Annotated in this window: 55 protein-coding genes (1 of these 55 only partly in view); 15 read left to right on the top strand and 40 right to left on the bottom strand. The window is 57.4% G+C overall.

The genetic code is table 11. The annotated features are described in order from the left end of the window. Together ABJZ52_RS05760 and ABJZ52_RS05755 are read right to left on the bottom strand one after the other, a co-directional pair. On the bottom strand, positions 1-1,428 hold the 5' portion of the coding sequence (locus tag ABJZ52_RS05760; RefSeq protein WP_348189696.1) for an extracellular solute-binding protein. The gene continues 453 nt to the left of window position 1, outside the view; the window shows 1,428 of its 1,881 coding nt (coding positions 1-1,428); it begins with the start codon at positions 1,426-1,428; its stop codon lies off the left edge, out of view. A gap of 300 nt (positions 1,429-1,728) precedes the next feature. Further along, entirely contained in the window at positions 1,729-2,286 is a 558-nt protein-coding gene (locus ABJZ52_RS05755) for a cytochrome c family protein (RefSeq protein ID WP_348189698.1), read from the bottom strand. A 197-nt stretch (positions 2,287-2,483) separates the two neighbouring features. On the opposite strand from ABJZ52_RS05755, the gene ABJZ52_RS05750 reads away from it, so the two are divergent. The 3 genes from ABJZ52_RS05750 to ABJZ52_RS05740 are packed head-to-tail and all read left to right on the top strand — an operon-like array spanning position 2,484 to position 5,189. After that, a complete protein-coding gene (locus ABJZ52_RS05750) occupies positions 2,484-3,218 on the top strand; it encodes a 3-deoxy-manno-octulosonate cytidylyltransferase (protein WP_348189700.1) in 735 nt (244 codons plus the stop codon). Between the two features lie 53 nt (positions 3,219-3,271). Next, positions 3,272-4,162 (top strand): prephenate dehydratase, encoded by an 891-nt coding sequence (locus ABJZ52_RS05745; RefSeq protein WP_348189702.1) that lies wholly within the window; start codon positions 3,272-3,274, stop codon positions 4,160-4,162. 25 nt (positions 4,163-4,187) lie between these two features. Continuing rightward, entirely contained in the window at positions 4,188-5,189 is a 1,002-nt protein-coding gene (locus tag ABJZ52_RS05740; RefSeq protein WP_348189704.1) for an adenosine kinase, read from the top strand. Positions 5,190-5,263: 74 nt separating this feature from the next. On the opposite strand, the gene ABJZ52_RS05735 is transcribed toward ABJZ52_RS05740, so the two are convergent. From ABJZ52_RS05735 to rimP, 10 genes are all read right to left on the bottom strand, one after another. After that, positions 5,264-5,884: a 2,3-bisphosphoglycerate-dependent phosphoglycerate mutase gene (locus ABJZ52_RS05735; protein WP_348189706.1), complete on the bottom strand. Its 621-nt coding sequence runs from the start codon at positions 5,882-5,884 to the stop codon at positions 5,264-5,266. A gap of 29 nt (positions 5,885-5,913) precedes the next feature. Continuing rightward, positions 5,914-6,726 (bottom strand): 4-hydroxy-tetrahydrodipicolinate reductase, encoded by an 813-nt coding sequence (gene dapB, locus ABJZ52_RS05730; protein ID WP_348189708.1) that lies wholly within the window; start codon positions 6,724-6,726, stop codon positions 5,914-5,916. A 145-nt stretch (positions 6,727-6,871) separates the two neighbouring features. Beyond that, entirely contained in the window at positions 6,872-8,998 is a 2,127-nt protein-coding gene (pnp, locus tag ABJZ52_RS05725) for a polyribonucleotide nucleotidyltransferase (RefSeq protein ID WP_348189710.1), read from the bottom strand. A 238-nt stretch (positions 8,999-9,236) separates the two neighbouring features. Then, positions 9,237-9,506, bottom strand: a complete 270-nt coding sequence (gene rpsO / locus ABJZ52_RS05720; protein ID WP_153770344.1) for a 30S ribosomal protein S15 — start codon at positions 9,504-9,506, stop codon at positions 9,237-9,239. Between the two features lie 207 nt (positions 9,507-9,713). Further along, positions 9,714-10,661, bottom strand: a complete 948-nt coding sequence (truB, locus tag ABJZ52_RS05715; RefSeq protein ID WP_348189712.1) for a tRNA pseudouridine(55) synthase TruB — start codon at positions 10,659-10,661, stop codon at positions 9,714-9,716. A gap of 84 nt (positions 10,662-10,745) precedes the next feature. Continuing rightward, positions 10,746-11,168, bottom strand: coding sequence for a 30S ribosome-binding factor RbfA (gene rbfA, locus ABJZ52_RS05710; protein ID WP_348189714.1), 423 nt, complete (start codon positions 11,166-11,168; stop codon positions 10,746-10,748). A 104-nt stretch (positions 11,169-11,272) separates the two neighbouring features. Continuing rightward, a complete protein-coding gene (infB, locus tag ABJZ52_RS05705; protein WP_348189716.1) occupies positions 11,273-13,942 on the bottom strand; it encodes a translation initiation factor IF-2 in 2,670 nt (889 codons plus the stop codon). 7 nt (positions 13,943-13,949) lie between these two features. Next, a complete protein-coding gene (locus ABJZ52_RS05700; RefSeq protein WP_348189718.1) occupies positions 13,950-14,603 on the bottom strand; it encodes an RNA-binding protein in 654 nt (217 codons plus the stop codon). Positions 14,604-14,639: 36 nt separating this feature from the next. Next, positions 14,640-16,289, bottom strand: coding sequence for a transcription termination factor NusA (gene nusA / locus ABJZ52_RS05695; RefSeq protein ID WP_348189720.1), 1,650 nt, complete (start codon positions 16,287-16,289; stop codon positions 14,640-14,642). Between the two features lie 73 nt (positions 16,290-16,362). Then, on the bottom strand, positions 16,363-16,953 hold the full coding sequence (gene rimP / locus ABJZ52_RS05690; protein ID WP_348189722.1) for a ribosome maturation factor RimP: 591 nt from the start codon (positions 16,951-16,953) through the stop codon (positions 16,363-16,365). Between the two features lie 287 nt (positions 16,954-17,240). On the opposite strand from rimP, the gene ABJZ52_RS05685 reads away from it, so the two are divergent. Next, a complete protein-coding gene (locus ABJZ52_RS05685; RefSeq protein ID WP_348189724.1) occupies positions 17,241-17,612 on the top strand; it encodes a hypothetical protein in 372 nt (123 codons plus the stop codon). Positions 17,613-17,660: 48 nt separating this feature from the next. Here the strand turns inward: ABJZ52_RS05685 and ABJZ52_RS05680 are convergent, their stop codons facing one another. The 22 genes from ABJZ52_RS05680 to dnaK form a co-directional block, all read right to left on the bottom strand. Continuing rightward, positions 17,661-18,347 carry a tRNA (guanine(46)-N(7))-methyltransferase TrmB gene (locus ABJZ52_RS05680; RefSeq protein WP_348189726.1) on the bottom strand — a complete coding sequence of 229 codons (687 nt, stop codon included), beginning with the start codon at positions 18,345-18,347 and terminating at the stop codon, positions 17,661-17,663. Positions 18,348-18,416: 69 nt separating this feature from the next. Then, complete coding sequence (gene metK / locus ABJZ52_RS05675) at positions 18,417-19,589, bottom strand: methionine adenosyltransferase (RefSeq protein ID WP_348189728.1); 1,173 nt, start codon at positions 19,587-19,589, stop codon at positions 18,417-18,419. Positions 19,590-19,699: 110 nt separating this feature from the next. After that, entirely contained in the window at positions 19,700-20,107 is a 408-nt protein-coding gene (locus ABJZ52_RS05670) for a helix-turn-helix transcriptional regulator (RefSeq protein ID WP_153770334.1), read from the bottom strand. A 189-nt stretch (positions 20,108-20,296) separates the two neighbouring features. Continuing rightward, entirely contained in the window at positions 20,297-21,907 is a 1,611-nt protein-coding gene (gene lnt / locus ABJZ52_RS05665) for an apolipoprotein N-acyltransferase (RefSeq protein ID WP_348208815.1), read from the bottom strand. Positions 21,908-21,976: 69 nt separating this feature from the next. Next, the gene (locus tag ABJZ52_RS05660) at positions 21,977-23,128 is read right to left on the bottom strand and encodes a hemolysin family protein (RefSeq protein WP_348189732.1); all 1,152 of its coding nucleotides are present in this window, start codon (positions 23,126-23,128) and stop codon (positions 21,977-21,979) included. A 39-nt stretch (positions 23,129-23,167) separates the two neighbouring features. Then, positions 23,168-23,704 (bottom strand): rRNA maturation RNase YbeY, encoded by a 537-nt coding sequence (ybeY, locus tag ABJZ52_RS05655; RefSeq protein ID WP_348189734.1) that lies wholly within the window; start codon positions 23,702-23,704, stop codon positions 23,168-23,170. A gap of 2 nt (positions 23,705-23,706) precedes the next feature. Continuing rightward, entirely contained in the window at positions 23,707-24,747 is a 1,041-nt protein-coding gene (locus ABJZ52_RS05650; protein ID WP_348189771.1) for a PhoH family protein, read from the bottom strand. A gap of 55 nt (positions 24,748-24,802) precedes the next feature. Beyond that, positions 24,803-26,272 carry a tRNA (N6-isopentenyl adenosine(37)-C2)-methylthiotransferase MiaB gene (gene miaB / locus ABJZ52_RS05645; RefSeq protein ID WP_348189736.1) on the bottom strand — a complete coding sequence of 490 codons (1,470 nt, stop codon included), beginning with the start codon at positions 26,270-26,272 and terminating at the stop codon, positions 24,803-24,805. Between the two features lie 137 nt (positions 26,273-26,409). Next, on the bottom strand, positions 26,410-27,270 hold the full coding sequence (locus tag ABJZ52_RS05640) for a lysophospholipid acyltransferase family protein (protein WP_348189738.1): 861 nt from the start codon (positions 27,268-27,270) through the stop codon (positions 26,410-26,412). Further along, on the bottom strand, positions 27,257-27,712 hold the full coding sequence (locus tag ABJZ52_RS05635) for a Fur family transcriptional regulator (protein ID WP_348189773.1): 456 nt from the start codon (positions 27,710-27,712) through the stop codon (positions 27,257-27,259). The genes ABJZ52_RS05640 and ABJZ52_RS05635 overlap by 14 nt, the downstream gene beginning before the upstream one ends. Before the next feature lie 43 nt (positions 27,713-27,755). Then, the gene (gene rimI / locus ABJZ52_RS05630; RefSeq protein WP_348189740.1) at positions 27,756-28,244 is read right to left on the bottom strand and encodes a ribosomal protein S18-alanine N-acetyltransferase; all 489 of its coding nucleotides are present in this window, start codon (positions 28,242-28,244) and stop codon (positions 27,756-27,758) included. After that, a complete protein-coding gene (tsaB, locus tag ABJZ52_RS05625; protein ID WP_348189742.1) occupies positions 28,241-28,924 on the bottom strand; it encodes a tRNA (adenosine(37)-N6)-threonylcarbamoyltransferase complex dimerization subunit type 1 TsaB in 684 nt (227 codons plus the stop codon). The genes rimI and tsaB overlap by 4 nt, the downstream gene beginning before the upstream one ends. 154 nt (positions 28,925-29,078) lie before the next feature. Next, positions 29,079-29,636 (bottom strand): NifU family protein, encoded by a 558-nt coding sequence (locus ABJZ52_RS05620; RefSeq protein WP_153770328.1) that lies wholly within the window; start codon positions 29,634-29,636, stop codon positions 29,079-29,081. 171 nt (positions 29,637-29,807) lie between these two features. Next, positions 29,808-30,302 carry a universal stress protein gene (locus ABJZ52_RS05615; RefSeq protein WP_348189745.1) on the bottom strand — a complete coding sequence of 165 codons (495 nt, stop codon included), beginning with the start codon at positions 30,300-30,302 and terminating at the stop codon, positions 29,808-29,810. 108 nt (positions 30,303-30,410) lie between these two features. Next, the gene (gene hslU, locus ABJZ52_RS05610; RefSeq protein WP_348189747.1) at positions 30,411-31,715 is read right to left on the bottom strand and encodes an ATP-dependent protease ATPase subunit HslU; all 1,305 of its coding nucleotides are present in this window, start codon (positions 31,713-31,715) and stop codon (positions 30,411-30,413) included. A 22-nt stretch (positions 31,716-31,737) separates the two neighbouring features. Beyond that, the gene (locus ABJZ52_RS05605; RefSeq protein WP_348200142.1) at positions 31,738-32,856 is read right to left on the bottom strand and encodes a hypothetical protein; all 1,119 of its coding nucleotides are present in this window, start codon (positions 32,854-32,856) and stop codon (positions 31,738-31,740) included. Then, complete coding sequence (gene hslV / locus ABJZ52_RS05600; protein WP_348184328.1) at positions 32,853-33,413, bottom strand: ATP-dependent protease subunit HslV; 561 nt, start codon at positions 33,411-33,413, stop codon at positions 32,853-32,855. Before hslV ends, ABJZ52_RS05605 begins: the two co-directional genes overlap by 4 nt. 118 nt (positions 33,414-33,531) lie before the next feature. Continuing rightward, positions 33,532-34,122 (bottom strand): NAD(P)H-dependent oxidoreductase, encoded by a 591-nt coding sequence (locus ABJZ52_RS05595; protein ID WP_348184329.1) that lies wholly within the window; start codon positions 34,120-34,122, stop codon positions 33,532-33,534. Positions 34,123-34,161: 39 nt separating this feature from the next. Further along, on the bottom strand, positions 34,162-34,341 hold the full coding sequence (locus tag ABJZ52_RS05590; RefSeq protein WP_348184330.1) for a chlorhexidine efflux transporter: 180 nt from the start codon (positions 34,339-34,341) through the stop codon (positions 34,162-34,164). A 131-nt stretch (positions 34,342-34,472) separates the two neighbouring features. Next, a complete protein-coding gene (locus ABJZ52_RS05585; RefSeq protein WP_348184331.1) occupies positions 34,473-35,123 on the bottom strand; it encodes an rRNA adenine N-6-methyltransferase family protein in 651 nt (216 codons plus the stop codon). A gap of 72 nt (positions 35,124-35,195) precedes the next feature. Further along, a complete protein-coding gene (gene dnaJ, locus ABJZ52_RS05580; RefSeq protein ID WP_348184332.1) occupies positions 35,196-36,326 on the bottom strand; it encodes a molecular chaperone DnaJ in 1,131 nt (376 codons plus the stop codon). Positions 36,327-36,556: 230 nt separating this feature from the next. Then, positions 36,557-38,482 (bottom strand): molecular chaperone DnaK, encoded by a 1,926-nt coding sequence (gene dnaK, locus ABJZ52_RS05575; protein ID WP_348184333.1) that lies wholly within the window; start codon positions 38,480-38,482, stop codon positions 36,557-36,559. 247 nt (positions 38,483-38,729) lie between these two features. Here dnaK and ABJZ52_RS05570 point away from each other — a divergent pair, with 247 nt between their 5' ends. Then, positions 38,730-39,353, top strand: a complete 624-nt coding sequence (locus tag ABJZ52_RS05570) for an alpha-ketoglutarate-dependent dioxygenase AlkB (RefSeq protein WP_348184334.1) — start codon at positions 38,730-38,732, stop codon at positions 39,351-39,353. Here ABJZ52_RS05570 and ABJZ52_RS05565 read toward each other — a convergent pair. Genes ABJZ52_RS05565 through ubiE form a run of 3 tightly spaced genes read right to left on the bottom strand, consistent with a single transcriptional unit; the run spans position 39,347 to position 42,239 of the window. Continuing rightward, positions 39,347-39,814, bottom strand: coding sequence for a hypothetical protein (locus ABJZ52_RS05565; protein ID WP_348184335.1), 468 nt, complete (start codon positions 39,812-39,814; stop codon positions 39,347-39,349). The genes ABJZ52_RS05570 and ABJZ52_RS05565 overlap by 7 nt on opposite strands. Positions 39,815-39,848: 34 nt before the next feature. After that, positions 39,849-41,432, bottom strand: coding sequence for a 2-polyprenylphenol 6-hydroxylase (gene ubiB, locus ABJZ52_RS05560; protein WP_348184336.1), 1,584 nt, complete (start codon positions 41,430-41,432; stop codon positions 39,849-39,851). A 3-nt stretch (positions 41,433-41,435) separates the two neighbouring features. After that, positions 41,436-42,239 (bottom strand): bifunctional demethylmenaquinone methyltransferase/2-methoxy-6-polyprenyl-1,4-benzoquinol methylase UbiE, encoded by an 804-nt coding sequence (gene ubiE, locus ABJZ52_RS05555; protein ID WP_348184337.1) that lies wholly within the window; start codon positions 42,237-42,239, stop codon positions 41,436-41,438. Between the two features lie 216 nt (positions 42,240-42,455). Here ubiE and mutM point away from each other — a divergent pair, with 216 nt between their 5' ends. The 8 genes from mutM to gyrB all read left to right on the top strand — a co-directional run bounded on the left by mutM (position 42,456) and on the right by gyrB (position 52,472). Continuing rightward, complete coding sequence (mutM, locus tag ABJZ52_RS05550) at positions 42,456-43,349, top strand: bifunctional DNA-formamidopyrimidine glycosylase/DNA-(apurinic or apyrimidinic site) lyase (RefSeq protein ID WP_348184338.1); 894 nt, start codon at positions 42,456-42,458, stop codon at positions 43,347-43,349. Positions 43,350-43,472: 123 nt separating this feature from the next. Next, on the top strand, positions 43,473-44,246 hold the full coding sequence (locus tag ABJZ52_RS05545) for an enoyl-CoA hydratase (RefSeq protein WP_348184339.1): 774 nt from the start codon (positions 43,473-43,475) through the stop codon (positions 44,244-44,246). Positions 44,247-44,440: 194 nt separating this feature from the next. Beyond that, positions 44,441-44,707, top strand: coding sequence for a 30S ribosomal protein S20 (gene rpsT, locus ABJZ52_RS05540; protein WP_153770312.1), 267 nt, complete (start codon positions 44,441-44,443; stop codon positions 44,705-44,707). Between the two features lie 647 nt (positions 44,708-45,354). After that, entirely contained in the window at positions 45,355-45,795 is a 441-nt protein-coding gene (locus tag ABJZ52_RS05535) for a rhodanese-like domain-containing protein (protein ID WP_348184340.1), read from the top strand. A 143-nt stretch (positions 45,796-45,938) separates the two neighbouring features. Then, positions 45,939-47,420: a chromosomal replication initiator protein DnaA gene (gene dnaA, locus ABJZ52_RS05530; RefSeq protein ID WP_348184341.1), complete on the top strand. Its 1,482-nt coding sequence runs from the start codon at positions 45,939-45,941 to the stop codon at positions 47,418-47,420. A gap of 165 nt (positions 47,421-47,585) precedes the next feature. Further along, a complete protein-coding gene (gene dnaN / locus ABJZ52_RS05525) occupies positions 47,586-48,704 on the top strand; it encodes a DNA polymerase III subunit beta (RefSeq protein WP_348184342.1) in 1,119 nt (372 codons plus the stop codon). A gap of 33 nt (positions 48,705-48,737) precedes the next feature. Beyond that, entirely contained in the window at positions 48,738-49,886 is a 1,149-nt protein-coding gene (gene recF / locus ABJZ52_RS05520; RefSeq protein WP_348184343.1) for a DNA replication/repair protein RecF, read from the top strand. A 132-nt stretch (positions 49,887-50,018) separates the two neighbouring features. Further along, positions 50,019-52,472 (top strand): DNA topoisomerase (ATP-hydrolyzing) subunit B, encoded by a 2,454-nt coding sequence (gene gyrB, locus ABJZ52_RS05515; protein WP_348184344.1) that lies wholly within the window; start codon positions 50,019-50,021, stop codon positions 52,470-52,472. A gap of 564 nt (positions 52,473-53,036) precedes the next feature. Here the strand turns inward: gyrB and ABJZ52_RS05510 are convergent. Both ABJZ52_RS05510 and ABJZ52_RS05505 read right to left on the bottom strand, forming a co-directional pair. Beyond that, positions 53,037-53,576, bottom strand: coding sequence for a ricin-type beta-trefoil lectin domain protein (locus ABJZ52_RS05510; RefSeq protein WP_348184345.1), 540 nt, complete (start codon positions 53,574-53,576; stop codon positions 53,037-53,039). Between the two features lie 38 nt (positions 53,577-53,614). Continuing rightward, a complete protein-coding gene (locus ABJZ52_RS05505; RefSeq protein ID WP_348184346.1) occupies positions 53,615-54,340 on the bottom strand; it encodes a DUF1499 domain-containing protein in 726 nt (241 codons plus the stop codon). Between the two features lie 76 nt (positions 54,341-54,416). On the opposite strand from ABJZ52_RS05505, the gene ABJZ52_RS05500 reads away from it, so the two are divergent. Then, the gene (locus ABJZ52_RS05500; protein WP_348184347.1) at positions 54,417-55,004 is read left to right on the top strand and encodes a TetR/AcrR family transcriptional regulator; all 588 of its coding nucleotides are present in this window, start codon (positions 54,417-54,419) and stop codon (positions 55,002-55,004) included. 205 nt (positions 55,005-55,209) lie between these two features. On the opposite strand, the gene ABJZ52_RS05495 is transcribed toward ABJZ52_RS05500, so the two are convergent. Next, entirely contained in the window at positions 55,210-56,724 is a 1,515-nt protein-coding gene (locus ABJZ52_RS05495) for an EAL domain-containing protein (RefSeq protein ID WP_348184348.1), read from the bottom strand. Positions 56,725-57,326: 602 nt separating this feature from the next. Between ABJZ52_RS05495 and ABJZ52_RS05490 the strand changes: the two genes are divergently transcribed. Beyond that, complete coding sequence (locus ABJZ52_RS05490; RefSeq protein ID WP_348184360.1) at positions 57,327-57,653, top strand: septal ring lytic transglycosylase RlpA family protein; 327 nt, start codon at positions 57,327-57,329, stop codon at positions 57,651-57,653. Positions 57,654-57,671 lie beyond the last annotated feature (18 nt).

The following is a 57,671-nucleotide window of genomic DNA, read 5'->3' as shown; positions in this document are numbered from 1 at the left end:
ATTGTTGGCAAAGGGCAGAACATATCGCTCCGCACTCGGATCCTGGGCAATAAACTCGATCGTGAAGGGTTCACCAGTGTCGGCGTTGACGAGCTTGCGTCCTTCAAGCTTGTAACCTGCGGCCTTCATGAGCGTCAGAGCCTTCCGCAAGTTTTGACGCTGCTGCTGTGGGCCACCGCCAACCGGGTTCTCGTATTCCTCAGTGAAGACCGATGCCGGAACCAGATCGCGGACACTTTCCAGGATTTCAAGTTCCCGGCCTTCAGGAAGACCTGTCTGCGCCAATTCGGTTCCCGCGAAAAAGGACGAGATGCGCTTGTACTGATCGAAGAAAGACGTGCGGTTGATGCTCTCGAAATCGAAGGCGTAGTTCAGTGCTTCGCGTACCCGCCCGTCCTGGAATTTCTCCCGGCGCAGGTTGGGGACGAATGCCTGCATGATGGCGGAGCCATGGTCGGGGAATGTTTCCAGAACCACCTTGCCTTTTTTCACCGCCGGAAAGTCATAGGCCGTCGCCCAGTTCTTGGCGATGCTCTCCCTTCGCCAATCATATTGGTCGCCCTTGAAAGCCTCCAGAAGCACCGCGCTGTCGCGGTAGGAGTCATAGCGAATTTCGTCGAAATTATCGGTCCCGACCTTTACCGGCAGATCCTCGGCCCAATAGTCCTTGACGCGCTCGTAGGTGACCCGGCGATTGAAGGAGAAATCCCGGACCTTGTAGGGACCGGAGCCCAAAGGGGCTTCCTGAAGGCCGCTGGCGATATCGCGAGGCTTGCCGCTGGCGTTGGTGCCTTCCCACCAGTGCTTTGGCAAGATCAGCAGCTGGCCCATGATGTGGGGTAGCTCGCGGTTGTTTTTGGTATCGAATTCAAAGCGAATGACGCCGCCGGGAAGCTCCTCGGCACTGGTGACATTCTTGTAGTAGAATTTTTCCCGCGGGCTTAGTTCCGTGGCCTTCTCGAACGACCAGATGACGTCCGCTGCGGTGATCGGCTCGCCATCATGCCAACGGGCCTTGGGATTCAGACGGTATTCGACCCAGGAAAAGTCCTCCGGGTAGCGAAGTGCTTCCGCAATGAGCCCGTATTGCGCGCTGATATTGAGCTCATCCAAAGAACTTTCCATCAATGTCTCATAGACGAGGCCAACACCGGGTGCCGGATTTCCCTTGGGCAAAATCGGATTGAAGGTGTCAAAGCCTCCAGACGTGGAAAGACGCACGAGGCCGCCTTTGGGTGCGTCCGGGTTCACATAGTCGAAATGGGAGGCGTCAGCGCCATACTTCGGCTCACCGGTCAGGGCCGTTGACTGATGCCACTCCGGTTCCGATGCAAGAGCCGGTACTGCGGTGCCTGCAAATGACAGCCCCAACAGAACGCCTGTCAGAAGGCTTTTCAACGTCCCGGATCGCCGTGTGTGGCCTGTCATCCAATTCCTCCGTCTTCGCCCATGGGCTGCGGCTCGTTATCGAGCCGGCATCGAATACATCTCTTATTGCGATACTAGGGGAGACAATAGGTCGCCGTCACGTGTTCCGGCGACACATGACAGAAATTTAAGGCAAAGCTTGAAACGACTTGCCGGTTTTCACGAGGGTGGCGCGTGTGGTTTTGCCCGGATGCCACTGCCCTTGACCTATCGATCACGACCTCAACCGGACAGCAAAAAAGGCTGCGCCTTGCGACGCAGCCTTTCAATTCGACAGGGCGCACCCTTCAAGCTCCAGCCTTACTCGGCAGCTGGCAGCGGAACAGGATCGCTCGCCTGCTCACGCAGATAGGCAATCATGTTGGCCCGATCTGCAGGTTTGCGCAGACCCGCAAAGCCCATGGATGTGCCCGGGATATGGTCCTTCGGCTTGATCAGGAAGGCTTCGAGTTCTTCGAAGGTCCAGGCCGGATGAGTTTCCGCGTATGCGGTCATGGCTGACGAATAGGCAAAGCCTTCGTGAGACGCAGGCGCGCGGCCAACAATGCCCCAGAGCGCAGGACCGACCTTGTTGGCGCCACCTTCATCGAAGGAGTGGCAAGCGGCGCACTTCTTGGCAACCTTTGCGCCGTCGTCAGCGCTTGCCGAAGCAAGACGAATGGCGATTGGCTCAACCTCTTCGACATCGGGCGCCGCGCCTGCGGCCTGCGAGTCTGCACTCGCAACCACGATTTCATACCCAGGTTTGCCCGGAATCGTCGGTTTAAAGATGATATCCGATACAATTCCGACACCCATGGTCAGAAGAAGCACCATCAAGACCGCACCAGCGACCTTATTCAGCGTGAAGGAATCCATTCTCTCCGGCTCCAAAGCTAATACGCGTCCGGGTCCGCAACTTTCGTCACGGACCCATTAAGCTTTTCGATTTGGGCGGACCCTACAAATTTTTTGACGCCGCTGTCCATAGGTATAAAAGGACTCACGGTACGACATTCGGACGCGGCTAAGCGCGCCGCTTTGTCCCGCACGTTGTTTTTGAACCGGAGTCCCTCGTGACCAGCGCCCTTGTCGTCATTCCCGCCCGCCTCAATGCCACCCGCCTGCCGCGCAAGCCCTTGGCAGATATCTGCGGAAAACCAATGATTGTTCGCGTTCTGGAACAGGCACAAAACGCTGACATCGGACCGGTCGTCGTTGCCTGTGACGATGACAGCATTGCACAGGCGGTGAGTGATCATGGCGGCAAGGCTGTCATGACCCGCGCGGATCATGAATCAGGCTCTGACCGGATTCAGGAAGCAGCCGATGCAATCGACCCTGCAAGAAACCACGATGTGGTTCTCAATCTGCAAGGAGATGTGCCATTGATTGCCCCCGAAGCGATTCGGGCTGCCTTTGCGCCATTGGCTGACCCTGGCGTTGATATCGGTACGATCATGACGGAGATTCGCGAAGAGCAATTCCGCAACGACCCAAGTTTCGTCAAAGCCGTCGTCACACCTCTGGCTTCGACAGCCTATCGCGCGCTCTATTTCACCAGAGCCACGGCCCCCACAGGCGACGGCCCGCTCTTTCAGCACATCGGTGTTTATGCCTATCGCAGGGCCGCGCTCGACCGGTTCGTCGCACTGCCGGCCTCTCCCTTGGAGGTGCGCGAGAAGCTGGAACAGTTGCGCGCCCTCGAAAACGGCATGCGCATTGATGTCTCGCTGATCGACACGGCGCCCATGGATGTGAATACACCTGACGACCTGGAACGGGCCCGAGCCGCTGTTTCCGCGCAATAGTTGCCATTCTCTGGTATGTATCGCCAAACTTGATCGAGGAATGAAGAGTACCGATGTCTGACCGCAAGAAGATCGTCTTTCAGGGCGAAACCGGCGCCAACTCACATATGGCATGCAGCGACGCCTACCCTGACTTTGAAGCCATCCCTTGCGCGACCTTCGAGGATTGTTTTTCAGCACTGGAAAATGGCGATGCAGAACTGGGCATGATCCCGGTCGAGAACTCGGTCGCCGGGCGCGTGGCCGACATTCATCACCTTTTGCCCAAGTCCAGCCTGCATATCATCGGCGAATACTTCATGCCGATCCGCTTTCAGCTGATGGCACCCAAGGGAGCCCCGCTTGAGGGCCTGAAGAGCGTTCAGAGCCATGTCATGGCACTTGGACAATGCCGAAACATCATTCGCGAACTCGGCCTCAACGCCGTCGTCGGAGCGGACACCGCAGGGTCTGCCCGTCAGATCGCCGAGCGCGATGACCCGACGGCCGCAGCGCTCGCACCGCGCATGGCCGCTGACGTCTATGGCCTTGATATCCTGCGGGAAGATGTTGAGGACGCAGCCCACAACACCACACGGTTCCTGATCCTGTCCCGAGACGATCGCAAGGCAGCCAATTCCGGGCAACCGATCATCACGACCTTCATCTTCCGCGTCCGAAACGTGCCTGCTGCGCTTTACAAGGCGCTTGGCGGCTTCGCGACCAATGGCGTCAACATGACAAAGCTGGAATCCTACCAACTTGAAGGGCAGTTCTTTGCTTCGATGTTCTATGCGGACATTGAGGGCCATCCGGACGACCCGTCCGTCAGCCTCGCCCTCGAAGAACTGCGATTCTACTGCGCCGAGTTCAAGATGCTTGGCGTCTACAACGCCAGCCCATTCCGCGAGAAAATCAGGGAACCCGAAGCCAACCGGGCCCTGCGCCCGACGCCGGAAATCTAATGCAGTCGACCATCAGGAAATCTAAATGACCGAAATCAAGTATGATGCCCTGTGCATCGGCAATGCCATCTGTGACGTCTTCGCCCACGTGGAAGAAGACTTCCTGGTTCAGGAAAATCTCGTCAAAGGCTCGATGCGGCTGATCGACACTGAAGAGGCCGTTCGCCTTTACGAGAAGATGGGGCAGACCGTTCGCATTTCCGGCGGCAGCGCCGGCAACACGGCCGCAGGCATCGCCTCCCTTGGCGGAAATCCGGCGTTTTTCGGCAAGGTGGCCGAGGATGAACTCGGTGACAGCTATGCCCACGACATGAAAGGCACCGGAGTTCACTTCGAAACGCCGCGTCTTGTTGACAGTGATCCGACTGCTCGCTCCATGATCCTGATCACTCCGGACGGTGAGCGGACCATGAATACCTATCTGGGCGCCTGCACCCGATTTGGCCCCGCCGACGTGGACCCGGAGATCGTCAAGGCGTCCGCAATTACCTACATGGAAGGCTACCTTTGGGATCCTGAAGAGGCGAAGAAAGCGTTCCTGGAAGCCGCCAGGATCGCCCACGCGAATGATCGCAAGGTCGGTATCACCCTGTCAGATTCCTTCTGCGTTAACCGGTATCGGTCAGAGTTCCTCGGTCTTCTGAAAGACGGCGTGGTCGACGTCATGTTCGCCAATGAACATGAACTGAAGGCTCTCTACGAGACAGCTGATCTGGACACGGCCATTGGCGCGGCCCGCGACTGTGGCGCTCTGACGGCACTGACCCTCGGCGAGGACGGCGCAATGGCGATCACCGCGACCGAGATTGTCAAAGCCGAGGCCAAAGCTGTTGATGAAGTGGTCGACCTCACTGGCGCCGGCGACCTTTTCGCCTCCGGTTTCCTGTTTGGCCTGGCTCGGGATTACGATCTGAAGTCCGCGACGGAACTGGGCTGCCTGTGCGCCTCGAACGTGATTGGGCATGTGGGCGCTCGCCCTGAAAAGCCACTGAAGGCGATCGCCGAGCAGGGCGGCTTTGAAGTCTGAGCCCATTACGATCACCAAAAACCAAAAAAGGCGGCCGATTGGCCGCCTTTTTCATATTCAAACACAATGCACTATCAGTCAGCGAGATCTTCGACGCTGATAACCTTGCCATCTTCATCCAGGCGGTAGATGACCGGCGCGCCTGTGCCCAGTTCACGTTTCAGGATCTCTTCCGGCGACAATCCTTCGAGTTCCATAATCAAGGAACGCAGGGAGTTGCCATGGGCAGCGACAATCGTCCGTTTGCCTGACAACACCTGAGGGAGGATTTCCGTGCGGTAGTAAGGCAGAACGCGTTCAGCCGTCATCTTGAGGCTTTCTCCGCCCGGAGGCGGTATATCGAAGGAACGGCGCCAAATGTGGACCTGCTCTTCGCCAAACTGCTGACGCGCCTCATCCTTGTTCATGCCCGTGATGTCGCCATAGTCGCGCTCGTTCAGAGCCTGATCCTTGATCGTCTCCAGACCTTGTTGGCCGAGCTCTTCAAGAATGAGTGTCAGCGTCTTCTGGGCGCGCTGCAGAACAGACGTATATGCAATGTCGAACTGCAGCTTCATGTCATGCAATTGCACGCCAGCATTCTTGGCTTCGGCAACACCCTGTTCCGTAAGGTCAGGATCCTTCCAGCCGGTGAACAGGTTTTTCAGATTCCACTCGCTTTGACCGTGGCGGACAAGCACCAAAAGGCGTTCCATAACCGATCTCCCAATTTCTCAACAAAATGTCAGTCGTTCAGGCCGAGAACATCGGCCATCGAATAAAATCCGGGCTTCTTGTCGAAAGCCCAAAGCGCTGCCTTGACTGCACCCTTCGCAAACAACTGGCGATCTTCCGCACGATGGGTCAGCTCCATGCGCTCCCCCTCGCCGGCGAAAATCACCGAGTGTTCACCAATCACCGAACCACCACGAAGGGTGGCGAAACCAATGTCGCCGCTCTTGCGGGCGCCGGTGATCCCGTCCCGTGAGCGTACAGAGTGTTCAGCCAGAGGGATTTGACGCCCTTCGGCTGCCGCTTCACCAAGCAACAATGCGGTTCCCGAAGGCGCATCAACCTTATGCTTGTGATGCATCTCGAGAACCTCGATATCAAAGTCCGCATCAAGAGCCAGAGCCGCTTTTTTAACCAGTGCGGCCAAGAGATTGACGCCAAGGCTCATATTGCCCGACTTTACGATTCGCGCATGACGTGCAGCCGCAAAAAGTGGTTTATCCTCATCTTCCGCCCAACCGGTTGTGCCAATCACGTGGACGATGCGCGCCTGAGCTGCAAGTTCGGCAAATTCGAGAGACGCAACCGGGGCGGTGAAATCCAGAACGCCATCAGCTGCCGCGAAGGCGGAAAGCGCATCTTCCGTGACCGCAATGCCAAGTTTTCCAACGCCGGCCAGTTCACCGATGTCCTGACCAAGAAATTCGGAGCCGCTGCGCTCGATCGCGGCACAAACGCGCGCGCCTTCGGTTTCAGCTACGGCGCGCACGAGTGCGCGGCCCATCCGGCCAGCAGCGCCGACAACAACTAGGCGCATTTCACTCATGCCTATCCCCATCTTGAAACAAGTGGATGCGGTATAGCAGCTTCGTGAGACTTCGCAAATCGTCCTGGAAGCGCCAACCACAAACGAAAACAGGGCGGAACCGAAAACCGGATCCGCCCTGTTTCAGATCATTCAATTCGAAAGCTTAGCCCTGCTCGGCTTCTTTTTCGATTTCCTTGCCTGTCTCCTGGTCAACGACCTTCATGGAGAGGCGAACCTTGCCACGCTCATCGAAGCCCATGAGCTTGACCCAGACCTTGTCACCTTCCTTGATCACGTCGGTGACCTTGGCAACCTTGCGTGGAGCAAGCTGGGAAATGTGCACGAGGCCGTCCTTGGCGCCGAAGAAGTTCACGAATGCACCGAAATCGACGCACTTCACGACCGTACCCTCGTAGATCACGCCAACTTCAGGCTCAGCTGCGATGGAATTGATCCAGTTCACAGCAGCCTGGATGGCCTTGCCATCGGAAGATGCGATCTTGACGGTGCCGTCGTCTTCGATGTTGACCTTTGCGCCGGTCTTCTCGACGATTTCACGGATGACCTTGCCGCCCGAACCAATGACTTCACGGATCTTGTCGACCGGGATTTTCATCACTTCGATGCGTGGCGCATGTTCGCCGAGCTCGGCGCGGCCTTCGGAGATGGCGCTCGCCATTTCGCCGAGGATATGCACGCGGCCGTCTTTCGCCTGAGCGAGCGCGACCTTCATGATCTCTTCGGTGATGCCCTGGATCTTGATGTCCATCTGCAGCGCAGTGATGCCGTTTTCGGAACCTGCAACCTTGAAGTCCATGTCGCCGAGGTGATCTTCATCGCCAAGGATGTCGGACAAGACTGCGAAACGCTCGCCTTCCTTGATCAGACCCATTGCGATGCCGGCCACAGGCGCCTTGAGCGGAACACCGGCGTCCATGAGAGCCAGAGACGTGCCACAAACGGTTGCCATGGAAGACGAACCGTTCGACTCGGTGATCTCGGAAACCACGCGAAGGGTGTATGGGAACTCATGATGCGCAGGGAGCATCGGGTTCACTGCACGCCATGCGAGCTTGCCATGACCGATTTCACGACGTCCCGGGGAGCCCATGCGGCCCGTTTCACCGACCGAGTAGGGCGGGAAGTTGTAGTGCAGCATGAAATGGGACTTGTAGGTGCCTTCCAGAGCGTCGATGAACTGCTCATCTTCGCCTGTGCCAAGGGTTGCTACGACGAGGCCCTGTGTCTCACCACGGGTGAAGAGCGAGGAGCCATGAGCGCGCGGCAGGATACCAACTTCCGACGTGATCGCACGGACGGTGGACAGGTCACGGCCATCGATGCGCGAACCGGTGTCGAGAATGGCGCCACGAACGATCTCGGCTTCGAGATGTTTGAATTCACCGCCAAGAACGGTTGCTTCAGGAGCGTCTTCGCCGCCGTTGTCGATCAGCGCTTCAACAACCTTGGCCTTGGCCGCGTCGACAGCGTTCTTGCGCTCGGTCTTCGAGGTAATCGCGTAAGCGGCCTTGAGATCATCCCCGGCCAGACCCTTGATCTGCTCATAAAGAGCGGAGTGGTCAGGCATGGAAAATTCACGCGGCTCTTTTGCAGCTGTCTCGGCCAACTTGATGATTGCATCGATCACCGGCTGGAAGCCCTTGTGACCGAACATCACGGCGCCGAGCATCGTGTCTTCGTCCAGTTCCTTGGCTTCGGACTCAACCATCAGGACAGCGTCCTGGGTACCTGCGACAACGAGGTCGAGGGCAGACTCAGCCATGTCGTCGATCAGCGGGTTCAAAACGAACTCACCGTTGATCATGCCAACGCGTGCGCCACCGATCGGGCCCATGAAGGGAACACCGGAGATCGTCAGGGCTGCGGAAGCCGCAACCATGGCCAGCATGTCGGGAGCGTTTTCCATGTCGTGCGACAGAACGGTGATCACCACCTGGGTGTCGTTCTTGTAGCCATCAGCGAACAGCGGACGGATCGGACGGTCGATCAGGCGCGAGGTGAGCGTCTCATGCTCGGAAGGACGTCCTTCACGCTTGAAAAAGCCACCCGGGATCTTGCCCGCAGCATATGCTTTTTCCTGATAGTTTACGGTCAGCGGGAAAAAATCCTGACCAGGCTTCGGCGACTTCGCGGAAACAACAGTGGCGAGTACCTTGGTATCGCCATAGGTCGCCATCACGGCGCCGTCGGCCTGACGGGCAATCTTGCCGGTTTCGAATACGAGCGGACGACCGCCCCATTCGACTTCTACACGATGAACATCAAACATCATGATTCCTTACAGCTTCGTCCCGAGCTGCGGTCTTCGAACCGCGCATCTGTTCGGGACATTTATCGGTCGACCCCGTATGGGCCGGTTACCGATATGACAAGCCACGGGCAAGACGACAAGCGGCTTCCGTTTTGATCCGAAAGCGGCCGGCAATCCTGCCCCATGACCGTCACGTGTCTTCCTATAGTAAAACGCGGCGGGCAAATCCACCCGCCGCGTTTTTTGACCAGACCTGTTAGCGGCGAATGCCCAGGCGTTCGATCAGAGTCTTGTAACGCTCTTCGTTCTTGCCGCGGACGTAGTCCAGCAGCGAACGGCGCGTTGCAACCATCTTCAAGAGGCCGCGGCGGGAATGGTTATCCTTGCCATGATCCTTGAAGTGACCCGTGAGGTTGTTGATCCGCTCGGTCAGAATTGCGACCTGGACTTCCGGAGAACCCGTGTCGCCTTCCTTGATGGCGTATTCTTTCATCAACTCAGCTTTGCGCTCAGTGGTAATCGACATCGCTCTTTCCTTTCGAAGATGCAGCCGGGCACGCCCGACTTTAGATGGTGCCGGAAAACCGGCCTGATCCGCACCGTCACCAGAGCCGAGATGTCGGTCAGCAAAGGTTGGTACGGACGAATTGAGCCAACAGGCCCAATGGCGGCGGAATATGGCGGAAAACCTTCGCCATTTCCAGTGATTTCTTGGGGAGCCGCGAAGCGCGACCTAGCCAAGGTTAAAGACACGCGCCGGCTGGAAGCGGCCCTTGTCGATGGCGCCGATGGCAACAGGCTCGCCGGCGTGGCTGGCAAAGGCGGTTTCGCAGTTCAAAGGCGCCTCCCGGCCACGTAGCAAAATCGCCATTCCCTGACGAATTTTCCCGGCATCCTCGAGAGAAACCGGGAGCTCGAGAAGATTGTCCATCGCTTCGCGAACCGGGCGGATAAACTCATCGACCAGAGCCTCGATGCCCTCGCCTTCTTCGCGCTCGTCGGCAGCTTCCAGCAGATCGTCAAGCGTAACCATGTCCTCTTCGCCAAACGGCCCGACAAGAAGACGCCTCAGTTCGGTGACGTGGCCGCGCGTTTCAAGACGCCGGCCAAGATCGCGGGCCAGCGCGCGCACATAAGTGCCCTTGCCGCACTCTGCCTCGATCACCGCACGGTTTTCATCCGGACATTCGACAAGGTGAAGGCGATGAACATCGATGGGCCGCGCCTCAAGTTCGATGTCAGCGCCATCGCGTGCAAGATCATAGGCGCGTTCGCCATCGACCTTGATCGCGGAGAAAATCGGCGGCACCTGCATGATCGTGCCGACGAATTCCGGCAGGACAGCCTCGATATCAGCAGCCTGCGGCCGGACGTCGGAAGTCGCGGTCACTTCGCCTTCAGTGTCATCAGTGGTGGTTTCCGCGCCCCAGGTCACTTCGAAACGATAAACCTTGCGCCCGTCCATCACGAAAGAGACGGTTTTGGTCGCCTCGCCGAAAGCCAGAGGCAGACAGCCTGATGCCCGTGGATCGAGTGTGCCGGCATGGCCGACTTTTTGCGGTGACAGGATCCGCTTGATCTTGCCGAGTGCGTCGTTGGACGTGATGCCATAAGGCTTGTCGAGCACCAGCCATCCGTTGATCGCGTTGCGTTTTCTTTTGACTTGTTTTTGACGCGCCATGAAGGGTCCGATTGTGTCTTGAAGCCGGTCGCCGCAAGGAGCTTTGCCTCGCGCCAATTGCAACCGCGCCGGAATGCCTGAAACTCAGTCCTGGTCGTCGTCGCTGTCAGCGTCCGTTGCCAGGTCTCTGGAAACGCCCGGCGAATGCAGCAGGCTTTCGATCCGGTCATCGTCATCGAAGCGTGTATCGAGCACGAAGCGGAGATCTGGCGAATATTTCATGGTCATCCGGCGGGACACCAGGCCACGCAGATATTTCGCGCAACGGTTCAGCGCCTTTTCGATCTTCTCGCCGTCACCACCGCCAAGCGGCATGAAAAGGCAGGATGCGAGGCGCAAATCCGGTGTCATGCGAACTTCCGGGATGGTCACAATGACGCCCTCGAGTTCAGGATCGGCGATTTCACCGCGTGTCAGAATGTCCGACAGCTCCTTGCGCACAAGTTCACCGACGCGCAACTGCCGCTGCGAAGGGCCTTTGGCACCCTGTCCGTGTTGTCGTGTCATGATTTCAATCCATTTCCTGCGCTGGCAGACCGGCGCCAAATGCAACACGCCGGCGCGGCTGAAAATGCGGCGCCGGCGTATTTGATTTTACAGAACCCTGACTATCAGAGCGAACGAGCGAGATGCTCAACGCGGAAACATTCGATGACGTCGCCTGCGCGCATGTCCTGATAGTTGACGAAGTTCATGCCGCATTCCTGACCGGATTCGACAGACTTGACCTCGTCCTTGAAGCGCTTGAGCGTACCCAGCTTGCCTTCGTGGATGACGACGTCGTCGCGAATGAGGCGGACTTCCGCGCCACGCTCGACCATGCCTTCGGTAACCAGACAACCTGCGACCTTGCCGACCTTGGAAATGTGGAAGATCTCCTTGATCTCCGCATTGCCGAGGAACGTCTCGCGCCGTTCCGGAGACAGAAGACCGGACATCGCCGCTTTGATGTCATCCACGAGATCGTAGATGATGTTGTAATAGCGGATCTCGATGCCATCGCTTCTGGCCGCTTCGCGAGCCTGCTTGTTGGCACGAACGTTAAAGCCGATGATCGGAGCCTTGGAAGCAGCTGCAAGCGTAACGTCACTTTCCGTGATGCCACCAACACCGGACATCAGGATCCGTGCGCTGACCTCATCGGTGCCCAGTTCATTGAGCGCATGGACGATGGCCTCGACAGAACCCTGCACATCACCCTTGAGGACAAGCGGGAATTCCTTGCGGCCAGTTTCCTGCAGCCGGTTCATCATCTGCTCAAGCGAACCACGGGCGCCAGAGGCAACAACGGACGCCTTCTCGCGGATCTGACGCTGACGGTAGTCAACGATCTCACGAGCGCGGGCTTCGTTCTCGACAACGGCGACCATGTCACCAGCTGCCGGCGTGCCCTGGAAACCGAGAACTTCGACCGGCTTGGAAGGACCAGCCTCTTTCACCTGATCGCCATTTTCATCGAGCATCGCGCGAACACGGCCCCACTCGGCACCCGCAACAACGATGTCGCCCGGGCGCAGAGTGCCCTTCTGGACGAGAACGGTCGCAACAGGGCCACGGCCACGGTCGAGCTGTGCTTCAACGACAATACCTTCGGCCGTCCGGTCCGGATTGGCCTGAAGTTCGAGAACTTCAGACTGCAGCAGGATCATTTCCAGCAGCTTGTCTAGATTCGTGCCGTCCTTGGCCGAGACTTCAACGTCGATGACGTCACCGCCCATGCCTTCGACAACAATCGAGTCTTGAAGCAGTTCGGTGCGAACACGGTTCGGATCTGCACCCGGCTTGTCGATCTTGTTGATCGCAACGATGATCGGAACATCGGCAGCCTGGGCATGCGCGATGGCTTCCTTGGTTTGCGGCATGACACCGTCATCAGCAGCAACCACAAGGATCACGATATCGGTCGACTTCGCACCGCGAGCACGCATCTGCGAGAAGGCAGCGTGGCCCGGAGTATCGATGAAGGTGACCTTGTTGCCACCCTGTTCGACCTGGTACGCGCCGATGTGCTGAGTGATGCCGCCGGCTTCGCCAGTCACAACCTTCGAGTTGCGGATGGCATCAAGCAAGGACGTTTTACCGTGGTCGACGTGGCCCATGATGGTCACGACAGGCGGACGCGACTGCATTGTGCCGTCATCGTCCTCGGTGGAGAACAAGCCTTCTTCAACGTCCGCTTCGGAGACGCGCTTGACCGTGTGGCCCATTTCAACGGCGATGAGCTCAGCGGTATCCGCATCGATCACATCGTTGATCTTGAGCATCTGGCCCTGCTTCATGAGCAGCTTGATCACATCCACAGACCGTTCGGTCATGCGGTTCGCCAGTTCCTGGATGGTGATTGCCTCAGGCAGCGTGACTTCACGCATGACCTTTTCGCGCACCACCTGCTGACCGCCACGCTTTTCCTTCTCGCGGCGACGACGCAGCGATGCCAGCGAACGCGAACGCTGTTCGTCGTTGCCACCGGTCGCGGCGGAAATCGTCAACTTCGAGCGACGGCGATCGTCGCCGGTACGCGGGCGTGTCGTCGTCGGGGCAGGAGCTGCTTTCTGACGCTTGACCGGACGAAGCGGCTGCTTGCGGCTGTCATCTTCCGCAGGCTTTTCGTCGCGTCCAGCGGCCGGACGTGCAGCTGCGCCAGCCGGCTTGTCAGCGCGGGCACCACCTTGTGCAGGCCTGGCTGCTGCCGGAGCCGGCTTGGCTGGAGCCGCGGCCGCAGCCTTTGCGTCTTCCTCAGCCTTCAACGCAGCCTGCTTGGCTTCTTCAGCTTCGCGAATCTTGCGCGCTTCTTCTTCCGCCTTCAGTCGAGCTTCTTCCTCGACCTTGCGGCGCGCTTCTTCCTCGGCACGACGCTTGGCGTCGATCTCGGCCTGCTTGCGCTCTTCGACTTCGCGAACCTGCGCCATCTTGAGCGCTGCACTGCGTGCTGCCGCTTCTTCCTTGGTCAGCGTCCGCAGAACGTTGCCGCCCTTCTGCTGCCGTTGGCCAGAAGCACCTGCAGCACGACGTGCTGCCTGTTGTGCGTCCGGCTGCGGCTTGCGCGGAGCTACCTCGGCAGGCTTTTCAAGCCGCTGTGTCTGAAGCGCGGGCTGTTCAGCCTTGGGCTCCTGACCCGGCACGACGACACGACGCTTCTTTTTTTCCACGACGACGGCTTTGGACCGGCCGTGCGAGAAGGACTGGCGAACAGTCCCCTGGTCACCACCACCCCTTTTGATGCCGAGCGTTTTCCGCTCAACACTGATTGTCTTGTCGCCTGGGTTTTTCGTATCGCTCATATTGCCTTCAGTCCTGCGCAACTGCACCAGCTGCGTTGTCTATATCTTTTATGGCGGAATTCGACCGGAAAACCTCGAGTTCGCGTCCCCGCGACAGGAAGTTTTCGCTCGCCTGACCCGCAAGCAGTGCAGCATGTATCACATTTGACCGACCCAATGCCAAATTCAATTGAGTCGAATCGAACAAACGGACGATCTGCAGCCCGTTTGCGGTCTCACCTCGGCTTGCGACCACCGCCGCCAGCTTTCGAATCCCATCCTCGGCTGCATCCGAAGCGTGGATCAGCCCCACGACAGAGTCCCGTCGAAGGGCAGCTTCAACTTTCGAAAACCCGGTCACGAGCTCCCCAGCCTTGCGACTGATGGAAAGCGCGGACAAGGCCGCTTTTTCCAGAAGCGCGTCAACACGCTCCGTAAGTCCCGGTTCGACAATGGCTTCACACTTGAACCCGCGGCCGAACACCCGTTTCCTATCTTTTTCAGCAAGCCGGACCGTTTCGTCCGCTGCCGTCACCCATACGCCGCGCCCGGGAAGAACCCGCTTGAGATCCAGGACGACCTTTCCCTCAGGGTCCAGGACGAAGCGGATCATGCGATCTACCGGCTGAACCTCCCGTGTTACGGCACATTGCCGCTCGGTCGGCTCACTCTTTCTTGGCACCTGCCACCTCCGTTAGACCGCCTTCCGGCAGCGATTTCAGCCCTTAAGGATCGCGCCTGCAGTCACTTCCTCAGCTTCTTCCTCAACAGCTTCAGCATCGTCAGCGGCTTCGCCGTCTTCCTGCTGAGCGTTCAGCTCTTCTTCAGTCACCCAACCAGCACTGACGCGGGCCGACATGATCATCGCTTCAGCATCGGCGCGGGACACATCAAATGCGCTCAGAGCACCTTCGAAACGCTTTGTCTCGCCGTCCTTGCGCTCAGTCCAGCCAACCAGATCGTCGGTGGCACAACCAGCCAAGTCTTCGACCGACTTCACATCATCCTTGCCAAGCGCAACCAGCATCGCCGTTGTCAGGCCATCGATGGTGCGCAGATCGTCGGAAACACCGAGATCGCGACGCTCCTGATCGAGCCGGGTTTCCAGCTCTTCCAGATAGTCTCGCGCACGCGCCTGAATTTCTTCTGCGGTGTCGTTGTCGAAGCCCTCGATCATCGAGATCTCTTCAAGCTCGACATATGCGACTTCCTCTACCGAGGTAAAGCCTTCTGTCGCCAAAAGCTGTCCGACCATTTCGTCGACGTTGAGAGCTTCCATGAACAGGTTGGACCGTTCCTGGAATTCTTTCTGACGACGCTCGGACTCTTCGTTCTCGGTCATGATGTCGATGGCCCAGCCGGTAAGCTGAGAAGCCAGACGCACGTTCTGACCACGACGACCAATCGCAAGACTTAGTTGTTCATCCGGAACGACAACTTCAATACGCTCGGCGTCTTCATCCAGAACAACCTTGGCCACTTCCGCTGGCTGCAGTGCGTTGACGATGAAGGTCGCAGGCTCATCATTCCACGGAATGATGTCGATTTTTTCGCCCTGAAGCTCACCAACAACCGCCTGAACACGGCTACCGCGCATACCCACACAGGCACCGACAGGATCGATCGAGCTGTCCTTCGAAATAACCGCGATCTTGGCGCGTGAACCTGGGTCACGGGCTACCGAACGGATCTCGATGACACCATCATAGATTTCCGGAACTTCCTGAGCAAACAGTTTCGCCATGAACTGCGGATGCGTGCGGGACAGGAAAATCTGCGGGCCGCGCTGTTCGCGGCGGACATCGTAGATATAGGCGCGAATACGATCGCCGGTCCTGAAGGCTTCACGCGGGATCAGCTCATCACGGCGAACGATACCTTCGCCACGGCCAAGGTCGACAATGACGTTGCCGTATTCGGCACGCTTGACGACACCGTTGACGACTTCGCCCATACGATCCTTGAATTCATCATATTGACGATCACGCTCGGCTTCGCGGACCTTCTGCACGATCACCTGCTTGGCAGACTGCGCAGCGATACGACCAAAATCGAGCGGCGGCAGAGGCTCGGCGATGAAGTCGCCCAGGCTTGCTTCCGGGTTGCGGGCAAGCGCCTCGTCGAGCGCGATTTCAGTCGAAACATTTTCGACGTTCTCGACAACCTGAAGCAGCCGCTGAAGGCGGATTTCACCGGTCTTGGAATTGATCTCGGCACGCACCTCGGTTTCGGTGCCGTAGCGGGACCGGGCTGCCTTCTGGATCGCATCTTCCATTGCCGTGATGACGATGTTGCGGTCGATCGACTTTTCCCGGGCAACCGCGTCAGCGATTTGCAGCAGTTCCAGCCGGTTCGCGCTGATAGCCATTCATCCACTCCTCTCGCGCCCTCATCTTCAGGTAATTCCTGGCGCGTTTCGTTCTCGCCCTGCGGATATCCGCTTAGTTGGGCTTGTTGTCCTCTGGCGCCTGCCCGTCAGCGCGAGCGGCGAGCGCCGCTTTTTCCGCCTTGAGAGCAGCCGTAATCAAATCATCGGTCAAAACGAGCTTGGCCTCGCCCATGTCGGCGAGGGGCAATTCGACCGTGTCAGCTTCACCTTCGCGCGCATCCGGCAAACGTACCACCGCTGCATCGCCGTTAAGACCTGTCAGAAGTCCGCGGAAGCGCTTGCGGCCATCCTGCATCACCGCCATCTCGACCTTCAGCTCATGGCCAGCCCAGCGTTCGAAGTCGCCCGGACGCACCAGCGGCCGATCAATGCCTGGCGAGGAAACTTCCAGATGATAGGCCCGGTTGATCGGGTCATCGACATCAAGTGCGGGCGACACGGCACGGCTGATCGATTCGCAGTCTTCAACGGTCATCGTGCCGTCGGGACGCTCCGCCATGATCTGCAGCGTGCACCCATTGGCCGCGCTGATCTTGGTGCGCACGAGCCGATAGCCAAGGTCTTCGATGACCGGCTCGACAATTGCGGCAACCCGGGCGTCCAGCCCCTGCTCCATAACAATGCGTTCTTCGTGTGCGCTCACACTAAACTCCTGTGCGACGGCGAAATCCGTTGTTCAACCGTCTGTCTGCAAATCTCGTGGCTGGTGTAAGCAAGAGCGGAGCGGGTCCCGGCGGGGCCCACCCTCATACCGCTCATATAAGCCGTGTGAGATGAAACACGGGCTGTATAACTCCAAACCAGCCCCAAAAGCAATAGCGACGCCTTGATTGGATCGAAACTACTTTACACAACCAGGCCGTCCCCCAGCTTGAGAACGTTCTCACGGCCTTCTTGCGGTCGACGTGCAGCGGAGTTAGCTTCACCACCATGAGTAATGCTGGCGCCTCAAATATTCACAGCAGACTGAGACAAGCGCGCATCAACGCAGGCTATCGATCCGCAGCGGCAGCTGCCGACGCAATGGAGCTGCCTCACAGCACCTACCAAGCCCACGAGAACGGCAATCGAAATTTCGATCGCCGCGACGCTGCTCAATACGGCGAAGTTTTTAAAGTGTCATCAATTTGGCTTCTATCAGGCGAAGGCAACCAACATTCGGCCAACGAAATTGATAGCAGCCAGAAGATCAAACGGGCCGTCTATGGCGCATTTGCCGCTGTCGAGGCCATGGGCCATCCCATCAACGCGGAGAACATCAGCGAGGCGGCCGTACGTCTTTATGATCTGGAAAGCCGGTAACTACTCCAACGAACACGTAATTTGCCTCGACCAAGGCCACTCAAAAAATCAAACCCTCAAAAAGGTAAGATATCGGCCGATACGGTTTTCCCGTATAGCCTTGGCCTCGTAGCGCGTGCCCGGCCAATTGTCCCAGGGTGTTTTCCAGTCCGAGGCGCTTTGCGCGGTCCATTCGAACGCGGGGTGATTACGGCAATGACGCAAGGTCCAGTCGACATAGGTGTCGATGTCACTTGCAAAGCGGAGCTCGTGACCAGGTTTCAGCACCCGGGCGTAGCGATCCAGGTTCTGCTGATTGATAAAGCGCCGCTTCCAGTGCCGTTTCTTCGGCCAGGGATCAGGGTAGAGCTGGTAAGCCAGATCAATTGAGGCCTCCGGCAACCAATCCAGCAGATTGATCGCGTCATCGTCGTAAAGACGGATGTTCCCGATACCTTCGGTCACGACGGTTGTGACGACCTTGGCCATGCTGCCGACAAAGGGCTCAACGCCGATGAAACCGGTGGCCGGGTTCTCACGTGCGCGGTGAAGAAGATGTTCACCGCCGCCAAAACCGACCTCGAGGCAGACATCCTTCACGTCGGCCTCAAAGAGTTCGGTCAGATCTGCCGGAGCCGGTGAGCCGAGGTCCACAGCAAGACGCGGCATCGCTTCTTCGACCAGTCTCGTTCTGCTGGGGCTGAGCGGCTTGCCCTTTCGGCGTCCGTAGAAGGAGCCTTCGTATCGGTCAGTCATGTTTCAAATCAAGCCGCCGGCCACATGGGCCGGCGGCAAGGTCCTGTTGTTCAAGGATTAAGGCGCGCCTTATTCCGCGATTGTGCGCAGCGCGTCAACCAGATCCGTCTTTTCCCAGGTGAAACCACCATCAGCATCCGGCTCGCGGCCGAAGTGACCATAAGCGGCAGTGCGCTCATAGATGGGGTTGTTCAGCTTCAGGTGCTCACGAATACCGCGCGGGCTGAGGCCCATGACTTCGCGCAGGCCCTTTTCCAGCTTCGCCTCATCGCAGTTTCCAGTGCCGTGAAGATCGACATAGACCGACAGAGGGTCGGCCACACCAATGGCGTACGACAGCTGGATCGTGCAGCGATCGGCAAGATCCGCCGCAACAACATTCTTTGCGAGGTAACGCGCCGCATAGGCTGCAGAGCGGTCAACCTTGGTCGGGTCCTTGCCGGAGAAGGCGCCGCCGCCGTGGGGCGCAGCACCGCCGTAGGTGTCAACGATGATCTTGCGTCCGGTCAGGCCGGCATCGCCGTCAGGTCCGCCGATCACGAACGCGCCGGTCGGATTCACATGCCAGACAGTTTCATCGCTCAGCCAGCCCTCAGGCAGGGAGGAGCGGATGTACGGCTCAACGATTGCGCGGACATCATCGGAGGACAACGTCTCGTCCAGATGCTGGGTGGAGAGCACCAGGGAGGTCACACCAACGGGCTTGCCACCAACGTAGCGAACAGTGACCTGGCTCTTTGCGTCCGGGCCAAGCGTCGGCTCTGCGCCAGACTTGCGCGCATCTGCAAGGTTTTTGAGAATACGATGAGAATAGAGGATCGGCGCCGGCATCAGCTCCGGGGTTTCGCGGCAGGCATAGCCAAACATGATGCCCTGGTCACCAGCGCCCTCATCCTTGTTGTTGCTCGCGTCAACACCCTGGGCAATATGGGCCGACTGGGCATGCAAGTGAACGGCGATATCGCAGTTCTCCCAATGGAAGCCATCCTGCTCGTAGCCGATGTCTTTCACGGCCAACCGCGCCAAATGCGCGATGTAGTCCTTCGTCACGGTTGCCGGACCGCGGGTTTCCCCTGCGATCACAATGCGATTCGTGGTGGCGAGCGTTTCGCAAGCCACGCGCGCATCGGGCATGGCGCCGAGGTAGGCATCAACGACAGCATCCGAGATGCGATCACAAACCTTGTCCGGGTGCCCTTCCGAGACGGATTCGGAGGTAAAGAGATAATCTTGACGGGCCATTGGCGAGCGTCCTTCTGGGAATGAATACAACAGGAGCGGTGACCGTGATCACCGCTCCCTGACAACATCAATCCGAAATGATTTTCGCCGCGTCAAGCACGCATTTGCGTTTATTGATCGTCGCCGGCCAAAGACCGCACCAGATCCACGATCCGGCGGCGGACTTTCGGATCCTCGATCCGCACGAAAGCCTTGTTCAGGGACAGGCCTTCGGAAGAGGAGAGAAAGTCGACGACATAGGAGGTCGGCTGCGTTTCGCCGAAGCCTTCTGCTTCTTCCGGCGTGCCTGGCGCATCTTCAAAGAAGAAGGCAACTGGCACCTTCAGGATCGTCGCAATGTGCTGAAGGCGGCTGGCGCCGATCCGGTTGGTACCTTTTTCGTACTTCTGGATCTGCTGGAAAGTGATGCCAAGAGCTTCTCCAAGCTTTTCCTGGCTCATGCCGAGCATCATGCGACGCAGGCGCACGCGGCTACCGACATGAATATCGATGGGGTTGGGAGCCTTTTTACTGGGCATCTGGCTTATGTCTTTCTTTGTTCTTGCGGCAATACACCACAGCTTCATTCGCTGAAACGGCGGACAAAAACCCTGGTCCAGTCAGCCCACGAGCACACCCATTCACTCGAAAACCGTTTCGTCTCATTCGCTTACTGGAAGCGATTGCAGTTTTGTACCACAGGTTGCCTTCATACCCAAGATAAAAAATCAATTTTGACGCGAAGTGCGGTTGTATCTCAAGAACAAGATTAAAATCAGTATCAAGAATTGCGTAATCAAAAAGATTTTATCACCATACTTGCCATAAATTGTTTCTGACAGTTTTCCAGGTAACCTGTTTAAGAGAATACCACGAATATTGACGGGAAGTATCCCTACTTCGCGTCCCTTGGCGTCGAAAACTGCCGAAACGCCTGTGTTTGCAGCTCTTACCAGAGGCAAGCCCTGTTCTATCGCGCGTATCGCCGACTGCGACACGTGTTGATAGGGACCGGCCGTATCTCCGAACCAGGCATCATTCGTGACATTCAGCAGGAAGTCCGGTCTTGGTCCCTCGGCTGACGCCAGCCCTGGAAAGATTGCCTCGTAACAGATGAGGGGTAGAAACGCCGTACCGGAAGAGAGGGTCAGCGGCCTGCCGCGAAAGCCAGCTTGAAAGGCTCCTGGCGCGGTGACGAGCGCCCGCAAGCCAAGAGTGTTGAGCAGATCCTCAAGGGGTAAATACTCGCCAAAGGGAACCAGATGGACCTTGTCGTAGACGTCTTGCACCGTGCCATCACTGTCGAAGAGATAGACACTGTTGAAATACTCAGTTTGACCACCGGCCTCTTCTCCCCGGATCGCACCTGTGACAAAGGAACTTCTGCCCTCCACGACACCCGCGATGCGCACGATAGCCTCAGGCGAGACTGTCAGCAGAAAGGGCACGGCGGACTCAGGCCAGATCAGGAGGCGCTCAACTCCATCCCGATCGTCCCCCTCAAGCGCCTGCTCGCTCAAGGAAATGTAACGCTCGAAAATGCTGTCCCGATTTTCGGGCAGCCACTTTTCAGCTTGAGGGATTGCCGGTTGCACGATCCGCAATTCGGTTGCGGTGTCCTGCGGATCCTCCAACACGACAAGACGAATTGCGCCGAAGAGCAAGCTGCCAACCAGACAGACAGAACTCAGACCGATAATCGCCAGCTTCTGGACGCGAGCGTTGGCGTCAAAAGCAACGGCAGGGGCTGCCAAGATCAGGGTAACAAGCAGGCCGAGACCATAGACACCAACAACACTTGCAGCCTGGGCAAGGATCAGCGTCTCCGAGAATGCGTAGCCAAAGATGTTCCAGGGGAACCCCGTCAACACATGTCCGCGGACATAGTCGGCGCCCGACAGAACCAAAGCGAGCGCTAGGACACGGGCGGGACCCTCGGGCCAGAAGCGAGCGGCGATCGCAAGAGCCAGGGCTGGAAAAAGCGCAAGGCCGACGGGCATTGCGAGTACCGCGAAGGGCATCATCCAGGCGAAGCGGTCCCCATCAACAAGAAACGCGCTTCCGATCCACCAGAGACCAGCCAGGAAATAGCCAAAGCCAAACCACCAGCCGATGGAGAAACCAGCGACCCAGCGCTGTCTGGCGCCTTCTTTTCCTTGCTCGACCGCCCCATCGAGGAGCCAGACGAGAGCCGGCAAGGTCAAGGCCAAAACAAGCCAGACGCCATAGGGCGGCATCGCGAGCGCAGACAGCAGGCCGGCGCCGAGTGCGAGACCGCGGCGGCGCCACCCCCAAGCCAGAAGGCAGGTGTTCGGCAGAACCTGCAAGGCAGCCATCATCCGGAGCATATCAACCCGCGACTCAAATTGAAAAATCACCCCGGAGCGTTGCCAATTGGCAGCATGGGGTCAAGCATCACCATGGTCGTCGCCAGACCGCACCGCGCCGTCGACCGGCTGCACGTCCTCGCGCTTCACACGGCGACGCTGTTCGGTTGTCCGAACCTCGGGGCGGCGACGGCGAATGCGCAGCCGCTTGATCCTTCGCGGGTCGGCGTCGAGAATTTCAAATTCATAGCCAGGCACGTCCGCAACAAGCAGGAGCTCGCCGCGTACCGGCACACGCCCGATCGAAACATAGAGAAGACCACCAAGCGTATCCACGTCTTCACTGGCCTCGCTTGTCTCGAAGTCGGTCCCGAGTTCAGCACCGAGGTCTTCAAGCGGCATACGCGGGTCAGCAATCCACATGCCCTCGCCTGCTGCCTCCAGCATCGCCTCTTCGTCTTCGTCATGCTCATCTTCGATGTCCCCCACGACCTCCTCAACGAGGTCTTCGAGGGAGACCAGACCGTCGGTGCCGCCGTATTCATCGATCACGAGCGCCATCTGGATCCGGTCGGCCTGCATCTTTGCCATCAGGTCGGTTGCCGGCATCGACGGGGGAACGAACAGCAGCTGGCGAACGAGCCCTGCATCCCTCAATGAGAGCGACAGGTCCACCTTCGAAAGATCGACCTCAACGGAGTTGTGACCCACGCCGTCATCCGCATTTTCTGCCGCGCTGTCGTCTTCACGATCGTCAGCTGCGTCCTCATCCTTCGCGTTGTCGACCATCAAGGCCATAAGGTCCTTGATGTGAACCATACCGCGAGGATCATCGAGCGTGTCCTCATAGACCGGCATACGCGAATGACCCGAGTCCTGGAATAGCTCCATCAGGCGACCAAGCGTTATGCCCGCGTCCACTGCCTCAATGTCAGCTCTGGGGATCATGACGTCGTCGACACGAAGCTCTCGCAAGCGCAGGATGTTGCCGAGCAGGAGCCGCTCTTCAGGAGAGAAGGCTGTGTCTCCGCCGGTTTCGCGCGCCAGCTCGTCTTGCAGGTTCTCGCGCAGACTGCCTGCGCCTCTGCGGCCGCCAAAAAGGCCGGACAGCTTCCGCCAAATGACCGCACCTTGCTGCGGCTCGCGCTGCTGTGGGTCCTCGCCCGTCGGGGCGTTGCCTTCGGCCTGCACGGCAGCCGGGGCGTCACTACTTCGTGGCTCTGAGCCTGTCATCGTCATCAATCGCCAAATCGCCCTTTTGATACAGGGCCCTCAATCGTCATCAGCAAGCAGCGGCTTGTCCGCATATGGGTCAGAAATCCCGAGTCCGGCCAAGATTTTCCGTTCGAGACCTTCCATCAATTCCGCTTCGTCATTTTCCTGATGATCATAATCGAAAAGATGAAGCATTCCGTGAACAACCAGATGGGAAAGATGATGAGAAAATTCAATTCCCAACTCATCTGTCTCGCGGCAGATGGTCTCCTGAGCCATCACAATATCACCCATCAACGGGCCGTATAGATCACCATCGGGCTCGCTGCCGGGAAAGGAAAGCACGTTCGTCGGCTTGTCCTTGTCGCGCCAGCGTTTGTTCAGCTCTTGAACCGCAGCATCATCGGTAAAGACGAGCGACACTTCCGAGCCAGCAAGCACTTCGACGGGTGCAGCCTTGAACACGGCATCAATCGCGGCATGGCACAGGCTGGTGAGCTCATCCTCATCAGGCCAGTTGCCTGCCGCAATTGCTATGTCGATCTGGAAGTCATCAGGCAGCGCACCTTGCCCCGCCTGCGGCTTGTCACTCATCGTCAGCTATTATCCGAATCATTGGCAGCCCTTGCAGCCTCGCGCGCTTCGTTGCGACGCTCCTTTGCCTGCGCTGCCTCACGCGACGCATTGTCATAAGCAGTGACGATCCGTGCAACCAGCTCATGTCGAACAACATCCACTTCGGTGAACTGCACATGAGCCACGCCTTCGACGCCGGCCAGGAGCGACAAGGATTCGCGCAATCCGGATGTCTGGCCCGGCGGCAAATCCACCTGGCTGGGATCACCCGTCACGATCATCTTTGAGCCTTCGCCCAGGCGCGTCAGGAACATTTTCATCTGCATCGATGTCGTGTTCTGCGCCTCATCGAGAAGCACGACCGCATTGGAAAGCGTTCGCCCGCGCATGAAGGCCAGCGGCGCGACTTCGATCATGCCCGACTGCAAGCCGCGGTCGACTTTTTCAGGAGGCATCATCTCGTAAAGTGCGTCGTAAAGCGGGCGAAGGTACGGGTCGACCTTCTCCTTCATATCGCCGGGCAGGAAGCCGAGGCGTTCGCCAGCTTCAACCGCGGGACGGGATAGGATCAATCGGGTCGCGTCGCCGCGTTCGATCAAGGCCGCTGCATAGGCAACGGCCAAAAAGGTCTTGCCGGTTCCAGCAGGTCCAGTCCCGAACACAAGGTCCGCACGGTCCATGGACCGGATATAGGCATCCTGTGTCGGTGTGCGGGCCACGATGGTCTTGCGACGGGTGGACACCTGGGCAAAGGCCAGTCTGGATTTCGGCTCAAGCGTGGGGAGTGGCAACTGAGCGTCCGCGGCAGCGGCCATACGCAGGGCACCATCCACATCGCCCGGGTTGATGTCATGTCCCTGCTGCAGACGCTGATAGAGAGCCTCGAGCGCATTGCGCGCTTGGGCACAGCCAGCCTGCGAGCCTTTCAGAGTGACCTGATTTCCCCTGGCGATGGCGTCAACGCCCAACTTTTGTTCGATGAGTGCGAGATTCTGGTCAAATTGACCAAAGAGATCTCCAATCAGCCTGTTGTCTTCAAACGCCAGAACAATGTGCGTCATGTCCGAGGCCGTAGCCGCTGCCTGTTCCGGACCCTTGCGAGACGAAGATTGGCTGTCACGCGTCAAATGCCGCCTCCTTGATGGCGTCGTGGGAAGACCCATTGGAAGCATGATGCCCTGCAACAAGCCGCCCGAACAGCGAATTGCTTCCGATCTCGACGATTTCCACCGCTTGTATGGTTCCGATCAGCGCCTCGGGCGCATCCACAGGCACGGGCTGCAGCCAAGGCGACTTGCCCACGAGCTGCCCGGGGTTTCTTCCCTTGCGCTCGAACAAGACATCGCACGTCATGCCGAGACGCGATGCGTTGAAGGCTGTCTGCTGGCTGGCGACAAGTGCCTGAAGTTCTGCAAGTCTCGCGCCTTTTACATCTTCGGGCACCTGATCAGCCATGGTTGCTCCGGGGGTGCCGGGGCGCTGGCTGTACTTGAACGAAAATGCCGAGCCGTATTCCACTCGGCGGATCAGATCCATCGTGTCTTCGAAATCCTGATCCGTCTCTCCCGGGAAGCCGACGATGAAATCGCAGGACATGGCGATATCCGGGCTCGCCTCGCGGATCCGATCGATCAAGCGGAAGTACTCGTCCCGCGTATGTTTACGGTTCATGGCAGCAAGAATCTTGTCGGATCCGGACTGAACCGGCAGATGCAGGTAAGGCATCAGCGTTTTGAGGTCCCGGTGCGCATCGATCAATTCGTCATCCATGTCGCGGGGATGGCTGGTCGTGTAGCGAAGGCGGTCCAGACCATCAATTTCCGACAGGCGCCTGAGAAGTCTGCCAAGCCCCCAGTTTTTTCCATCGGGAGCTTCGCCGTGCCAACCGTTGACGTTCTGGCCCAGGAGTGTGATCTCGCGTACGCCGCCCGCCGCCATCTGCTCTGCTTCAGTAACGATTTGCGCGACCGAGCGGGAAACTTCCGCACCGCGGGTATAAGGCACGACACAGAAGGTACAAAATTTGTCGCAGCCTTCTTGCACCGTCAAAAAAGCCGCAGGCGGACGTTTTTGAACAGGGCGCGCGGCCCTTTCGGACAGGTGCTCGAACTTGGCATCTATATCAAACTCGGTCTCGACGACCTTTTTACCGGACTCGGCCTCTTCCAGAAGCTTGGGCAGGCGATGATAGCTTTGCGGGCCGAAAACCATGTCTACGATCGGCGCGCGACGGGAAATCTCCTCGCCTTCGGCCTGCGCAACGCACCCGGCAACCCCGACCATCATGTCCTTGCCAGCAAGGGCACGCTCTTCCTTCACCTTCCGGATCCGTCCAAGCTCGGAATAGACCTTCTCAGCTGCCTTTTCGCGGATGTGGCATGTATTGAGAATGACCAGGTCTGCATCGGCCAGGTCTTCGGTCACCGAATACCCCTGCGGTGCCAGCACGTCGTTCATGCGCTCGCTGTCATAAACGTTCATCTGGCAGCCATACGTGCGCGTGAAAACCTTGCGCTTAGGCGGGTCGGCTTTCACGTTTGCGGGCTCGGCGGCATCCGCCACTTCGATATCCAGACGATCGGTCATTCATTCCTCAGCACCGGTTCCACAAGCCGAAATGGGCTCACGGGCAGCGGTAAAACTCAATGGAGTGGCGGCAACGGCCTTAACTGACATATGCGCTCAACGCGCGCCGAAACAAGCCCGGACTGGCACCACTGTCTTCAGCCGCCAGCTTTAGCGGGTTTTGAGTCGCTTGAGAATAGCGCAGTGTCAGAGATATCGGACGTTTTGAAAAGATCTGCCGCACCGCCACGCAGGGATGCGGCCGTCATTGCGCGAACCTGTTCTTCCAATTGCCGTGAGAGAGCCTTCCGGTCCGTCGTTGGCGCAACGAGAACCGGCTCTCCCCATCTCACGACCACATCAAGCGCGCCTTCTTTAAAAACACCCCAGAGGTGACCAGCCAGCTCCATGTCCCCATACCAGGCGACGTGCGGTCGGAATTGCCGCCCCATCGGAAGGCCCTGAAGGGAATGATAGGCGATAGACAGCGGCTGAACCCAAACCTCGCCATCGTCATCCAGCGCACGTGTCGCCGCTCCCAGCAGCGCCGAGCGGAACGGCAACACGCCGTTGCCGTCATTTGAGGTGCCCTCAGCGAAGAGAACCATGGCATCGCCCTGCGCCATGCGTTCTGCAATCGCGTCAGCCACCTTTCCCGTATCACTTCGGCGGGTACGATTGACGAAGACTGTCCGCTGCAATTTTGCGAAAAGCCCGAAAATCGGCCAGCCAGCCACTTCGGACTTGGCGATGAAGGATAGAGGCATGAGTGAACCGACGACGGTGATATCAACCCATGATGCGTGGTTCGCGGTGATCAACAACGGACGGCCGCGCTCTGGCACGCCGACCAGCTGCACTCTTATGCCGACCAGCCGTGTCGCAACACGGTGCCAAAGATGCGGCAGCTTACGCTGAAGAGGATGACCGAACCTGACCGCCAGCCATTGCAGCGGGATCAGTAAAACGGAGACGATCGTGAGGGCGAAAATCGCCCAGATTGCCTTAATCCGAGCCATCACCCTTGTCCGGCCCCTCTGACGTCAGCGGAACACCATAAAGCTCAAGCCTGTGGTCGACGAGTTTGTATCCCAGCTTTTGGGCAATGAACTCTTGCAGGGCCTCGATATCCTCATTGCGGAACTCGATGACCTTGCCCGACCTCAAATCGATCAGATGGTCGTGATGCTCGTCCGGTACTGTTTCATATCTAGATCGACCGTCGCGGAAATCATGCCGCTCGATCATCCCCGCATCTTCGAAGAGCTTGACTGTCCGATAGACAGTGGAAATCGAGATGCGAGAGTCTATGGCGACAGCTCGGCGGTACAGTTCCTCAACGTCAGGGTGCTCGTTGGATGCATCCTCAATGACGGTGGCAATCACGCGGCGTTGCTCTGTCATGCGCATGCCGTTGGCAATGCATTGTTCCGCAAGCGTCGTTTGCTGCTCTTCCGTCATGTTCACCTGAAACCCGGTCGCCAATTAGATAACAGGTCAGCGATTAAAGAAGATCGACGCGCATGACAAGCGCGGTTCCATCTCCATCACCAGCCCGATAATAGCCTTTGCGTTCCCCCACTTTGCGGAAACCCCGGCTCTTGTAAAGGCGCAAGGCCGCCTCGTTGGCTGCATCGACTTCGAGGAAAAGGCACTCGCAACGGTCTCCGTAGAGCCGAAACATCGCCTGGTGCAAAAGAGACCCGGCAAGGCCTCGGCCGCGGCACTTCGGATCAACGGCGATGGTCAGTATCTCGGCTTCCCCGGCAACCGAACGAACGAGAATGAAACCCATCGGCTTGCGCGTTCCGAAGGGATTGGCGCGCCGGATCACCAGTGCAAAAACACCAGTTTGACCGAGAAGCCGGGCCAGTTCCTCTTCCCCCCAGCCATGACCAAAGGAGGCGCTGTGTATTTCGGCAAGCTGCGGCAGGTCTTCGTCCACCACATCTTCCACGACGGGAGGTTCAGGTCTGGACCACCAGAAGCTCATTTCCGCTCGATCCTGCCCTTTTTCTGAGGTGTGGCATCTGGCGGACGGAGGTAGAGCGGCGCAGCTGACGCCGACTTCGGATCCGTCACCATTCCAAGACGCGCGACCTCGACTATATCGGGATAAGCCAACTCATTCTCGATGATGTCGTCTCCCCGACACAAGGTCTCCGCGACCTTGCGAGCAGCCGATCCCGCCAGTCGCAACTCGCCCGGCAAGGTTTCCAGCAGGCTCGTGAGTGTCTGGACGCCCGCTTCGCCAGCAATGTTACCGGACGCGTCAAAGAGCTGGCAATAAACCTCATCCCCCTTGCCCTCAAGGGCCACAAGCAGCGAAGAACTCGCACTGGTTTCGCAAGGCGCATAGGACCGGGCGATCGCGGCAAGCGTCGTAACGCCGACGACAGGCTTTTCGAGAACAAGACCGAAACCCTTGGCAACTGACAGTCCGACCCGCAAGCCGGTAAAACTTCCCGGGCCAGTCGTCACGATCACACGGTCGAGGTCGGTGAAGGCAGTGGACGATTCCGCCATAACCTCACCGATCATGCTCATGAGACGCTCGGCATGGCCTCTGCCGATTTCTTCGGCACGCTGGAACTGGCACGGGTTCTCGTCGCTGTCGTCAAGGACGGCAACGGCACAATTGGCAAGGGCGGTATCGATAGCTAGTACGCGCATGATGGCTCCGGCTTAGCTGCCGCGAAGCATTCTGTCGAGCTGCGCTTTGGACTTACCCCAAAGGTTGGGCTTGCGGTGCTCGAACTGTCACCTTCTCCAAAACGACAAAAGCCCGGCGCGACGGCCGGGCTCTCGAATATCAGTCTGCGAAAAATCAGATCGGGCGCACTTCTTCCACTTCCGGCACGAAGTGCTTCAGAAGGTTCTGAATGCCGTGCTGGAGCGTTGCCGTCGAGGACGGGCAGCCTGCACAGGCACCGCGCATGGAAAGATACACAATACCTTCCTTGAAGCCCTTGAAGGTGATGTCGCCGCCATCCTGCGCAACGGCAGGACGAACACGGGTTTCAAGCAGATCCTTGATGACCGTGACCGTTTCCTCGTCACCGTCGTCGAAGAACTCGCCTTCTTCAATATCTTCGCTCTGCCCTGAAGCCATCACTGGCTGTCCGGACATGAACTGCTCCATGATCGCACCGAGAATCGCCGGCTTCATGTGCTGCCAGTCGGTGTCGTCCTTGGTCACCGTGATGAAGTCGTGACCAAAGAAAATCGCGCTCACGCCAGGGATCTGGAACAGCTTCTCGGCGAGCGGCGAAGCGCCGGCATCAGCCGCAGAACGGAAATCATAGGTTCCTTCTGCCAGCACGACCCGGCCCGGAAGGAATTTCAGCGTTGCCGGATTCGGCGTTGCTTCGGTCTGAATAAACATCTTGGGATCCCACGAGCGTTGCAGTACTGCCAGAGCGCCGCCACGCATTTCCTATCGGTTTTCTACGATGAAAGATTACTGCATACCACCGTAGTTTGGAACTCTTAAAATGTAGATGGCGTCGCCTGGCGCAAATTCAAGGCTTGGCAGCAAGTCCCTTCGGACCTGACATTAGGCCAGAGCGGCAATTGAGTCATCGTCCAAATTGCCTGGAACGATCGTGACCGGGATGGGGAAACTGCCTGCAGACTTGCCGGCAATCGACGCGACAAGCGGTCCAGGCCCTTCCTTGCTCAACCCGGCTGCCAGGACGAGAATTGCAATATCGGCATCAGATTCGATCAGATCAACGATCGCTTCCGAGGTATTGCCTTCCTTCACAACTGTTTCAGGCTCGGCTCTTGCGACAGACCGGACCCGTTCAGCGGCCTTGGCCAGGGTCTGGTCGGCTTTTTCCATCGCCTCCGCCCGCATGATGTCTTCCACACCAAGCCAATGCTGAAAGTCGCCGTGCGCCACAACGAACAAAAGCGTCACAACTCCGCCGGTCCGCGCGGCTCGCTTGGCTGCATAGACGATAGCGCGGTCGCATTCCGGCGTGTCATCGACCACGACCAGAAACTTTCTGCGATGGCCTTCTTCATTGCTTTTTCTGATTGCTACCATGGGTGCATGCTGCCACCGGCTACGCCATTCCGCAAGCGGAAGGCTTTGTCAGGTCCAGCGGCAGAGCAGCGCATGTTCAACTGAGCTCCTCCACCACTGAGAACCACGTCAGAGGATGAACTTCGACAGGTCGACATTCTTGGCAAGCTCACCAATGTTCTCACGCACGTAATCCGCGGTGATTTCGATGGTCTCGCCGGGACGGTCTGGCGCGGTGAAGGACACATCGTCCAGTATCCGTTCCATCACCGTCTGCAGACGCCGCGCACCGATATTCTCGACCGACGCGTTGAGGTCAACCGCAACCGAGGCGATCTCGTCAATCGCATCTTCGGAAAACGCGAGGTCGACGTCCTCGGTCTTCATCAAGGCAATGTACTGCTTGATAAGGCTGGCTTCGGGTTCTGTGAGGATGGCCCGGAAATCGTCCCGAGTGAGAGGGCGCAACTCGACACGGATAGGCAGACGGCCCTGAAGCTCCGGCAGCAGATCCGACGGCTTTGCCACGTGGAACGCGCCAGAAGCGATGAAGAGAATATGGTCGGTCTTGACCGAGCCGTGTTTGGTTGACACCACGGTGCCTTCGATCAGCGGCAGAAGATCCCGCTGCACACCTTCGCGAGAGACGTCGCCGCCACTTCGGCCTTCCCGGGCGCAGATCTTGTCGATTTCATCAAGAAAGACGATTCCCGAGTTCTCGACGAGGGAAATGGCCTCCTGAACGATCTTGTCCTCATCCAGAAGCTTGTCGGATTCTTCGTTGATCAGGAGTTCATAGGACTCGCTCACCGTGGTGCGCTTCGTCTTGGTCTGGCCACCGAAGGCCTTGCCGAGCAGATCACCGACATTCATCACGCCGACGCTCGCCCCTGGCATCCCCGGCATTTCGAAGCTCGGCATCTGCGCCTGAGCGCGGACCTCAACCTCGATTTCCTTCTCGTCCATCTCGCCTTCGCGCAGCTTCTTGCGAAAGCTGTCCCTTGTCGCAGGGCTGGCGTTCTTGCCGACCAATGCGTCAAGAACCCGCTCTTCCGCCAGGACATGCGCCTTTGCTTTCACAGCTTCACGTTTGGCGTCGCGGACCAGACCTATGCCCGCTTCGACAAGATCGCGAATGATCTGTTCGACATCACGGCCGACGTAGCCGACTTCCGTGAACTTGGTTGCCTCGACCTTTGCGAAAGGCGCATTGGCGAGTTTGGCGAGCCGACGGGAAATCTCGGTCTTGCCGACCCCGGTCGGGCCGATCATGAGAATGTTCTTCGGCAGAACCTCTTCGCGCATCTGGCCCTGAAGTTGCTGGCGGCGCCAACGGTTGCGCAGTGCGATCGCGACCGCGCGTTTGGCGTCTTTCTGACCGACGATGTAGCGGTCCAGTTCGGATACGATTTCGCGAGGCGAAAAGTCAGTCATGTCTTTTCTTTCACACAAAGGGTCAGTCGATGGCGGGAACGAAGTTCATCACCACCGTATTGGAGAGCGGCTTGACGACAAGCCGGCGGACGGCACGCCAGGCAGAGCCGAGAAGCAGAATGAAGCAGCCAAGCAGCACGAGTGTCATGGCCAACGTAATGTCTTCCGAAACCTCGGCCTTGGTCATGAGCGTTGCGATGGCAAATCCGAAGTACCCCAGGCCCGACACGAGCAGCGCGCGCCGATCCACCAGGATCGCAACAAACGCAAGGCCCAGGAAAAGTCCGATCACGATGAGAGCATAGAAGGTGCTTTGGGCCTCGCCCTCTCCCATCACCAACATCAAGGCAGAATGAACGATCAAGGGTGCCGCCATCAGGTGCAGCCAGAAAGCCTTGTCGCTGTTGACCGTCACACGCTCAATATCACGACTATCGAACATCATCGCGAGTGCAAAGCAGACCAGACCTGCCACCAGCGTGAACCAGGTCACATGATCGACGACAAATCCCGGCACCACGCTTTCGATCAAAAGCGCAACGAGCAACAAGGTGCCGCCAGCAATGCCGGTCACACCAACAGGCACCTTGAACCGTAGATAGTGCAGAACCGCTCCCGCGATTGCGATCAACGTCGGCAAAATCAGAAGGTGGGCCCCATCCGGGTCGACCGGCATTCCAGCGCGCGCGCCTTCAAAAACACTGATGCTGTCTCCGCCGGCGATCAAGCCGATGCAGGTCACGAGGAAGAGCGGCGTAAACGCAAGACTGAGAAGAAACGACGGCAGTGCGAGCCGCATGCGACGCGCGAAGATTTCTGAAAGGATCCAGACAGAACCCGCAGCGACCCCGGCGATCACGCCCGTCGAGCCAAGATCCTGCAGTCCATACGTCAGGCCAAACAGGAAGATCACGATGCCAATTGCGATGAAAACATCGTGGAACCCGCGCGCAAAACGAACTTCTTCTGCGTCGACGCGCGACACCGGTGCATCCGTATCCTCCAAACGCTCCTGTCGGACCCAAAACTCTGCCAGACGATCAGCCTGTTCCCTTGACAGGATCCCTCTGGCGACGGCCGCGTCCAGTCTTTTGCCTGAGAGCGCGCCCGTGGCGTCGGCCTGCTCGCCCAGAATGGTCACGTTTCGCTCTCCAGGCTTTCAACCAGGACATTGGAGTTGGTGTAAACGCAGATGTCTGCCGCAATGGCCATGGCCTTCCGGGCAACCGTTTCGGCGTCATGTTCCGTGTCGACCAGCGCACGACCGGCCGCAAGCGCGTAATTGCCGCCCGAACCAATACCCATGACGCCGCCTTCCGGTTCCAGCACATCTCCGGTTCCGGTCAGCACCAGCGACACTTGCTTGTCAGCGACAAGCATCATGGCTTCGAGCTTGCGCAGGTAGCGGTCTGTTCTCCAGTCCTTCGCGAGTTCGACACAGGCACGCATCAACTGACCGGGGTATTGCTCGAGCTTTGCCTCGAGACGCTCGAACAAGGTGAACGCATCGGCGGTGGCCCCGGCAAATCCGGCGATCACCTCGCCTTTAGACAAGGGCCGCACCTTGCGAGCCGTGTTTTTGATCACAGTCTGGCCGAGGGAGACCTGACCATCGCCAGCGATGACAACCTTGCCACCCTTGCGTACCATCAAGATCGTGGTTCCGTGCCAGGTTGCCGGTTCGCGGGTCTCGCTCATAGATGCCTCTCAGTGGTGTCATGATGAATTGGCAGCGCCGAAACAGACTGCCGTCGTTGTGACCTATGTAAGCCGCCACCGGCCGAATTCCAAGCGCAGCCCCGGTCTTGTCAAACGGCTATCGGCCCATCGATTGAAGACGGCTCTGGTGATTGAGCGCCTGAACAACGCCGCTCAGGATGTTCGCAGACCTTCCGTCCGCAAGATCGCCCTTGCCCGTGAAAGCATTTGCAGCGGAAGACACGGTGATCATCTGGGGCAATACAGTTGCACCCAACCCGACCTCGAGAATTGTCCGCATCCCGATCAAGCCGCGCATGCCGCCGAAACCGCCGGTCGACGCGGAGCCAAGCGCAAAGACCCGGTTCTTGAACGCTGCAGACGGCGGTTCACCCGGACCAGACAGCCGACTGATCCAGTCAATCGCATTCTTGAGAACGGGCGTGACGCCAGCATTGTATTCCGGGCAGGCGATGAAGACACCGTCCTGCCTGCAAAACAGCTCCTTGAGCGTTTGGGCATTCTGCGGAACACCCCGGTTGGCTTCCAGGTCACCATCGTAAAGTGGCAGCGGATAGTCAGACAGCGAAATGCGGGTGACTTCAGCATCAGCCAGCGCCAACTGCTTTGTTACGAGCGCCGCAAGTTTGGTGTTGAAGGATCCCGATCGCGTCGAACCGGACAGAACCAGAATGCGATTTTGCTGCATGCTCACTCTCATGGGAAAAATTGGTTGAACAAGTCGACATCAACCCGAGGGGCTCAGATCCTTGACAGGCACCATCGGATCGTAGGCCCAGTTAAAAACGAAGGCATAGACCATGTAGAATAGCGCGAAAGAGAGATCCACCATCAAGGCCTCAAGAAGCGTGATCTCAAGATAGACGCAATGATTGGCATCAAGACGGCGAGCAACCCCGCGTCGCAACAGATTGCGTGCCGTATCTGATCTGATGTCGTACGAACTTGATTTCCCCAAACCGCGAACCGGGTCGTCCCGGTGGATTTTCCATGATTGGGGAGGCCGTCCTCTTACCCGATTGGTTTTACGCAGTCGGATCAGTGCACTTGTCTGTAAACCCAAACACGCGCTGGTGGCAGATTTTTCCAGATCCACTCGGATTTGGTCAAAGAGAACAATCCAGCGCGCGGTTTCACGGGTGGAACAAGCGCATAAGAGAATTGCACCAGAGGGGCGCCCGGCTTCAAGAGCTTCAAGGCGTCCAGCACGAAACGCTCGCGCGCTTCTTCCGGTCTCGAGAAGAGCGGCAGGCTTGATACAATACCATCCAGCCCATCCTTCGCGAAATTCAGGCCATCACCTTCGGAAAAGATCTCACCCAAGGCGTATGCGTCGCCCTGGATAACGTTCAAATCCGGAAACCGTTTCTTAAGAAGACGATAGAAGTCAGCGCTGTATTCGATTGACACAAGATTTTGAGGCGACACACCTCGGTCAAGAATAGCCTTTGTCACGACCCCTGTGCCCGGGCCCAACTCAACGAAGTTGGCGCCAGGCCCCGGTGTAATGAAGGATGCCATTTTCTCGGCTAGAAGCGGACCCGAGGGACTCACTGCACCGGTCTTGAGTGGGCTTTCCACCCAGGTACGCAAAAACCGAACCTCATCAAGCGCCTTGGCCTTCAGTTCCTTGACCTTGCGCAGCTTCGTGAGAACGGTATCGCCATGAATACCGGGCAGATCCATCATTGAGTGCATTCCTCCTGCAACGAGCACCAATGTAGGTGCCGTCGCGAGAAGATTTCAAGACAGATAGCCGACTCAGGCGCTCAAATTGTCGATGAAGTCTTTGACTTTAGTGAAGAAACCGGCCGATTCCGGGTGGTTTTCACCGGAAGACTCCTGCTCGAATTCTGCAAGAAGTTCGCGTTGGCGCCTGGTCAGATTGGTCGGAGTCTCAACTGTGACCTGCACATACATGTCACCATGCTGCGTCGCCCGCATGATTGGCATGCCCTTTCCGCGCAATCGGAACTGCTTGCCCGTCTGGGTTCCTTCGGGAACTTTTACCCTGCTGGTTGCACCATCAAGGGTCGGCACGTCGAACTGACCTCCAAGCGTCGCTGTCGACATGGAAATCGGCACTCGACAGTAAAGATCCGCACCATCGCGCTGAAAGATCTCGTGAGGCTTCAGCGACAGGAAGATGTAGAGATCACCTGCCGGTCCGCCGCGAAGGCCCGCTTCACCCTCACCTGCAAGACGGATGCGTGTTCCGTCTTCGATGCCGGCAGGGATGTTGACCGAAAGCGCTCTTTCCTGGGTTGTGCGCCCAACTCCGCCGCAGCTATCGCAAGGATCGGAAATAACCTGCCCCTTGCCCTGACATGTCGGGCAGGCACGCTCGAGGGTAAAGAACCCTTGTGCCGCACGAACGCGACCAGCCCCGCCGCAGGTACGGCACGTGGTCGGGCTGGTTCCGGGCTTCGCGCCGGACCCCGAGCAGGCGTCGCAGGTCACGCTGGTCGGCACTTCGATTTCAACAGTCTTGCCGTTGAACGCGTCTTCCAGGGAAATATCGAGATTGTAACGAAGGTCGGCGCCGCGCTCACGTCCACCAGACCGGCGCTGACCGCCCATTCCGAAGAACTCTTCGAAAATGTCGGACATGGTCGAGGAGAAGTCGCCGCCGTGCGGACCACCGCCACCGCCGCCGAAACCGCCATTTTCGAAGGCGGCATGACCGAACCGGTCGTAGGCTGCGCGCTTCTGCGGGTCTTTCAGCGTATCGTAGGCTTCATTCGCTTCCTTGAAGCTGGCTTCTGCTTCGGCATCTCCGGGATTGCGGTCCGGATGATACTTCATCGCCATCTTGCGGTAGGCACTCTTCAGCGTCTTTTCATCCGCTTCGACTGTCACGCCCAGAACTTCGTAGAAATCGCGTTTGGCCATTCGTGGTCACTCGTTTTTCTTGGCCGGCGGCGCTTGGTTCATTTACCAGACGCCTCGTTTCAGGCCCTTTGCCGACGATATGCACTCTGCGCAACATTCAGCCAAATGTGGACGGATCACGGTTCGTGTCCAGTTCCAGCAATGCTTTGACATCTTCAGGAATGCGGCAAAAGCCTGTCGGCTTGATGACAGCGGCCCGCGGAAATTCCGCAGGCCGCTGATTACGTCGGTCAGGCAGACTTCTTGTCGTCGTCCTTGACTTCTTCGAAGTCTGCATCGACGACATCATCGTCTGCGGCAGCGGCTTCTTCGCCGTCGGCACCCTCTTCACCTGCTGCGTCGGCTTCAGCCTGGGATGCCTGGTAGATGGCTTCGCCGAGCTTCATGGAGGCTTCTGCGAGCGCCTGGGTTTTGGCCTGGATGCCTTCCAGATCTTCGCCTTCAAGAGCTGTTTTCAGATCTTCAAGAGCGGTTTCGATGGCTGCCTTGTCTTCTTCGCTGACCTTGTCGCCGTGATCCTTGACGGATTTTTCGGTCGAATGGACAAGAGCTTCGCCCTGGTTTCTGGCTTCCACCAGTTCCTTGCGCTTCTTGTCATCGTCCGCGTGGGATTCGGCGTCCTTGATCATCTGATCAATATCAGCGTCGGAAAGACCACCAGATGCCTGGATGCGGATCTGCTGTTCCTTGCCGGTGCCCTTGTCCTTCGCGGAGACATTCACGATGCCGTTGGCATCAATGTCGAAGGTCACCTCGATCTGCGGAACGCCGCGCGGTGCCGGCGGCAGACCAACCAGATCGAACTGGCCGAGAACCTTGTTGTCGACAGCCATTTCACGTTCGCCCTGGAAGACGCGGATGGTCACAGCCGTCTGATTGTCTTCAGCGGTGGAGAAAACCTGGCTCTTCTTCGTCGGGATCGTTGTGTTGCGGTCGATCAGGCGGGTGAAGACACCGCCAAGGGTCTCGATGCCGAGCGACAGCGGGGTTACATCAAGAAGCAGGACATCCTTGACGTCGCCCTGCAGAACGCCTGCCTGAATGGCGGCACCCATGGCAACGACTTCATCCGGGTTAACACCCTTGTGAGGCTCTTTGCCGAAGAAGGTCTTCACGGTTTCCTGGATCTTCGGCATGCGGGTCATGCCGCCAACCAGAACCACTTCATCGATCTGGCCGGCAACAAGGCCGGCATCCTTAAGAGCAGCCTTCATAGGCTCGATCGTGCGCTTGACGAGATCGTCAACGAGAGACTCGAACTTGGCACGGGTCAGCTTCAAGGTCAGGTGCTTCGGACCGGATGCATCTGCCGTGATGAACGGCAGGTTGATTTCGGTCTGCGCAGAAGACGACAGTTCGATCTTGGCCTTTTCAGCACCTTCCTTGAGGCGCTGGAGAGCCAGCTTGTCGTTCTTCAGATCAATGCCCTGTTCCTTCTTGAACTCGGAAGCCAGGTAGTCGACCAGAACCATGTCGAAGTCTTCACCGCCGAGGAACGTGTCACCGTTGGTGGATTTCACTTCAAAGACGCCGTCGCCGATTTCAAGAACCGACACGTCGAAGGTGCCGCCGCCAAGATCATAGACAGCAATGGTCTTGCCATCGTTCTTGTCGAGGCCATAGGCGAGGGCAGCCGCGGTCGGCTCGTTGATGATGCGCAGAACTTCAAGGCCGGCAATCTTGCCTGCATCCTTGGTTGCCTGACGCTGTGCATCGTTGAAGTATGCGGGAACGGTGATAACCGCCTGGGTCACAGTCTCGCCGAGATAGCTCTCTGCGGTTTCCTTCATCTTCTGGAGAATGAAGGCAGACACCTGAGACGGAGAATACTTGTCGCCGTTGGCTTCAACCCATGCATCGCCATTGTCGCCCTTGACGATCTCGAACGGAACGAGCTTCTTGTCCTTGGCAACGGTCGGGTCGTCGAACCGGCGGCCGATCAGGCGCTTGACGGCGAAAAGAGTGTTGGTTGGGTTGGTGACGGCCTGACGCTTGGCAGGCTGGCCGACGAGGCGCTCACCATCATCAGAAAAAGCCACCATTGACGGCGTGGTGCGTGCACCTTCCGCATTTTCGATAACTTTGGAATCTTTACCGTCCATGACGGCGACGCACGAGTTTGTCGTGCCGAGGTCGATACCGATGACCTTTGCCATATTAGCCTCTCTTTCCAGCAAACCGGAATGACCCGTAACGGCATCCTTCCGGTTCCTCTTCACAAATGTCCGGGACAGCCCCCGGTCGTTGCACCTTGGCGCAACGCTCGAACGCTATATAGGAGGATGAAACTGCCCCTGCAAGACACCGAAGAGACAGCATTTGCAGGTTCACCCTGTATTCTCGATAATTCTTCCAAGTTCGTTACCACGCCACCGCACCACCCGGTTATCCAAGGTAAAGACCATGACCAAAGGTCACGCGCAGCCCGCAGGCTTTCGTTTGCTCCCAGAATATTTCGACCGTGAAGCCCAGGCGACCCTGGTTGATGAGCTCCGGCGAATTCTGGCGAAGGCTCCGTTGTTCCAGCCCAAAATGCCGAAAACCGGAAAGGCTTTCTCGGTTCGGATGAGCAATTGTGGCTCGCTTGGCTGGGTCGCAGACATCAATGGCTATCGCTACCAGTCGACACATCCAACCACAGGCGAGAAGTGGCCGGAGATACCATCGGTGCTGCGCGACCTTTGGAAGACTGTTGCCTCCGATGCACCAGAACCGGAAGCCTGCCTGATCAACTACTATGCGACCACAGCGAAGATGGGACTACACCAGGACAAGGATGAAGAAATGCTGGACGCGCCGGTCGTCTCGGTCTCACTCGGCGACACAGCAACTTTCCGCATTGGCGGAACGACGCGAAAGGCCCCGACCAGCTCCATGCGGCTGACATCTGGTGATGTTGTGATTCTGGGAGATGAGTCACGCCTTGCCTACCACGGCATCGACAGGGTCCTGCCAGGCACATCAACACTTCTGAAGAATGGTGGCCGGATCAATCTGACCTTGAGACGCGTGACGCCGGATCAGTGACGCGCGGCCAGATAGGATGCCGGATCGGGCTTGGCGATCATCATGGTATCGCGCCAGAACACTTGTTCTGCGTTGATCAGCTCAAGTTCCCAAACGCAGCCGATCACAGGCCGATCCGCCGAATTGAGCGGCTCTTGTTCGCCATAAAGCGTCCGACGAATGTGTTGGCACAGGACACAACCCTGAACCCACCAATAGAATGAATGTGTGGTGCCAGTCTCACCCAGATGCAAGAGCGCAAAGCCAAGCCCGTTGTCTTGTCCTTCCGCCAACACCCGCGGAGGCAATTCCGCCTCGGCAATTGCCTTGGCTTCAGCAATATTCCGTAAGGACACGACGTTCCCAGACGCAGCGATTCCATAGACCTTCAGCTGAAGGGGCTTGATCGACCACAGTCCGAGATCAGTGACGGCGCGAGGATGATATATCTCCACATCAACTGCCACTGCTTCATCTGTCATTGCTTCATCTCTCTTTATGCGTTCGCCGGAACCGTCAGAACAGATCGCGTGCAACAATACCAACAAGCGCCGCAGCAATCACCCATAGGGCAATGCGGCCCGATCTGGTGTGACGGGCTTCCGCCTTGCCGATGGCTTCTGCGGTGTCCTTGTCGAACCGCAAGCCCTTGGAGGTCATCTTCTCGAATTCTTCCGACATCCTGCCGACACGGTCGGCGAACAGCGGCAGATCATTGGCAATGCGGCCCATGGCGCCGATCGCCTCCCCAGCATCTCGCAGTTTGCCAACCGGGCCAAGGTTGTCGCGGATCCAGGAGCCGACGACTGGCTCGGCCGTATGCCACATATCCAGATGCGGGTTCAGCGTGCGCGCGACGCCCTCAACCACGACCATGGTCTTTTGCAGCATGATCAACTGGGTCTGGGTCCGCATCTCGAAGAGTTCGGTGACCTCGAACAACTGCGTCAGGAGCCGCGCCATGGAGATCTCGCTGGCGTCGTGACCATGGATAGGTTCCCCGATCGCGCGGATCGCTTGGGCGAACATGTCCACGTCCTGATGGGCCGGCACATAGCCCGCCTCAAAATGAACCTCCGCGACCCGGCGATAGTTCCGCGTGATGAAGCCGAACAGGATTTCAGCCAGGAACCGGCGCTCCTGCTTGCTCAGACGGCCAGTTATGCCGAAATCAACTGCAATCAACGTCCCGTCGGGCTCAACGAAGAGATTGCCCTGATGCATATCCGCATGGAAGAAGCCGTCACGCAGGGTGTGACGCAGGAAGCTCTGAATGACGTTGGCGCCCAGCGCCTCCAGGTCCAAACCGTCTTCTTTAAGCCCCTCGACGTCCGACATTTTCCGGCCGTCGATCCATTCCATGGTCAAAACACCCTTGGCCGTGCGAAGCCAATCAACCTCGGGCACGCGGAAGCCAGGATCTTCCGCTGTGTTTTCAGCCATCTCCGACAGACCTGCCGCCTCAAGACGGAAGTCCATTTCCATGGCAACAGACTTTGCCAGAGTGTCGACCACCGCGACCGGACGCAGCCGGCGTGAGGGCGGATGAAACCTCTCGGCGAGGCGCGCGACGAGATAGAAGCTTTCGAGATCGCGCTGGAATCGTCTCTGGACGCCAGGACGCAGAACCTTGACCGCAACCTTGCGGACCTCGCCATCCTTGCCGCGAAGCATTGCCGGATGAACCTGCGCGATGGAAGCTGCAGCCACGGCTTCGCCGAACTCGACAAATATCTCGTCGACCGGCTGGCCAAGTTGCTCGGCGACCGCTCTGCACGCTGCTTCGTGACCAAAGGCCGGAAGCCGGTCTTGCAACGCCGACAGCTCAAGCGCTGCCTCCTTGCCGACAACATCAGCACGGGTCGCCAGGAACTGTCCCAGCTTGACGTACGACGGCCCGAGCCGGTTCATCGCATCAGAAAGGCGAAGTTCGGCACTCTTGTTCTTGACCGAGCGCCTTTCCAGCAGCCGCGCGCAGGCGATCGCGATGCGTGGCGCTGTCGGCAAGTCAGGCAGATGCGCCAGACCGAAAACCCCTTCGCGGGCCATGACAAAACCGGCCTTGGCCAGACGGAAAAGCGGCGCGACAGCAAACCCCATGGATCAGAGCTTCCAGCCAGAATGCAGTGCTGCGATGCCACCCGAATAATTACGGTAGGTCACTCGCTCAAAGCCCGCTTCGCGGATCATCTCTGCGAAGCGCTCCTGGCTGGGGAACTTGCGGATTGATTCCACCAGATAGCGATAAGGTTCACCATCCCCAGTCACCATCTTCCCCATTGCAGGGATCGCATTGAAAGAGAACCCGTCGTAGACCTTGTCGAGAACAGGAACGTCAACCTCCGAGAACTCAAGGCAAAGAAAACGTCCGCCGCGCTTCAGGATGCGGCGCGCTTCACGAAGCGCCTTGGGAATATCAGGCACATTCCGAATGCCGAACGCAATCGTATAGGCATCAAAACTCTTGTCGGGAAACGGCAGTTCCTCAGCGTTGCCCTGCGAGAAGGTGATCTGATCGGAGAGGCCTGCCTTTTCTGCTCGGTCGCGACCAACAGACAACATCGAACCGTTGATGTCGCAGACAACTGCCTTTGCCGTGTCATTTGATCGACGAACAACGCGTGTTGCAATGTCGCCAGTCCCACCGGCCACATCCAGCAGGCGCCATCCGCGCGCAGCAGACTTTGGTGGCGCCAGAACAGACACCATCGCGTCCTTCCAGACACGATGCAGTCCGCCGGACATCATATCGTTCATGATGTCATAGCGCTCGGCGACCTTGTGGAACACGTCATCGACGAGTGCCTGTTTTTGACCTTCCCCGACCGTGGTGAAGCCAAAGCTTGTCGGCATGTCTTCCGGTGCACGGGCCGATGCCCGCTGGGATGAAGAAGCGTCCTGCGCCATAATCATGTCTCCTGACCGACACGGCGGACGGCTGAAACACCCGTCTGATCGTCATGCCGCATATCAAGCTGCTTTTCCAACGGATGCGCTTGAATGGCAAGCACATCACTCCAATTTGGAGCGGAACATAGTACATGGCCATAGCAAGCGCTATGTTCCCGTCTGTCAAAACCAATATGCCGCGCTGCTCATCAGCACCTAATAACGGAAATCCCCATGCCTGAACTGCCCGAAGTCGAGACTGTGAAGCGCGGCCTTGCGCCGACCTTCGAGGGCGCGCTGATCGAAAAGCTTGACCAAAACCGGGCCGATTTGCGGTTTCCCTTTCCGGAAAATTTTCGCGCACGGCTCACCGGTCGGCGCGTCACCGCGCTTTCAAGGCGTTCCAAATATCTGCTTGCTGATCTGGATAGTGGCGACGTTCTTGTCATGCACCTGGGAATGTCCGGGTCGTTCCGGATCGCCGCAGACGAGGACGTTTCAACGCCCGGCGACTTCGCCCACGCGAAATCCAAGAACGAAAAACATGATCACGTGGTCTTTCATCTGTCGACCAGTGCGGGCAGGACCGCGCGCATCCACTATAATGACCCTCGCCGTTTTGGCTTCATGACGCTTATTGCACGACCGGATATTGGCGAGCATGCTCTCTTTCGCAACATAGGGCTTGAGCCTCTTGGCAATGAACTGGACGGTTCGCGGATCTCCAGGCTCTTCGCCGACAAGAAGGCTCCTCTGAAGGCAGCCCTTCTGGACCAGAAGCTGATTGCAGGGTTGGGCAACATCTATGTCTGTGAAGCCCTATGGCGCACCGGACTTGATCCCAAACGTGCAGCGGGAACGATTGCAGGAAAGAACGGCAGGGCAACAAAACACACCTCTGCGCTTGCCGACCATATTCGCGATACACTCACCGAAGCGATTGAGGCCGGCGGATCGAGCTTGCGCGATCACACCCAGGCAGATGGCACACTCGGTTATTTCCAGCACCGCTTCGCCGTTTATGACCGGGAGGGCGAGCCCTGCAGGACACCAGGCTGCACATCACCCATCGAAAGAATTGTTCAATCAAACAGGTCGACTTTCTACTGCCCCGCCTGCCAACGGTGATCTCTTTGCAAGTCGTATCGGCCTGCGGATCTCCGATTTCACAGCTCGGCGGTTGCCACCGCGTGCAAAGGTCGGCTACGCCTGTCAACCAGATGATTTGAACTTGGTTTGGGAGTGAACCGGATGGGATATGAAAACATTCGCGTCGAAACGCGCGGCAAGGTCGGACTGATCACACTTGATCGCCCCAGTGCACTGAACGCGCTCAACTCGGCTCTGATTGACGAGCTGAACACCGCCCTGTCCGGTTTCGAAGCCGATGAGCGCATAGGCTGCACGGTAATCACGGGTTCGGAAAAGGCATTTGCCGCCGGCGCCGACATCAAGGAGATGGGCGGCCTTGACTATATGGAAGCCTATCTGAACGATTTCATCACGTCCTGGGAACATGTCTCCCGAACGCGCAAGCCCGTCATTGCAGCAGTTGCGGGCTATGCGCTCGGCGGCGGCTGCGAGCTGGCCATGATGTGCGACTTCATCATTGCTGCAGACACTGCAAAGTTTGGCCAGCCCGAAATCACGCTTGGTGTCATGCCTGGCGCCGGCGGCACACAGCGACTGACGCGCTTCATCGGCAAGTCCAAGGCCATGGACATGTGCCTGACAGGACGCATGATGGAAGCCGAAGAGGCCGAACGATGCGGTCTTGTCAGTCGCGTTGTACCGGCGGGCGAGCTTCTGGAAGAGGCGCTCAAGGCAGCCGAGAAGATCGCAGGCTTCTCGCTTCCCATTGCAATGATGACCAAGGAAAGCGTCAACCGGGCCTACGAGACGACTTTGGCGGAAGGCATCCGTTTCGAGCGCAGGGTCTTTCACAGCATGTTCGCGACGGAAGACCAGAAAGAAGGCATGAGCGCCTTTGCCGAAAAGCGCAAACCCCAATTCAACAACAAATAAAAGCCGCGAAAGAATCTCGCACAGACGCGCCTATCACCATTGACGCGGCCGCGTGGCACGATTATAAGCTGCCCGCAACCGGTGGCGGGATCCCTCGCCGCCGTCGTTTTTTGATCGGGTACCCTTATCGCCTTGGCGTGTGGCTGTCTCGATTGTAACCGGACTTAGTTCCACCACGGATCAGGATTGAGCCCATGGCCAACACACCCTCGGCCAAGAAGGCGGCCCGTAAGATTGCCCGCCGGACGGCCACGAATAAAGCTCGTCGGAGCCGCGTGCGGACCTACCTGCGTCAAGTCGAGGAAGCAATCGCTTCCGGTGACCAGGCAGCCGCTAGTGAAGCTTTGAAAGCTGCTCAGCCCGAGATCATGCGCGCTGCGACGAAGGGCGTTCTTCACGCCAACACCGCATCTCGCAAGGTTTCTCGCTTGAATGCCCGCGTTAAGGCCCTCAGCGCCTAAATCTACGCCATTTTGACGTTAAAAAACCCGGTCCTCGCGGCCGGGTTTTTTTTAGCCGTACAAAATGCGTCAACACACGCCGGCTAAGGAAATTTTTGCCATCAGGAGATTTCGCCATAGTGCGCCTTGGCAATTTTTTCTCATTATTTCCAGATACTTATCGATACGTTGCCGGAACCGAGCTGACTCAAACCGGATTCAACGCGAGTCAAGAGTAAACACGATTCATTTTTTTGATGCCCTCACCTGAGCCCCCCAGCCACGTGTCTTGATCAGGAAAATCCAAGCGGCGAAAAGCATTTGGCCCATGACCCGGACAAGTGCACCCAAGGGTGACGCTACGGAGCTTTGTACCTTGCTTACGATTTGTTCATCAGAGGCTGTTGCCGGGTCGAAACGGGCTGTATATGTTTAGATCAACAGGCGGACGAAGATCCGCACTAAAACGAAACAAAAAAGCGGTCTGGGCAAGTTATGAAAATTCAGAACATTGAAATTAGAAGTTTCCCACTCAGTCGTTTTTACAATGAATACACAGCAGTATTTAATCTGCACTAGATCTTCTCTTCGAAGACTCTAAAATTTCCAAAAAAATCGCTAGAAGAAACGCAGAAACAATGGCACTGCCATTGTAAAAGGGGTCTGTTGTGCAAAACTCCATCCAATATGCAGGCGACGTAGACGCGAAAACCGCGCACGACGCTATTGCGAAACAAGGCGGCGCCGTCCTGGTCGACGTGCGCACACAAGCAGAGTGGACTTTCGTCGGCGTGCCGGATTTGCGTGCGCTGGGCGGCGAGCCTCTGTTCGTGGAATGGCAGAGCCTTCCGCCTGCGCAGCCAGTCAAGGATTTTGTTGGCGATTTGGTCAAAAAAATCTCGGCAAAAGGACTTGACCAGAGCGCCCAGATCTACTTTCTGTGCCGCTCCGGCGTGAGGAGCCAATCTGCAGCCATCGCGATGACGCAGGCAGGCTACGCCCATTGCTATAACATTGCTGGTGGTTTTGAAGGCCCTCTTGATCAAGACGGTCATCGGGGAACTCAGTCTGGCTGGAAGGCCGCCGGACTGCCCTGGATCCAGAATTAACTGACCTGCCTGGAGCAGGTTAAGGCGGTAGCTATCGTTGCCGCCAACCCAACAATTGTCCCAATCGGGATATAAAAAGGCTGTTAGAGCAGCATTAATCAGGGCGGCTGTGGCGGATCGTCCTTAAACAGGAGGCGGAAGTAATGCAGGTTCAGGAGGCAAGCGGCTCTGAACACTGGAACCGTGTTAAAAAACGGCTCCGCGCCGAACTTGGAGACGACGTTTTCTCCAGCTGGTTCGCACGTGTAGACCTTGAAGAACACAACGATGGAACAGTGCGATTGTCTGTGCCCACGCGGTTTCTGAAACAATGGATTCAATCGCACTACAATGAGCGCCTGATGGGCCTTTGGAAGGGCGAGTGCGACAACGTGCACAAGATCGAGCTCACCGTCCGCGGCGCCATGCGCCCGCGTCAGGTCGCAGCTCCCATTGCACCGGGTCTTCCCGGCCCCAAGCGCACGAAGGCATCCCCGGCATCCGAGCAGCGCCTTGACGGCTTTTGTGACACCAATCAGGTTGCCGCAGCGCAGGCTGTCACAGCCGCACTCGGCCGTGGCGACGCATCAAATGATGTCACTCGTGACGTCCTCCAGGGTGCCGCCCTCGACCCCAAATACACGTTTGAGACGTTTGTCGAGGGTGACTCCAACGGTCTGGCACTCGCTGCTGCCCGTCAGGTTGCTTCAGGCGGCGCTGTGACCTTCAACCCGCTTTACCTGCATGCTTCGGTCGGCCTTGGCAAAACCCACCTTATGCAGGCCGTTGCGGCCAAGGTTCGCGCATCGGGTCGCAAGGTTCTGTACCTGACGGCAGAACATTTCATGTATCGCTTCGTTTCAGCGCTGAAGGCCCAGTCGGCCCTCGCGTTCAAGGAGACCCTGCGCACCATCGACCTCCTCCTGATCGATGACATGCAGTTTCTTCACGGCAAGCAGGTGCAGCAAGAGTTCTGTCACACGCTGAACGCTCTTATCGACGGCGCGCGTCAGGTGATTGTCGCAGCCGACCGGGCTCCATCGGAACTCGACACACTCGACGATCGGGTTCGGTCACGCCTGTCCGGCGGCCTTGTCGTCGGCATTCAGGAACCTGATTTCTCCCTGCGCCGCAACATCCTGTCCACTCGCGTGAACCAGGCCCAGCGCAGCTATCCAAATTTCGAAGTTCCAGACCCTGTTCTCGACTATGTCGCCAAGCATGTGGCGTCTTCGGGACGCGATCTTGAGGGCGCCCTGAATCGCCTGGTTGCACACAATCAGCTGACCAACCAGCCGATCACGCAGGAAATGGCGGAAATGACCCTTCGGGATCTTATCCGCTCAAGCGAGCCGCGCCGGGTCAAGATCGAAGACATTCAGCGCGTCGTGTCGAAGCATTACAATGTGACGAAGGCAGACCTTCTGTCTGCCCGCCGGACGCGGACGATTGTGCGGCCCCGGCAGATTGCCATGTACCTTGCAAAAGTCATGACCCCACGGTCCCTTCCCGAGATCGGCCGCCGCTTCGGTAACAGGGATCACACGACAGTTTTGCATGCGGTTCGCAAGATTGAGGAACTGGCTCGTGGCGACCACGGACTGGCGCAGGAGCTGGAGCTGCTCAAGCGCATGCTCGACGCCTGACAATATTACAAAATAATCATCAAAATCAGGGGCGTCCAAGTGGGCGCCCCTCTTGCATTTGCCAGCAGTTGAGGGCAGTGTCTTCCCCCCGCTCCCACCATGGGGGCGTCAGATTTCCTTGGCCGAAGACACCTCTTCGGCGCCTTGAAAGTACGGACCTTACGTATGAAAGCGACCCTCGATCGGACCGACCTCCTCAAGTCCCTGACCCATGTTCACCGGGTTGTCGAGCGCCGTAACACCATTCCTATCCTGTCCAACGTCCTGCTCCGCGCCGAAGATGGCGCGTTGAAGCTCAAGGCGACCGATCTGGATCTGGAAATTCTGGAAACGGTTCCGGCAATGATCGAAATGCCTGGTGCGACAACCGTTCCCGCGCACATGATCTATGACATTGTACGCAAGCTGCCGGATGGTTCTCAGGTTGTCCTGGAAACCACCAGCGACAATGCAACACTCGAAATTCGAGCAGGGCGTTCGAAGTTTGCACTTCAAATGCTGCCGGAGACCGATTTCCCGGATCTCACAGCCGGCGACTTCACACATGGCTTCACATTGAGCGCGGGCGATATTCGCAAGCTGATCGATGCGACCCAATTCGCCATTTCCACGGAAGAGACCCGGTATTATCTGAACGGCATCTATATGCATGCGGTCGACACGCCGGAAGGCTCACGTTTCAGGGCTGTCGCGACTGATGGCCACCGCTTGGCGCAGGCCGAAGTCCCTGCCCCGTCCGGTTCAGCGGGAATGCCGGGCATCATCGTACCTCGCAAGACCGTCGGCGAGATCCAGAAACTGCTTGAAGAACCGGATGCAGATGTGCAGATCGAGCTTTCTGACACGAAAATTCGCGTCACGACGGACTCGGTTGTTCTCACATCCAAGCTGATTGACGGCACTTTCCCGGACTACGGCCGCGTCATTCCGCAGGGCAATGACAAGGAAATGCGTGTCGATCGGGACGAGTTCAAGGAAGCTGTCGACCGCGTGTCGACGATTTCCTCCGAGCGCGGGCGGGCGGTCAAGCTGTCGCTCAGCGAAGGGCGGCTCATTCTCGCCGTGAACAATCCGGATTCGGGAAGCGCAACGGAAGAACTCGCCGTTGAATATGATGACGATCCGCTCGAAATCGGCTTCAACTCTCGCTACCTGCTCGACATCGCCAACCAGCTGAACAGCGACACTGCGCTCTTCCGTCTGGCTGACAGCGGATCTCCGACGCTGGTCCAGGACAATACGATCGAGGATTGCCTGTTCGTTCTGATGCCGATGCGCGTCTAGGTGCCAGGCGAAAAGCTTGCGGGATGAAGTTCCATGGCTGACAGAACGTCGGCGGCTCTCAGCCGCCTGACTCTGACCGACTTCCGGAACTATGAACACCTCGATCTTGCCTTCTCCAAGCCCTTGATCGCGTTCGTTGGCGACAACGGCATTGGAAAGACCAACATTCTGGAAGCAATTTCCTTCCTGACGGCCGGCCGCGGGCTGCGTCGAGCGCCCTTTGCCGATGTTGGCCGGGTGAGCGGACCTGGCAGCTGGAGTGTCTCGACGATCCTGAACCAAAACGGCGACGAGACGCGTATTGGCACCGGATTGACCAGTGGCGAAGCTGGTCGGCGCGTTCGGATTGATGGTGAAGATGTTCGCTCTTCCGAAAACCTTCTCGACTACATGCGTGTGCTTTGGCTCGTGCCGTCGATGGACGGGTTGTTCACGGGGCCTGGATCGGACCGACGCCGGTTTCTGGATCGCTTGACCTTGTCCATAGATCCCACGCACGGGCGACGTGTCAGCAATTTCGAGAAAGCGCTCAGGCAACGGAACAAGCTACTGGACCACGGCGGTTCTCCAGACTTCCTGTCCGCCATTGAGACACAGGTTGCCGAACTGGGCACAGCAGTCTCATTGGCGCGAAGTGAGACCGTGACACTCCTTGGCGAGACCGTGAAAGCTCAGGCGGAGACAGGCCTTCCTTTCCCCCTTGCGTCACTGACGCTCGACGGCGCCTTTGAAATGGCGACGCGCGGCATGAGCGCATCTGACCGGGAAGATCATTACAGGGACCTGCTTTCAGAAGGACGCGGGCGCGACCGCGCTGCGGGCAGAACGCTCATGGGGCCCCATCTGTCGGATCTCCTTGTGCGACACACTGCCAAGGACATGCCCGCCGCCCAGTCTTCAACCGGTGAGCAAAAAGCCCTGCTGATCGGCCTCATCCTCGCCCATGCCGAACTTACCGCCTCGATCACGGGAATGACGCCAGTTCTGCTGCTTGACGAGATCGCCGCTCATCTGGACCCAAATCGCAGAAAGGCTCTGTTCACGCGCTTGCTCGACCTGGGCGGTCAGGTGTTCATGACCGGCACCGACGCGTCCCTTTTCGAAGCACTTCCACGAGAAGGTGAAGTCTTTGAGATCTCTTGCGAAGGCGCGGCGCTTATCGATCGACAGGAAACGCGCTAAAATCGCCGGAAACCCATTGTTTTCCACCGCTATGGACGCCACATCCGTTGTATGGCTTTGCTTTTGTTGAACGGCCTGCGGAACCCCTTATAACAGGGGATTAAATCTAAAAATGACTGGTGACTGATTCGCATGAGCGACACTTCCGATCCCGAGACTGTTCCGACGCCCGAAACTGAAGGGTCTGCCGAATATGGCGCGGATTCCATCAAGGTCCTGAAGGGGCTCGACGCTGTGAGAAAGCGGCCGGGAATGTACATCGGTGACACCGATGACGGATCCGGCCTCCATCACATGGTCTATGAAGTCGTCGACAACGCAATCGATGAAGCACTGGCCGGCCACGCGGACCATGTGACCGTGAGCCTGAATGCCGACGGATCGGTTACCGTGTCAGACAATGGCCGCGGCATTCCGACCGACATGCATTCGGAGGAAGGTGTATCTGCGGCAGAGGTCATCATGACCCAGCTGCATGCAGGCGGAAAATTCGATCAGAATTCCTACAAGGTATCGGGCGGCCTTCACGGCGTAGGCGTCTCTGTCGTGAACGCGCTGTCCACCAAGCTGGAACTGCGCATCTGGCGCAACGAGCAAGAGCATTACATGTGCTTTGCCCATGGCGATGCAGTGAGCCCACTCGAGATCGTTGGGCCGGCAAACGGCAAGAAGGGCACCGAAGTCACATTTCTCCCGTCGCCGGAAACATTCACAAAGATAGAATTTGACTTCGCAACGCTTGAGCACCGGCTTCGCGAACTCGCGTTCCTCAATTCCGGTGTCCGCATCATCTTAACCGACAAGCGCGGCGTCGAGCCGGTTGTCGAAGAGCTGTTCTACGAGGGCGGCCTCGAAGCGTTCGTCCGCTATCTGGACCGGGCCAAACATCCGCTCATTGAAGAGCCGATCACCGTTCGGTCCGAGAAAGACGGCATCACCGTAGAAGCCTCTATGTGGTGGAACGACAGCTACCATGAACACGTCCTGTGCTTCACCAACAATATTCCCCAGCGCGACGGCGGCACGCACCTAGCTGGTTTTCGTGCGGCCTTGACTCGTCAGCTCACCGGATATGCCGAAAGCACCGGGTTGATGAAAAAGGAGAAGGTCTCCCTTTCCGGCGACGATTGCCGTGAAGGCCTGACCTGTGTCCTGTCGGTGAAGGTCCCGGATCCGAAGTTCTCCTCGCAGACCAAGGACAAGCTGGTCTCATCCGAAGTGCGACCCGTCGTCGAGAACCTTATCTCCGGCGCACTCTCAGAATGGTTGGAAGAAAATCCAACGCCCGCCAAGTCGATCGTTTCCAAGGTGGTTGAAGCTGCTTCCGCACGTGAGGCGGCGCGCAAAGCGCGCGAGCTGACCCGGCGCAAGGGAGCCCTCGACATTGCGTCCCTGCCAGGCAAGCTTGCCGATTGTCAGGAACGTGATGCGTCCAAAGCCGAACTGTTTCTGGTGGAGGGTGACTCCGCTGGTGGCTCTGCCAAGCAGGGTCGGCATCGCGAGAATCAGGCTGTTCTGCCGCTGCGAGGCAAGATCCTCAACGTGGAACGTGCCCGTTTCGACAAGATGCTGTCTTCCAATGAAATCGGTACGCTGATCACAGCCCTCGGAACAGGGATCGGAAAAGAAGAATTCAATCTGGAAAAGCTGCGCTATCACAAGATCATCATCATGACCGATGCTGATGTCGATGGCGCCCACATCAGAACCCTGCTGCTGACGTTCTTCTTCCGTCAGATGCCAGAGCTGATCGAGAACGGATATATCTACATCGCCCAACCGCCGCTCTACAAAGTGAAGCGCGGGCAATCCGAACAATATCTGAAGGATCAGCAGGCCCTTGAGGACTATCTGATCTCATCCGGGCTTGAAGACACATCACTGACCCTCGCCAATGGCGAAGTCCGGACCGGAGAAGATCTTCGTTCAGTCGTTGAAAAGGCCCGGGCAATTGCAAGCATTTTCGACGGCCTGCACTCTCGCTACAACCGCGATGTCGTTGAACAGGCAGCAATCGCCGGAGCACTTAACGAAGATACGCTGAACGACAGCGCAAAGGCGGCCGAAGCTGCGACTTACATTGCGCGGCGGCTCGACATTCTCGCGGATGAGTTCGAACGCGGCTGGGAAGGCGAGGCCCGGGACGATGGCAGCCTTGTTTTCAAGCGTATGGTTCGCGGTGTTGAGGAAGTGGCCATCATTGATGCAGCACTGCTTGGTTCAGCAGATGCCCGTCGCTTGAATGCCGACGCCGGCCATCTCCAAGAGATCTACGGCAAGGCGGCGACGCTGCGCCGGAAGGACACGCCCCACGAGATCCGCGGTTCGCGAGCTCTTCTACAACAGATCTTCGGATTTGGGCAAAAGGGCATATCGCTGCAACGCTATAAAGGCCTTGGCGAAATGAACCCCGGCCAGCTCTGGGAAACGACGCTCGACCCCAACGTTCGGTCTCTTCTTCAGGTCAAGGTCCGCGAGGCGGACGACGCGGACGACATCTTCACCAAGCTCATGGGCGATGAAGTGGACCCGCGCCGCGAGTTCATTCAGGACAATGCCCTGAGCGTCGCCAACCTGGACGTCTGATACGTGGTAGGGACGCCTGTAAACTTCCGCCGCGCGCATATAATTTCGCGACGCGGCGGATTGGTACAAGGCTGATCTCAAAAATTTCAATAACTTTGGCGGAAACCGGTATTCTGCCTAGGTTATCGGTACATGAGCTTCACCTCGTCCCGAAACAGTTTTCGAATTTCCAATCGAACCCAACAACCAAGTTCCTACCCTTGCCAATCATAGGCCGTCAGGCCTGCTGTTTGTTGGAACGCGCAGGACGCCTCGCACGACTTGTGACTACCACCATAAATCTATGGACCTCAAACGTCTGGAGGCTTCCGGACCGTTGCGGGCATTGAGTGTGGATTGTCATCCTTTTCGGTAGCGGACGTTCGCTCGCCAACATCGGAGTTTTCTTATCGCGCGCAGCTATTCCGCAGTTGCGCTTTTTTGCGGTCGGCAGTTGAAACGACCACCCAACCTGACGCGTCTCCAGAATTTGGTCGCGCCAAGTTGTGGTTCATTCTGCTAGGCGTTGGCGTTGGGACCATCCTGAGAAGACAGCACTTGACCCTGACGAGACGCTTTAATCGGCTAGTTTTGGATGACCCATTGTTTGAAGCTCGGGTCCAGTCCCTTGCAGGCTGCCAAGATGAGATCGCGCGACTGATAGGGACCGGCATCATCAATGGTCGCTGCGACTGTCACACACTGCGAAGTGTCAGCAGCCAAATGCATCTCCATGCTGACAGTATCATAAGAAAATTTCTGCCTTGGATCGGCTATGTCGCATGCGATGAGCCCAAAAGGGACCTTGGCGTTTTCCGGGTCGCTATGGGCCATACATTTGCCCTTGTAGGTCACCGATTCAATCGCGCCGGTCTCTGGAGAAAACGAAAACAACACATCATCGCCATTGGGTTTGCAAGAATGCGCATGAAGTTGATTACCCAAGCCTCGACCTTTGGTGTCGATACACCAGCCGAGTTTTGCTTCTTCACCAAGGTTGTCAGCGAGATGAATCACTGCCCCTTTGGTTTGGATATCAGGGGCTTCAGCAAAAGAAACCTGAGGAATGATCATGGCGAATGCAGCCGCAAATGCCGCAGAACAGGTTGTATTAAGTTTTGTCATAGGTCAGTCCTTTATGCAGCGGCGCTTGGTTGCGACATCTATCCGCGGAACTGTTTTTGAAATGAGAGAATCCGTTTAGCGTTGACGCCTCGGTCGCTGCGTCCAACTCTCGAAACGCTCCGCATATCAACACGGCTTCCGTCGCCTTGAGGTGTCACGACAATCACGATGTCATCGGCGAAATAGAAAACAGGTGTACGGGCAACTGCTTCGAAGCGCCTACGCTCCGTATTCGAGCCGACGACCTCCCATCCCATTTCGTGAGCAACTTTCAGAGCCTTTTGATAGGCAGCATCTGCGGGTAACTCTGTGGCAAGGGGCACTATATCGGGATATGCGGCGGATTGAACCTTCGCCAATTCAGGACCACCATATTTGAGCGAATTACGCGCACCCTCGCGGTTTTCGTCCAGCACCTCAAAGGCAGGTGGATTTGTTGTGTCGGTTGAAATGTCGTGAATTGGCGCGGCACGCACTGGAGGGTTGATAGCGCCAGCAATCATTGGCGCCAAACATGCCATTCCAATAATTACAGCAACTCCACCCGCAAAGACGCCACCTTTTTCCTTGCGTTTGAGGTGCATTGACAAGGTGAGCAAGCCCATGACTGCAATGACCGCACCTATTGGATTGAGATAGGTTCGATAGAATCCAAAGCCAGTGGTTGGTGCCCATAGTCCTAGCCGAGCACCAAACAGCATCAGCATTACGCTTAACCCGCCCAGGACGGCGACAAACAAGGTGAACTTTCCGATTTTCGTCATTAAGCCTTGATCCTTGACACATTGGCAAATTTACTGCTCGGTATGCACATATTGCACACTACGCAAGGAAGTTACGTTGACAATTTCGTTACATCAAAGACGGCGACAAAAAACAGCGCGCGACATCCAGATGGCGACTTTGGAACTGTCGCTTCAAAAAGGCCTGGATCAAATAACGACTGAAGAAATCGCGGCTTTTGCAGGGATCAGCACACGGACCTTTTTCAACTACTACAAAAACAAGGAAGCTGCTGCGATCGGCGCTCCACCCGCATTCCGGAAGGAAGATACAGACGCTTTGCGCGAAGGTACTGCACCACTTGCCCACGATCTAAAATTATTACTAGACAAACATATGGAGATACTCGCTGGCGATAAAGCCATTCTCAAAATGGTGGGATCAGTTCTACGTTCAAATGAAAGAGCACGCGGCATACTTGAGGGTTTTCTTACTATAGAGCGCAAAAATCTAGAGGAATGCCTGTTCGCGCGGGTCAAATGTCATCAAACCGCCGTCGCGCTCGCATCTTTAGCCACAAATGCGATAGGGCAGGCGATTTTTCTATGGGAGCATGAGGAAGGTCTACCACTCGGCGCAGCGCTGGATACTATCTGGGCGGGATTAATCAACGCATCACAGCTTCTTGCAAATTCGACAGCCTAGATTTGCGTAATTCGGAACCGCGACCCCTTCGAACATGATATCTTTGGTTCATTCCAGTCATCGAGCTTTGACTCTCGTCGAGAAGGCGCGATTTCCATCTTGGATGCGATTTGAAGCTTCCGGTAGCACCGGCTACTGGCATCTTTGCCAAACAGCACAGCTGAAACGGAGTAACTTTCTTCTCCGTTTTTTGTTTCTGCAGCTATCAAAGGTCACTGTCGGGCCATGGCTTCGGACTGCCAACATGAAAACCCTGGACCGCATCAACGTCCAACGTCTGCCAAAACGCCATTTCTGACCCGTCCCCTACATTCTTCGCAATGACACGGATGCCAATGTCATGCGCTGCCGCAATCATTCGCCTGAGTATCATGCACTTTCGCTCAGGCGCTGAAGATAACGTGTTGAGAGCAGGGTCGAGCTTTATCCAATCAACCTTCAACTCGGTCAGTCGTTCGAGCACGGGCCAATGCCCCGCGAAGTCGTCAATTGCAGTCTGGCAACCGAGCTCAGACGCAAAGCGAATGAAATTCTCGCAGAGATCCGGCTGACGAAGATAGTCTTTTTCAGAAATTTCAAGACACAGGCGCCCGGCCAAAAGCGGCTCAGACGACAGGCGGCTCCTCAGGAGATCCTTCTGGCGGTTATCGGCAAGCGCTCCCAGAGACAGGTTCACCGCAAACCAGCGCCGCGATTGAGAGATTGAAATGGCGTCCAGCACCTGATCCAGCGTCCAGCCGTCCACCTGAGACATGAAACCGGACCGTTCAGCGGAAGCGATCAACGCCCGCGGTGCGCAGGCGAGTTCCTTTTCTCCCTGAAGACGGAGAAGAATCTCAGACCCAAGGACTGCCTTGCTATCGAGCGCAAGGATTGGCATGGCATGAAGAGAAAGATCCTTCATGAGGAGGTCTTCCGGCTGCCAGCCCGATACATCCGGTGAACATGCGTCCTCTTCCGGATTAAAGACCTCGAAATTGACAGAGCCTCCTCCCTCAGCCTTGCCACGCAGACATGCCTTGTCTGCCTGATGCAAGACATCGGAAGCTGCCGCCCCGGAAGCAACGAGATCCGGCTTGAGGTGACAGATCCCGATGGAGCCCTTGATCGTGAAAAAACGGCTGCCTGACTTCAGACCAAGTCGCCTCATCCGTCCCTGGAGACTGTTCGCAATTTCCAGTGCGTCAGCTTCAGTGGGAACCTGGATCAAGCCGACGAATTCATCGCCCCCAAGCCTGGCGGCCAAACCATTCTCCTCAAAGACAACGCCCAGACAATTGGCAACGAGGCATAGCATCTCGTCTCCCGCCGCATGACCCGCGAGGTCATTGACCTTCTTGAAGTCATCGAGATCCAGGTAGAAAACGGCCAGATCATCATGTGTGCGAGCGCGCATTGAAGCAATGCGGTGGTCGAGTTCCTTGAAGAGAGCCCGACGGTTGGCCAATCCCGTCAAGTCATCGATATGGGCAAGGTGTCGGATCTCTTCGATCTCCACGGATCGATCCTGAACGGCTTCTTCAGCTTCAGCGAACCTGAGAAAATATACGTCTTCGGATGCTGCACCAAACGCGACGCGGGCAACCGACAGAGCCGGAGAAATCACATGACCAGACCGGTCAAACAGAACACCTTGAAGGTCCATATGCGTGGTTGCCGTCGCCGCCAGGCATGCCCTCTGGAAACGTTTCCAGCTTTCGTGAGAAAGAAGCTCCGACAAATACCGATCGTCCGCGCCGCCCCCCGTTTCCGGAAACCGTTTTGCAAAATGCGAATTTACAGCGAGACACTGACCGTCTCGCTTTACGAGGGCTGAACGTCCCGGCAAAATTTCAATAAGACGAGCAAAAGCATCTACCCAATACTCCTCTCTCTTTGAGGCTCTGGATCGCGCGTTATCTGGTATTAATCTCTGGCCACTCCGCAAGAGATCTTCCTTTCGAAAAACATGTTTTCGATAACCGATACCAAATACTATAAACGGGTTCTCGATATTGGCTTCAGAGATAACATGACTGATCTCTCAATCTTTGCCCGACGATTATTACCCACAGCTCAAGCAGTCTTTTTGGTTAATGATTTGCAAGTCTATTCAGGGGGATTTTAGGGTTCAAAGGTGAATGATCGCCTCTTCAGGCTCCTCATTTTGGTCATTTGGTAGAATTATGATTGACGCATGAACCCAATATGCTTGACGGCAAACCTGAGCGGAGCCAACTGATGAAACACCGGCGTTTGTTTCAGATGCGCCAGCTTGTCTTTCTGAGCGTGATCGCTTTGCCAAGTGTCTTCCCCATAGGCCTTGCAGCGTCTGCGAAGGCCATGGAACATTGCGGAAAAGCGTCCTGGTATGCTTTGACGAGCCGTACAGCCAGCGGCGAGATGGCCGATCCCACCTCTCTCAGCGCTGCGCATCGAAGCCTGCCTTTTGGAACCATGGTTCAGGTGAAGAACCTTCAGAACGGCAAAACAGTTGTCGTCCGGATCAATGATCGCGGCCCCTTTGTGAAAGGAAGGATCATCGACGTCACCCGCGCAGCAGCCGTCGAGTTGGGATTTCTTTCACGCGGAGTGACCAAAGTGGAGGTCCGTCTCGTATCGGAGTCCGCACCTTTGAAATTCAGTAGATCACCTGCTTGCGGCGACTGAAATCAATCCACAATCCGA

The sequence above is a fragment of the Roseibium sp. genome, from assembly GCF_039982295.1.
Taxonomy (GTDB): domain Bacteria; phylum Pseudomonadota; class Alphaproteobacteria; order Rhizobiales; family Stappiaceae; genus Roseibium.
Note: the sequence above shows the minus strand (reverse complement) of the source record. Positions and strands in the feature narration are given on the sequence as shown.

Coding starts and splice junctions, on each gene's coding strand:
- ABJZ52_RS05755 (WP_348189698.1), bottom strand. CDS start 2,286: ATGGATTCCTTCACGCTGAATAAGGTCGCTGGTGCGGTCTTGATGGTG.
- ABJZ52_RS05745 (WP_348189702.1), top strand. CDS start 3,272: ATGTCTGACCGCAAGAAGATCGTCTTTCAGGGCGAAACCGGCGCCAAC.
- ABJZ52_RS05740 (WP_348189704.1), top strand. CDS start 4,188: ATGACCGAAATCAAGTATGATGCCCTGTGCATCGGCAATGCCATCTGT.
- ABJZ52_RS05735 (WP_348189706.1), bottom strand. CDS start 5,884: ATGGAACGCCTTTTGGTGCTTGTCCGCCACGGTCAAAGCGAGTGGAAT.
- dapB (WP_348189708.1), bottom strand. CDS start 6,726: ATGAGTGAAATGCGCCTAGTTGTTGTCGGCGCTGCTGGCCGGATGGGC.
- pnp (WP_348189710.1), bottom strand. CDS start 8,998: ATGTTTGATGTTCATCGTGTAGAAGTCGAATGGGGCGGTCGTCCGCTC.
- rpsO (WP_153770344.1), bottom strand. CDS start 9,506: ATGTCGATTACCACTGAGCGCAAAGCTGAGTTGATGAAAGAATACGCC.
- truB (WP_348189712.1), bottom strand. CDS start 10,661: ATGGCGCGTCAAAAACAAGTCAAAAGAAAACGCAACGCGATCAACGGA.
- rbfA (WP_348189714.1), bottom strand. CDS start 11,168: ATGACACGACAACACGGACAGGGTGCCAAAGGCCCTTCGCAGCGGCAG.
- infB (WP_348189716.1), bottom strand. CDS start 13,942: ATGAGCGATACGAAAAACCCAGGCGACAAGACAATCAGTGTTGAGCGG.
- nusA (WP_348189720.1), bottom strand. CDS start 16,289: ATGGCTATCAGCGCGAACCGGCTGGAACTGCTGCAAATCGCTGACGCG.
- ABJZ52_RS05685 (WP_348189724.1), top strand. CDS start 17,241: ATGAGTAATGCTGGCGCCTCAAATATTCACAGCAGACTGAGACAAGCG.
- ABJZ52_RS05680 (WP_348189726.1), bottom strand. CDS start 18,347: ATGACTGACCGATACGAAGGCTCCTTCTACGGACGCCGAAAGGGCAAG.
- metK (WP_348189728.1), bottom strand. CDS start 19,589: ATGGCCCGTCAAGATTATCTCTTTACCTCCGAATCCGTCTCGGAAGGG.
- ABJZ52_RS05670 (WP_153770334.1), bottom strand. CDS start 20,107: ATGCCCAGTAAAAAGGCTCCCAACCCCATCGATATTCATGTCGGTAGC.
- lnt (WP_348208815.1), bottom strand. CDS start 21,907: ATGATGGCTGCCTTGCAGGTTCTGCCGAACACCTGCCTTCTGGCTTGG.
- ABJZ52_RS05660 (WP_348189732.1), bottom strand. CDS start 23,128: ATGACAGGCTCAGAGCCACGAAGTAGTGACGCCCCGGCTGCCGTGCAG.
- ybeY (WP_348189734.1), bottom strand. CDS start 23,704: ATGAGTGACAAGCCGCAGGCGGGGCAAGGTGCGCTGCCTGATGACTTC.
- ABJZ52_RS05650 (WP_348189771.1), bottom strand. CDS start 24,747: ATGACGCACATTGTTCTGGCGTTTGAAGACAACAGGCTGATTGGAGAT.
- miaB (WP_348189736.1), bottom strand. CDS start 26,272: ATGACCGATCGTCTGGATATCGAAGTGGCGGATGCCGCCGAGCCCGCA.
- ABJZ52_RS05640 (WP_348189738.1), bottom strand. CDS start 27,270: ATGGCTCGGATTAAGGCAATCTGGGCGATTTTCGCCCTCACGATCGTC.
- ABJZ52_RS05635 (WP_348189773.1), bottom strand. CDS start 27,712: ATGACGGAAGAGCAGCAAACGACGCTTGCGGAACAATGCATTGCCAAC.
- rimI (WP_348189740.1), bottom strand. CDS start 28,244: ATGAGCTTCTGGTGGTCCAGACCTGAACCTCCCGTCGTGGAAGATGTG.
- tsaB (WP_348189742.1), bottom strand. CDS start 28,924: ATGCGCGTACTAGCTATCGATACCGCCCTTGCCAATTGTGCCGTTGCC.
- ABJZ52_RS05620 (WP_153770328.1), bottom strand. CDS start 29,636: ATGTTTATTCAGACCGAAGCAACGCCGAATCCGGCAACGCTGAAATTC.
- ABJZ52_RS05615 (WP_348189745.1), bottom strand. CDS start 30,302: ATGGTAGCAATCAGAAAAAGCAATGAAGAAGGCCATCGCAGAAAGTTT.
- hslU (WP_348189747.1), bottom strand. CDS start 31,715: ATGACTGACTTTTCGCCTCGCGAAATCGTATCCGAACTGGACCGCTAC.
- hslV (WP_348184328.1), bottom strand. CDS start 33,413: ATGAGCGAGACCCGCGAACCGGCAACCTGGCACGGAACCACGATCTTG.
- ABJZ52_RS05595 (WP_348184329.1), bottom strand. CDS start 34,122: ATGCAGCAAAATCGCATTCTGGTTCTGTCCGGTTCGACGCGATCGGGA.
- ABJZ52_RS05585 (WP_348184331.1), bottom strand. CDS start 35,123: ATGATGGATCTGCCCGGTATTCATGGCGATACCGTTCTCACGAAGCTG.
- dnaJ (WP_348184332.1), bottom strand. CDS start 36,326: ATGGCCAAACGCGATTTCTACGAAGTTCTGGGCGTGACAGTCGAAGCG.
- dnaK (WP_348184333.1), bottom strand. CDS start 38,482: ATGGCAAAGGTCATCGGTATCGACCTCGGCACGACAAACTCGTGCGTC.
- ABJZ52_RS05570 (WP_348184334.1), top strand. CDS start 38,730: ATGACCAAAGGTCACGCGCAGCCCGCAGGCTTTCGTTTGCTCCCAGAA.
- ABJZ52_RS05565 (WP_348184335.1), bottom strand. CDS start 39,814: ATGACAGATGAAGCAGTGGCAGTTGATGTGGAGATATATCATCCTCGC.
- ubiB (WP_348184336.1), bottom strand. CDS start 41,432: ATGGGGTTTGCTGTCGCGCCGCTTTTCCGTCTGGCCAAGGCCGGTTTT.
- ubiE (WP_348184337.1), bottom strand. CDS start 42,239: ATGGCGCAGGACGCTTCTTCATCCCAGCGGGCATCGGCCCGTGCACCG.
- mutM (WP_348184338.1), top strand. CDS start 42,456: ATGCCTGAACTGCCCGAAGTCGAGACTGTGAAGCGCGGCCTTGCGCCG.
- ABJZ52_RS05545 (WP_348184339.1), top strand. CDS start 43,473: ATGGGATATGAAAACATTCGCGTCGAAACGCGCGGCAAGGTCGGACTG.
- rpsT (WP_153770312.1), top strand. CDS start 44,441: ATGGCCAACACACCCTCGGCCAAGAAGGCGGCCCGTAAGATTGCCCGC.
- dnaA (WP_348184341.1), top strand. CDS start 45,939: ATGCAGGTTCAGGAGGCAAGCGGCTCTGAACACTGGAACCGTGTTAAA.
- dnaN (WP_348184342.1), top strand. CDS start 47,586: ATGAAAGCGACCCTCGATCGGACCGACCTCCTCAAGTCCCTGACCCAT.
- recF (WP_348184343.1), top strand. CDS start 48,738: ATGGCTGACAGAACGTCGGCGGCTCTCAGCCGCCTGACTCTGACCGAC.
- gyrB (WP_348184344.1), top strand. CDS start 50,019: ATGAGCGACACTTCCGATCCCGAGACTGTTCCGACGCCCGAAACTGAA.
- ABJZ52_RS05510 (WP_348184345.1), bottom strand. CDS start 53,576: ATGACAAAACTTAATACAACCTGTTCTGCGGCATTTGCGGCTGCATTC.
- ABJZ52_RS05505 (WP_348184346.1), bottom strand. CDS start 54,340: ATGACGAAAATCGGAAAGTTCACCTTGTTTGTCGCCGTCCTGGGCGGG.
- ABJZ52_RS05490 (WP_348184360.1), top strand. CDS start 57,327: ATGGAACATTGCGGAAAAGCGTCCTGGTATGCTTTGACGAGCCGTACA.